This window comes from Actinophytocola oryzae (assembly GCF_004364325.1).
Taxonomy (GTDB): domain Bacteria; phylum Actinomycetota; class Actinomycetes; order Mycobacteriales; family Pseudonocardiaceae; genus Actinophytocola; species Actinophytocola oryzae.
The window spans coordinates 1-53,487 of sequence record NZ_SOCP01000005.1 but is presented as its reverse complement, the minus strand read 5'-3'; the positions used below and the strand labels follow the sequence as shown (position 1 = coordinate 53,487).

The window sequence follows — 53,487 nt, the reverse complement described above, 5'->3', positions numbered from 1 at the left end:
GCACGCAGGACGTTCTCGTCCGAGTCGAAGGTCGTCAGGACGATCACCTCCGGCGGGTTCGACCTCGCCCTGACCCGGGCCGTCGCCGCGATGCCGTTCACGCGCGGCATGCGGATGTCCATCAGCACCACGTCCGTCGGGTGGGCGTCGAGTGCGGCCGTGACCTGGTCACCGTCGCCTGCCTCGCCGACCACGCGCAGGCCGTCCGCGCCGTCGAGCATCATCGTCAACCCGGAGCGGACCAGCGCGTCGTCGTCCACCACCAGCACACGGATCATGCCGGCCACGGTAGCGACGCCGACACCAGGAACTCCGTCGCGGTCACGCGGTGGTCCAGCTGCCCACCCACCAGTCGAACCCGCTCGGTCAGCCCCACCAGGCCCGTCCCCGAGCCCGGGATCACCGACGTCCCACCCAGCGGGTTCGACACGGCGATCGTCAGCGTCGTGCCCGGCTCGCCGTCCAGCGCGATCCGTACCGGCTGGCCCGGCGCGTGCTTGCGTGCGTTCGTCAGCGCCTCCTGCACCACCCGGTAGGCGGTCCTGCCGGTCGTGCCGGGCACCTCCGCCTCGCCCACCGCGTCCGTCAGCTCCACCGGTGTGCCGATCGCGCGGGACTCCGCCACCAGCGACGGCAGGTCGGACAGCGCGGGCACCGGCCGTGCCAGGTCGTCCGGCTCGTCGCGCAGGAGGGCGATCACGTCGCGTAGTTCGTTCAACGCCTGGTGAACTGTCGATCGTATGACGCCGGCTGCCTGGGACAGCCGTTCCGGTGACTGGTCGGGGCGGAACTCGAGGGCGCCCGCGTACGTGGCGAGCAGCGATAGCCGGTGCGCGAGCACGTCGTGCATCTCACGGGCGATGGTCGCCCGTTCGGCCGCGCGGGCCTCGGCGACGCGCCTGCCCTGCTCGGCCTCGGCGCGTTCCGCCCGCTCCCGCAGCGAGTTGATCACCGCGGCGCGGGCCGCGGCGAGCGCGCCCCACCCGACGAGCCCGGCGTGCAGGGCCACCACGAGCACGACGTACCAGCCGAACGTGAGGCCGTTGATCGGATGCCACAGCCAGCGCACGGCGTGCGCCGCGATCCCCGCGACACCCACCGCGACGGCGACCGGCAGCTGGCGGGTTCGTGCGACGTGGATGACGGCGATGTTCGCGAGCGGGGTGCCGGTCCCGGCGACGGTCGAGAGCGCGACCAGCGCCAGCGCGACCGGCAAGCCCTGCCTGATGAGCAACGGGAACAACGCGATCCCGGCCAGCCCGACGCCCACCTCGACGACGAACGGCACCCCGCGCGTCCCCGAGGAGTAGTCCCCGACGGCCACCGCCGCGACGAACACGGCGATGACGCCCGTCGTCACCCACAACCGCTTACCGCACAACTCGTATGACACGGGTCGAGCGTACGAGCCGAACGACCCGCCGACCATCGACCAAAGTCGAATCGGGCCTCGCCACCGGACCGATGTGTGGTCACCCCGCAACCGGCCACAGTTGTGCCATCGCAGCAGGACAACGTGGAAGGACACCAGCCATGAGCACCACCACCGCCACCATCGAGGCCCCCACCCGCGGCGCCTACCGCATCGAGCCGGGCGAGTCGAGCGTCGAGTTCGCCACGCGCCACATGTTCGGGCTGGCTCCGGTCCGGGGCACCTTCCCCCTCCGCGAGGGTGTCGTGCACGTCGCGGAGCCCGTCGAGACCTCCCTGGTCCGCGCCGTCGTCGACGCGACGGGCTTCGACACCGGCCTGCCCGCCCGCGACGACACCGTCAGGTCCGAGAAGTTCCTCGACACGGCCCACCACCCGGACATCACCTTCGTGGCGAACGGCGTCTCCGGCGACGACCTGGTCGGCACGCTCACCGTCAGGGGCCGCACCGAACCGCTGACCGTCCACATCGACGAGGTCCGCGTGCTCGACAACCGCCTCCAGCTCCGCGCGACCGCAGAGGTCGACCGCTACGCGTGGGGCGTCACCGCCATGAAGGGCATGACCGGCCGCAGGCTGCGTTTCACCCTCGCCCTGGTCGCCACGCGTGTCGACTGACACTTGACCTGGAGCGAACTCCAGCCAGTACGGTCCGCACACCACGTCCAAGGGGAGGAACGTTGCGGTATCGCGTACTGGGTGGCACCGGGATCAAGGTGAGCGTCCACTGCCTCGGCACGATGATGTTCGGTGCCGCCGGCAACACCGATCACGACGACTGCGTGCGGATCATCCACACGGCACTCGACGCGGGGATCAACTTCGTCGACACGGCCGACGTGTACTCGGCGGGCGAGTCGGAGGAGATCGTGGGCAAGGCACTGGCGGGCAGGCGGGACGACGTCGTGCTCGCCACCAAGGTGCACTTCCCGGTCGGTGACGGGCCCAACAAAGGGGGCAACTCGCGGCGGTGGATCGTCCACGAGGTCGAGCAGAGCCTGCGGCGACTGAAGACGGACTGGATCGACCTCTACCAGATCCACCGCCCGGACCACACGACCGACATCGAGGAGACCCTGTCCGCGCTGACGGACCTCGTGCGGGCAGGCAAGATCCGAGCCTTCGGCTCGTCGACCTTCCCGCCCTCGGACATCGTCGAGGCCTACCACGTCGCGCAACGCCGTTGCCTGCAACGGTTCCGCACCGAGCAGCCGCCGTACTCGCTGCTGGCACGGGGAATCGAGACCTCGATGCTACCGACGGCCGCGCGGCTCGGCATGGGCGTGCTCACCTGGAGCCCGCTCGCGGCGGGGTTCCTGTCGGGGAAGGTCCGGCGCGGGCAGGTCGACATGACCTCGGGCCGCGCGAAGCTGCAGCCGCAGCGGTTCGACCCGGCACTGCCCGTCAACCAGGGCAAGCTCGACGCCGTCGAGCGGTTCGTCGAGGTGGCGGACGGCATCGGGTGCACGCTGCCGGAGTTGGCCGTCGCGTTCGCGGCGGCGCACCCGGCCGTGACGTCGGTGATCACCGGACCCCGCACGATGGAGCACCTGACGGACACGCTGAAGGGCGCGTCCCTGGTCCTCGACGACGCCACACTGGACTGCATCGACGAGATCGTGCCGCCCGGCACCGACCTCTACCGCGCGGACGGCGCGTTCCTGCCGCCGTGGCTGACCGACGCACGCCTGCGCCGCAGGCCGGCCGACGAGCGGGCCGCCGCCTCCTGACCATCGACTGTCCAGGCCGGACACCGAGGTCGACGACCTCACCCTGGCTGACCCGGACGTGCTGGCCAGGATGGATGTCGCGTTCGCGTGGCCAGGGCCGCCGCCCTCGTGTGCAGGTACCGCTGCTCCGGCAGCGAGCGGGTCAGCCCGGCGGCGAGGCGGTACTCGGCGAGGGCGCCCTCGGTGTCGCCGGACATCTCCAGCAGGTGCGCGCGCACCGCGTGCAGGCGGTGGTGGCCGGTCAGCCGCTTGTCCATCGCCAGGGCGTCCACCAGGGACAGTGCCTGCGCCGGGCCGCGGGCCATCGCGACCGCCACCGCGTGGTTCAGCGCCGTCGAGGTCGTCGGCCGGAGGTGAGGTCGGGGCGAGTGTCCAGGTGTTCTCGCGGCGCTGCCTGGCCTGCTCGGCACGCAGCAGGTCCGTCAGTCGCCGGGCCGTGACCGCGATCAGCCACGCACGCGGGTCGTCGGGGAGGCCGTCACGCGGCCACTGGGTCGCCGCCGCGATCATGGCCTCCTGGACCGCGTCCTCGGCCGTGTCGAAGTGGCCGTAGCGCCGGACGACCGCGCCGAGGGCCTGCGGCGCCAGCTCACGCAGCAGGCCCTCGATCGCGACTGTCACGCGTTCAGCTCTTCCAGACCACTCATGAGTGGCCGGACGTCGACGTACGCACGGCTGCGCACGTGCTCCGGCGCGGGGGTGTCGTCCAGCTTGGCGGCGATCTCGGTCGCGCGGTCGAAGCTCGCGACATCCACGATCGTGTAGCCGACCAGCACCTCGGCGGTCTCCGCGTACGGGCCGTCGGTGACGACGTTGCCCGCGCCGACGCGTCGCGTGTGGACCGGTGCGGCCAGGCCGGCGGCGTCGACGAACTCGCCCGACTCCACCAGCTCGCCCGTCCACCTGCCCATGAACTCACCCATCGCGGCGACCTCCTCCGGCTTCCACGCCGGGCCCGCCGCGTTCTCCTTGCCGGCCATCGCGTCGTAGTCGGCCTGGGAGGCGTAGTGCAGGATCATGTACTTCACGGTGTACTCCTTGTCTCGATGACGTTCGGCCGGGACGTCGGAGCCACCGCACCACGCTTCGACAGCTCGCGCCAGATGTGACCGGCATCACGTGAAGGATGCTACGTCCAGGCGGGGTCGCGCCCGGTCAGCCCGAGGACGCGGTCCAGCGGGGGTGCCTCGGCCGCGACGGTCACCTCCGGCCCGAACAGGCCCATCTCGCGACCCTGCTCCGCGTTGGCGGCGACCGAGGGGAGCAGGTAGGACAGTGTGTCGTCCGGCAGGTCGAGCTTCTGGCCGGTCGCGGCCGCGAGGTCCCACGCGTGCACGGCCAGCTCGGAGATGATCATGTCGCCGATGGCCGCGGCAGGCATCGTCGGCCCGACGAAACGGGTCTCGCCGGCCCATGCCGACTCCGGCGCCCACGAGGACACCATGTCGTCCAGGTCCGCGAGCAGGACCGCGTGCCAGTCACCCGACGTCAGGTCCACATCGGACTCCGTCGCGGCTGGTGGCGGCACGATCTCCTTGCGGCCTGCGGCGGCGAGCGACGGGGCCCAGAACAGCAGGTGGTTGACCAGCCCGCGTACGTCGTAGTCGGTGCAGGGCGTGCGCTCGGCGAGCTGGTCGGCGGTGATGGTCTCGGCGACGGCGGCCATGGCCCCGGCCGCGTTGGACAGATGTGACATGGCGGCGACGCTAGGGGAGCCGTACGGGCGCGGTATTGAAGAATCGCGACATAGACTCGGCCGCGTGGGGAGGGACGCCCGCGAGCTGCGGAGTGCGTGGACCAGGTACCAGCGGCACGGTTACCACGAGCCGTCGCCCGCGCTCGCGCCGTGGGTGGAGCGGTACTGGGAGGCGCGCTGGGACTACGCCGAGCCGTACCGGCAGAAGATCGTGCCGTTCCCGAACGTGCACCTGTCGTTCGGCGCGGACCGCGTGGACGTGAACGGTGTCGTCACCGGTCACCAGTACAAGGTCCTCGACGGCGCGGGCCACGTGTTCGGCGTCGCGTTCCGGCCCGGTTGCTTCCGGCCGTTCCTCGGTGCGTCGGTCTCGACCATCACCGACCGGGTGCTGCCCGCGGCCGAGGTCTTCGGCCCCGGCCTGCCGACCGACCCGGACGCGGCGGCGATCGAGGCGTTCCTGCTCGACCGCCTGCCCGCAGCCGACCCGAGGGTGACCGAGGCGGCCGACGCGGTCGCGTCGATCGTGGCCACCCCCGGGCTGACCAGGGTCGAGAAGCTCGCCGCCGAGTGCGGGACGAGCGTGCGCGGGCTGCAGCGGCTGTTCGCCGAGCACGTCGGTGTCGGGCCCAAGTGGGTGATCCGCCGCTACCGCCTGCGCGAGGTGACCGAACGCATGGCGGCAGGCGGCGAGATCGACTGGGCGGCCCTCGCGGCGGACCTCGGCTACGCCGACCAGGGCCACTTCATCCGCGACTTCAAGAACATGTTCGGCGAGCCGCCCGGCTGGTACGCGGAGCGTTACTGAGCGGAGCCGACGTCGCTACTGGGTCCTGGGTCCCCGCAGCGAGTAGACCAGCAGCCCCGTGATCCCCAGGACTCCTGCCGCGAGGCTCGCCGCCGCCGTACCGGTCGGCTGGAGCAGCCAGGTGACCAGCGGCGCGGCGGGTGGCTCGTTCGCCATCCTCGCGCCCACCGCCACCACCGTCCACGCCATCGGCACGCACCACGCGAGCCCACTGCCCAGCACGGTGACGCCCAACGCCGCCAGCCCGGTGAGCCCGATCCCGTCACGCACGACGATCTCGGTCGCGACCGGCGGCCCGGCGACGACGCCGAGGAGCACCGTCAGCCCGCCGATCGCCACCACGTGCGTGGCCCGGCGCCAGCGCCAGTCCAGCGCAGCGGTCCTTTCCAGCGCGGGGTCCTGGCCGGCCAGCCCTACCGCCGTCACCGAGGTCACCGCGACGAGCCCGAAGATCCCCAGGAGCAGCCGGAAGGAGTCCGAGTCGCCCGCCAGCACCCCGAGCACGACCACGCAGGCGATCCCGCCGACGGCCCCGGCCGCCACCTGCCGTGACCGCAGGTACAGCACCAGCAACCTCACAGCCCCGTCACCTCGCCACGGCAGAACACCGCGGCCTCCCGCAGCGCGGCCACCCGGCTCGCCTGCTCGGCGGGCGGCAGCGCACGCAGTGCCCGCCACGTGTCCTCGATGTCCGACCGCAGCCTGTCCCACACGTAGTTGATGCCGGGCACCGGTTTCAGCTCGCCGGTCAACCACCCCGCCACGATGATCCGGGCGGCGATGAGCCGATCGGAGGCCTCCCAGTCGTAGGTCAGCCCGCAGTCCGGCGCACCGACGCTGCCGAGTATCCGCGTCTCGAGTTCGTCCGGGTCCGGCAGCGGCAGCGTGAGGATGAACACCGGTGTCGCGCCGGCCGGTGCCCGCAGCCGCTCCTCCGGCACCATCTCCACGACCGAGGTCGGCGGCGACGGGAGCCTTCCCAGCAGTGTCAACGCCCTGCGGGCGGGCCCGGTGATCGCGGGCAGGTAGTCGGCGTGGGCACGCGTGACACACACCCTCGGCCCGTCGTCGTCACACACCAGTGCCCGCGCGGCCGGGTCCGCGACCACCACGCTGTCCACACCGGACAGGACGGGCACGGCGACGGCGGCGCCCAGCACGACCGGCAGCAACGCGGCGACCCGGGTCGTGGCCTTCGTCGCGAAGAGCAGCCCGAAGCCGGTCAACCCGATCCCGGTGAACCACAACGCCTGCGAGACGGTGACGGACCCGGCCACCGACGTGTGGACGCCGACCTCCAGGCCGCTGAACACGGGCGTCAGCAGCCGAGGCCAGCCGGCCTGGTCGAGGACGACCAGCCCGGCGAGCAGCGCCACGGCCAGCACCGGCGGCGCCACCAGCCACGGCACGAGCCTGCCGATGCCCGCGCCGAGCAGCGCGACGCCGACGAGGGCCAGGACCATCACGCCGGCCACCGGCAACCACCCGACCGGGAAGTAGCTCGCGGTCTTCGTCACCCGCACCCCACCGAAGACGAGCAGGACGAGGTAGCCGGCGGTGAGCGCCAGTCCCACGGCGCAGGCGGTCGGCAGCACCCGCCGCCAGGCGGTCCTCGGTGTGCTGGCGAACAGTTCCAGGACCCCGGACCGCCGCTCCCGCATGCCCTGCCACGCGCCGGCCCCCAGGACCAGCGGTAGCAGGAACAGCGAGAGGTAGCGCGTCCACTGCGCGAGCCCGATCCACTGCTCGTCCCACGGCGCGGTCGTCTTGCCCCACGGCCCGGTCGTCGAGTACAGGAGCGCGAGCGAGAGCACCGGGAGCGTGATGCCGACCACCGGCGCGGTCGAGCGACGCAGCTCGGTACGCAGGATCATCGGCTCGCCTCCCCGGCCAGCAGTGCCGAGTAGCCGCGTTCCAGCGGGCTGTCACCCGGGTCGGCGTCCGAGCCCGCGGCCTGCAGTTGCGCGGTCGTGCCCTGGAACACGACCCGGCCCGCGTCGAGCAGGACCACGTCCGTGCACGCGGCGGCCACGTCCTCGACCAGGTGCGTGGACACCACGACACACGTGTCGGTCAGCTCGCGCAGCAGCTGCCGGAACTGCATGCGCTGCGCGGGATCCAGCCCCGCGGTCGGCTCGTCGAGCAGCAGGACCGCCGGGTCGTTGACGAGTGCCTGCGCGATGCCGGCCCGCCGGACCATGCCGCCGGACAACGTCTTCATCCGGTCGTCCGCCCGGTCGGCCAGCCCGACCCGCTCGATCGCACGCTGCACCGCGCCGGGCACCTCCGCCTTCGGCATCTCCTTGAGCCATGCCATGTACTCGACGAACTCACGCACCGTGAACCGCCGGTAGAAACCGAAGTCCTGTGGCAGGTAACCGAGTCTGCGGCGAACCTCCCGCTGGCCCGCGCCACCGAGCAGCGACAGCGAGCCACCCGCGGGCCGCAGCACGGTCGCCAGTGCGCGGATGAGCGTCGTCTTGCCCGCGCCGTTGGGGCCGAGCAGGCCGTGCACGCCGTTGGCCAGCGACAGGTCCACCCCGTCCACCGCCATCCGCCGCCCGGCACGGACCCGCAGGCCCTGCGCGTGGATCTCGAACGGGTAGGTCGTCGGCGCGATCTCGGCCGCACTGACCGTGCGAGGCATTCCGTTGTCTCCCATCAGCTTTCCAGTCGGGTGTAGACGGTGGCGCGCAGCCGGACCACGGCGGCGCACACGACGGTCACGGCGGCCCAGACCCCGAGCGCGGCCGGTTCGAGCACCACCGGGACGCGTGCCGTGACGAGGCTCGGGCCGACGACGAACAGCGCCCACGCCACGACCAGTCCCACCGCCGCGCGCCGCAGGCCGACGAACCCGCCGAGCGCGAGCGTGGCCACGGTGAACGCGAGGCACGGGAGCAGCCACCGGACGGGTGAGGTCCACGTGCCGAGCGCCAGCAGCGGGATCACCACGACGAGCACCGCGAGCGTCCGGCGCAGCACCAGGTACAGCCCGGCCCTCGGTGTCGCGGCGACCAGCTCGTGTGCCGGGTCCATGCCCCTGGCCCACGCCGCCGCGACCCCCGCGACAGGCGCTACCGGCGCCAACAGCAGGGCGATCGACGGGTAGGTCCCGTCGGTCAGCCAGTCGGCGACGACGGCGGCGAGCGTCACGAGGACCGTCATGGCGAGCCACGGCGCCATGGCCGGGGTCGCCCACGTCGTGAGCCAGAGCCTTCCCCGAACGGGTGCGGGCTCGGGGGCCAGGTCGAGCCCGGCCCAGACCTGCTCGACGAGCGGCGCCACCTCGGTCGCCTCCGCCGCGAGCCTCGCCCGGCAGTCCGCACAGGACTCCAGGTGGACCTCGACCGCCCACGCGACGTCGGTCGCGAGCGCGGGATCGCCGTCCGCGTAGCGGTGCAGCAGCTCGGTGGACGCGTGCCAGGTCATGAGAGCGCCTCCCTCATCGCCAGACGGGCGCGGCGGGCCCTCGTCTTGACCGTGCCCTCCGGGACGCCGAGCAGCGTCGCCGTCTCCCGGACCGTGAGGCCGTCGACCACCATGGCCTGCAGCACGGCCCGCAGCTCCGGCGCCAGCATCCCCAGCGCAACGCCGACCTCGTCGCCGACCACGTCGGACAGGGCCTCGTCCTCCGCGGCAGGTGACGACGGCTCGGCCGTCAGTGGCGGCACGGACTCGCGGGCCCGCCGCCGGAACGCGTCCACGAGCCTGCGTGCGGCGATCGTCCACAGCCACCCCACGGCCGACCCGTCGACCGACGCGCCCGCGAACCCGCCTGCCGCACGCCACACCGCCAGGTACGTGTCCTGCATGACCTCGGCGACCAGCTGGTCGTCCGCACACCGGCGGCGCAGCCGCACCGCCAGCCAGGGCGCCGTCCGCCGGTACAGCTGCTCGAACGCCGCCCGGTCGCCTTTCGCGACCCGGCGCAGCAGCGTCTCCTCATCAGGCATGTCCGGCTAGACGATCGGCCCTGCGCGGCAGGTTCTCGGTTCGATGTGTCCTGCGTCACACTCGATACTGGTCCGCATGCGAGTGGAGATCAGCATCGAGTCGGTGCAGGGTGCGCGGGTGGCGGCGCGGGCGGGTGCCGCACGGGTCGAGCTGTGCGCAGGCCTGAGCGACGGCGGCCTCACGCCGAGCGCCGCGCTCGTCGAGGCCGCGGCCGAGCTGGTCGAGGTGCACGCCCTGATCCGCCCTCGGCCCGGCGACTTCCACTACACCCGCGACGAGCTGGACCTGATCGTCCGGGACATCGCCGTCGCCAGGGAGCACGGCGCGACCGGCGTCGTGGTCGGGGCACTGGCCGAGGACGGCACGGTGGCCGACGCCTGTGCGGCGTTCGTCGAGGCGGCGGCGGGCCTCGAGACGACGTTCCACCGGGCCGTCGACGTCAGCGCGGACTCCCTGCGTGCCGTGGACCGGCTGGCGGAGCTGGGTTTCACGCGGGTGCTGACGTCCGGCCGCCGCCGCTCCGCACTCGACGGCGCGCCACTCATCAGGGAGCTGGCCGGCCGGACGGACGTGACCGTCATGGCCTGTGGCGGGGTGCGTGCGGCGAACGCCGAGCGGGTCGTGGCGGCAACCGGAGTGCGTGACCTGCATGCCGGCCCCCGCCGCCCGACCGGCACGAGCCGGCCCGGCGACGTGTCCTACGCGGGCGTGACCGTGCCTGCCGGCCACGACCACTTCGAGACCGACGCGGACGAGGTCGCCGCGCTCTGTTCACAGTTCGTAGGTCAGTAGCTCCTCGACCAACCGCCGGTCGCCGGTGACGGAGACGTGATCGAGTGGCAACCGTCGCATGAGGACCAGCAGGAGGTCCTGAGTGGACCCGGACAGCGTCACGTCCGCATCACCGGCGCCTCGTCGCCAGTCGGGCCGGGCGATCAGCCAACCGTCGCCCGTGGACGGACGCAGCGCGATCGTGCCCGTTCGGTCGCCGCGGATCTTGGCCAGGCCCAACAGGTTCAGCGCCTCGGCGATCGTGTCCGCCGCGAGCGCGGTGCTCACCCCGAAGGGTGCGCCGACGGTGAACGCCGCGTCCGCCGTGTGCACGACCAGGTCCGAGAGCAGGCGCCGCACCCACCAGCTCGCCGGCCCCGGCCCCACCACCGTCCACACCGGCGCTTCCGCGGCCTCGACCTCGGCCAGCAGCTCGTCCGCACCGGCCAGCAACCAGTCGGTCCAGCCGTCGGGTGGTCCGGGTTCCGCGTCACGCGGGTCGGGTGCCGGGCTCGGCCCCGACCGCACGATGCCCGCCGCCCACCGCGACGCCTGGCCGATGTGCCCGACGAGGTCGCGCAGCAGCCAGTCGGGACACGCAGGCACCCGCGTCGACGGGTCGGCACCGGCGACGACCTCGGCGAAAGCCGCGGTCTGATCTCGTAGCTCCATGTCCGTACCGTAGGAACTCCAGCCGGGTGGAGGTGCAATCGACCGTGACCCAGAACACGTCCTACGGCATCGGCGACCTGTCGCTGCGGACCGGCGTGCCCGTCCGCACGATCCGCTTCTACTGCGACGAGGGCGTCCTGGAGTCCGTGCGCAGCGCGGGCGGCCACCGCCGCTTCGACGCGGGGGCGGTCGACCGGCTCACCCTCGTCCGGCGGCTGCGGGCACTCGGGCTCGGCCTGCCCGCCATCACCGACGTGCTCACCGGCCGTCGCGCACTCGCCGAGGCCATCGCGGTCGAGCGGGCGAGGACGGACGCCGAGCTGACTGCTCTCGCCTGGCGGCGGGCCGCGTTGCGGGCGGTGGAGCAGGCCGATGCCGCCGACCGTGCCGAGCGGCTCGCCCTGCTGTCCGCCGCGCACGACGGCCGCGCCGCACGCGACGAGCTGGTCGCCTTCTGGCGCCGCTTCTTCGCCGCACCGCTGCCGCCCGAGCTGTTCCACACGTTCGTGGCCATGAACGTGCCGGAACCACCCGCCGACCCGACCCCGGAGCAGGTGGTCGCGTACGCGGAGCTGGTGACGCTGACGAGTGCGCTGGCCGCGCCGTTCGTCGACCGCGCGAGAGCACACGCACACCTCGACGAGACCGCGCTGCTCACCGCCGTCGGCGCGGCGTGTGAGCTGGTGGTGCCGCTGGTAGCGGCCGGACTGCGGCCGTCGCCGGGGGCCGAGCTGGACCAGTTCGTCGACGCGCACGCGGCCGTCCGTGGCCGCCGGGACACCCCCGAGTTCCGGCGTGAGCTGCACGCCTACACGGCCCCCGACCGCGACCCCCGGATGCTCCGGTACTGGACGCTCGTCGGCGAGGTGAGCGGCGAGGCGACCACGACCGGCAGCTGGCACGGCTGGCTGCTCGACGCGCTGGAACTGTCGCTGAATCCCGCTTGACCGCTGACGGATGATCGTCGGCGTGAGGATGCATGCCGACGAGGCGGACATCGACGTGGCGCTCGTGACGCGGCTCGTCGCAGCGCAGTTCCCGGACTGGGCCGGCCTGCCCGTCGAGCCGGTCGCCTCCTCGGGCACCGACAACGCCATGTTCCGGCTCGGCGACGACCTCGCCGTCCGGCTCCCGCGCATCGCGGGAGCCGCGGGCAACGTGGCCGCCGAGCGGGAGTGGGTGCCACGGCTCGCGCCGCACCTGCCCGTCGCGGTGCCCGAACCGGTCGGCGTCGGCACCCCGACCGGCGACTACCCCTACCCGTGGACGGTCTGCCGCTGGCTCCCCGGTACGAACCCGGTCGCAGGCGAGCCTGGCCTCGCGCACGACCTCGCCGCGTTCGTCACCGCGCTGCGCCGGGTCGACCCGGCAGGCGCACCGAAGGCAGGCCGGGGGATGCCGCTGGCGACCCGCGACGCGCCGACCCGCGCGGCGATCGCGGCGTCCGAGGGCCTCGCCGACACCGCCGCGATCACCGCCGTCTGGGACGACGCCCTGCGCGTCCCGCCGAGAACCGGCCCGCAGGCCTGGGCACACGCGGACCTGTCGCCAGGCAACCTCCTGGTGCGCGACGGCAGGCTCGCCGCCGTCATCGACTGGGGTGCCGCCGGGGTCGGTGACCCGACCGTCGACCTGATCGTCGCGTGGAACCTGCTGCCCGCCGCCGAACGGCGGGCCTTCCGGGACGCGCTCGACGTCGACGACGACACCTGGCGCCGCGGCAGGGGCTGGGCGCTGTCGATCTCGGTCATCCAGCTGCCCTACTACCAGCACACCAACCCCGCGCTGGCCGCGAACTCCCGCCACGTGCTCACCGAGATCCTGGCCGACTAAGTTACCGGCCAGTACCCTCGGCGGCATGCCCACGCTCAAACGCGACGACGTGCACGTGCTCGACCTGGGTGACGGGGAGAACCGCTTCCACCCCGACTGGCTCGCCGAGGTCAACGCGGCGCTCGACCAGGTGGAAGCGGACCCGGCGCCACTCGTCACCACCGCGAGCAGCCGTATCTACTCCAACGGCCTCGACCTCGACTGGCTCGGCGGGCACGGCGACGAGCTGCAGAGCTACGTCGCGACCGTGCAGGGCCTCCTCGCCCGCATGCTGGCCTTCCCCGTCCCGACCGTCGCCGCCATCCCCGGCCACGTCTTCGCGGCGGGCGCGATGCTGGCCCTCGCCCACGACTTCCGCGTGATGCGTGCCGACCGCGGCTTCTTCTGCCTGCCGGAGGTGGACATCGACATCCCGTTCACGCCCGGCATGGCCGCCCTGATCCAGTGCAAGCTCACCCCAGCGGCGGCCCACGAGGCCATGACCACCGGCAGGCGCTTCGGCGGCGAGGCAGCCGCGGCGGCCGGCCTGGTCGACGAGGCGGTGCCCGAGGACGAGGTACTGGCCTCGGCACTGACCAGGGCCAGAGCCCTCACCGGCAAGACCCCGGGCACCCTCGCGGCCATCAAGGCGCAGATGTACGCGGGCCAGCTCGCCGCACTGCGTGAGGGATAACCTCTCGCGCCGTGAGTCCCGACATCCTGCGGCAGGAGATCGCCGCGCTCGACAGGGCCGAGTGGACGACCTGGCCGCACGCCTACGGCAGCGCCCGGGACACCCCGGGCCACCTGACCGCCCTGCTCGACGACGACCACGAGGCCCAGCGCGGGGCAGCGCGGCACTTCTCCAGCGCGATCGTGCACCAGACGTCGGTGTGGCCCGCGAGCCCGGACGCCTTCGCCTGGCTCGTCCGCGTGTTGCGTGAGCGGCCGCCGCCGGACGACATCCTCGAGGACTGCCTCGGCGCGCTCGCCGAGGCGGGCGAGTACCTGGGTGACGTGCCGACGGGCCCGGCACCGGAGCTGTCCCGCGAGGGGCGCAGGTGGCTGCGGAAATTCGGGAAGACACCGGACGACGAACACGACATCCTGTGGGAGAGGTTCCTCGGGGCCGAGGTCAACCAGGAGGTCTACGACTGGGTGCTGGCCCGCATGGCCGGGCTCCGCCCTGCCGTGGCCGACCTGGTGACCGCACTGTCCGACCGCGTGCCCACGGCGTGCGACGCGGTCCGCGCGGCCTGGTCGGTGAGGTAGCCGCTGTCGTCGAGGCCGGGAAGGGGAGCGGGATCGCGGAGGCATGTCCAAGATCGTCTGTACGAACCTGTCCTTCTCCTGGCCGGACGGCACGCCCGTGTTCAGCGACCTCTCCTTCTCCGTCGGCACGGGACGCACCGGCCTCGTCGCGCCCAACGGCGCGGGCAAGTCGACGCTGCTGCGCCTGGTCGCCGGGGAGTACGAGCCGGACAGCGGCTCCGTCACGGTCGACGGCCTGCTCGGGTACCTACCCCAGACACTGCCGCTGACCGGGTCCCTGACCGTCGCCGAGGTGCTGGAGATCGCCCCGGTCGTGGCCGCGCTGGCCGCCATCGAGGCCGGGGACGCGAGCGAGGCGCACTTCACCGCCGTCGGGAACGACTGGGACATCGAGGAACGTGCCCGAGCCCAGCTCGACCGGCTCGGCATGGGCGACCTCCCGCTCGACCGGCCGCTCGGCACCCTCAGCGGCGGCCAGGTCGTCTCGCTCGGCCTGGCCGCGCAGCTGCTGAAGCGCCCGGACGTCCTGCTGCTCGACGAGCCGACCAACAACCTCGACCGCGACGCGCGGGCGCGCCTCCACGACGTGCTCGGCTCGTGGCCGGGGTGCCTGCTGCTGGTGAGCCACGACCGGGCGCTCCTCGACCGCATGGACCGCATCGCCGAGCTGGACGCCGACGGCATCACCTTCTTCGGCGGCGACTTCTCCGCGTACGAGGTGGCCAGGCAGGCGGCACGCGAGGTCGCCGAGAAGAACTACCGCGACGCCGAGCAGGAGCTGAAGCGCGAGAAGCGGGAGCTGCAGCAGGCCCGCGAACGTGCGCAGAAGCGGGCGAGCAACGCGGCCCGCACCAACACCGACATCCCGAGGATCGTGCAGGGCGGCCTGAAACGGCGTGCCCAGGAGTCCGCGGGCCGGGCGAACGACCTGCACGGACAGCGCGTCGACGGCGCGCGGGCCAGGCTCGCCGAGGCGGACCGCGCGTTGCGGGAGGACGACACGCTCGCGCTGACCCTGCCTGCCACGACGGTGCCGGCAGGTCGCACCGTCTTCCACGGCGAGGGGCTCCGCGTGCGTGACCTGTTCACCGGGCTGACGCTCGCGATCCGGGGGCCGGAGCGGATCGCGCTGACAGGTGCCAATGGCGCGGGCAAGTCGACGCTGCTGCGGGTGATGAGCGGCGACCTGGCGCCGGAGAGCGGCGTGGTGAACCGGGCGGAAGGCAGGGTCGCGTACCTGTCGCAACGCCTCGACCTGCTGGACCTCGACCGCGGCACGCTGGAGAACCTGCGTGCGTTCGCCCCCGGGCTGGGGGAGACGGAGACGAGGCACCTGCTGGCCCGGTTCCTCTTCCCGGAGGAGCGGGCCCAGCTGCCGGTCGGTGTGCTCTCGGGTGGCGAGCGGCTGCGGGCGACGCTCCTGTGCGTGCTCCTTGCCGAGCCGCCGCCCCGGCTCCTGCTGCTGGACGAGCCGACGAACAACCTCGACCTCGTGAGCGTGGCCCAGCTGACCAGCGCGCTGAACGCCTACCAAGGCGCGTTCGTCGCGGTCAGCCACGACGACCGGTTCCTCGCCGACATCGGCGTGACGCGGTGGCTGACCCTGGCCGACGGCGAGCTGACCGAGACGTAGCGGGCGGCGTGCTCCGCCGACATCAGTCGGCCGAGGTCAGCTCGTGCGTGCCGCCGGGCAGCACCAGGGGGTTCTCGTTCGGGAGGCGGACCTCGGCCTCGGTGTTCGCGGGTACGACGACCGACAGGCGCACCCCCGTGGCCGTCTTGCGCCAGGCGCTGTGGATAGGCCCGTACGGGCCCTCCCACGACGCCGACACCTGGTCGAGCGAGGTCGGTATCAACGGCGCGATCACGAACCGCCGGTAGCCGGGCTCGACGGGACGGATGCCGGCGAGGTAGCGGTACGACCAGTCGTTGATCGCACCCATCATGAAGTGGTTCTGCGACCCGCGCCCGTCCCAGAACTCCGGCAGCGTCGTCGCGCCCGACGCCAGCATCGCGGCATAGCTCGGCGCGGTCGCGTTCAGCGCCATGGTCAGGACGGTGTCCGCGTCGCCCGCCTCGCCGAGCACGTCGAACAGGGCACGCAGGCCGACCTCGCCCGTGGACAGGTGGCCGCCCCGGTTGGCTATGTCGGCCTTCAACGCCGCCAGCACGGTCGCGCGGTGCTCGTCCGGCACCAGCCCGGCCGCCAGCGGCAGCGCGTTGCTCGACTGGCTGCCCGACCCGTAGCGCCCGGCCGCCTTGTCGAAGTACGCCGCGTTGAACGCCACGCGGATGTCGGCCGCCAGCGTCCGGTACCGCGTGGCGTCCTCGCCGACGGCGTCCGAGATCTCGGCCATGGCCGTCGCGAACCGGTGGTAGGCACTGCTCACCACGAGCCCGACCGGTGTCGACTCGTCGGCCGCGCCCCAGTCGCCGAGGCCGTAGTCGAGCAGGTGGCCGTCCGCCCGGCTCGCCAGGTAGTTCATGTAGCGGACCATCGCCTGGTAGCCGTCGCGGAGCGGCCCGACGTCGCCGTAGGTCCGGTAGTGCTTGTACGGCACCATGACCATCGCGCCGCCCCAGTTCGGGTCGTCGCGGAAGCCGCCGTCGAACACGGTGTACTCCGGCGCGATGTCCGGCACCATCCCGTTGTCCAGCTGGGCGTCACGGATGTCGCGGGCGATCGCGCGGTAGTACGAGGCCACGTCGAAGCTCGCCGCCACGGTGTCGTACAGCAGGTGGGTCTCCTCGAGCCAGCCGAGCTTCTCGCGGTGCGGGCAGTCGGTGAGCACGGAGAACATGTTGCTCGCGACCGCGCGCTCGACCAGCGTGTACACCGAGTTCAGGGTGCTGTTGGACGTCGAGATCGTGCCGACCGCGACGTTGTCGGCCCGCAGGACGTGCGCCCGCACGTCCTGCGGGGCCGGGGCCGCCGCCAGGCCGCTGATCTCCAGGTAGCGGAAGCCGTAGTACATGAAACGCGGGTGCCAGGTCGCCTCGTCGGTCGCGGGCGTGAACCGGAAGTACACCGGCTCGCCGACCTCGGACTGGGTGACGCGCCCGTTGGCGAGCTTCTCACCAGGGGTGAGCCACGCCGTCCTGCCCGCGGCACCCCGCAGGGTGACCTCCGGCCAGCCCGCGAGGTTGCGGCCCATGTCGTACAGCCACACCCCCGGCGCGACCTCGGTGCCCGTGGCCGCGCTGATCGTCTCCTTCACGCGGACGGGCGGCGGTTCCTGCGCGCTCAGCACCTCGGTCGGCGTCCCGAGGTCCTGCGCGACCCGCCAGGTCTGGTGGTTCGCGCCGGGGCCGTCCCAGCCGGGGAACTCGCGGCGGGCGTCGTAGTCCTCGCCGCCGAACCAGTTCGTGAAGGTCGTCGGGCCGGTCTCGGCCCGCCACTGCCCGTCGCTGACGACCTCGGTCCGCGTGCCGTCCGGGTGCGTGACCTCCAGCTGCACCAGGGCTTTCATGAAGCCCAGCGAGCCGGTGAACTTGGTGTAGCGGCCGGTGCCGCCCTGCACGTCCTGGATGCCGTGGCCGAGCATGACCCCGATCGTGTTGTCGCCGGTGCGCACGGCGCTCGTCACGTCGTAGGTCGAGTAGACGACCCGCTTGCGGTAGTCGGTGTACGCGGGCTCGAGCACGGCGTCGCCGACCTTGGCGCCGTTGAGCCGCAGCTCGCACACGCCGAGGCCGACCGCGTAGAGGCGTGCGCTGGTCACGGGCTTGTCGACCGTGAACGTGCGTGCCAGCAGGGGAAGTCCCGGCGGCGGCCGCCACGGCTCCGGCGCGGCCTGCCCGGTGCCGCGGAAGGCCACGGTCCAGGGATCCGACGCGGCGTTGCGGGTCTGGAGGGTGAACGACTCGGGGAAGTTGGCGACGCCGCCGTCCGGCGTGTGCGTGTCGGTGCGCGGGTAGAGCCGCACCTCGTCCGCGACGGCGCTGCCGCCGAGGTCGACCTCGACCCAGATCGAGGAGTCGAGGTCCTGCTGGTGCCGCTCGAGGCTGGTGTAGCCGCGCGGGTCGGCGTTGGAGTGCAGCGTGCCGTCGGTGAGGAACTCGGGACCCCACACGCCGGACGCGGTGTAGGCCTCGGACGCGGTGACCCGCTTCCGTTGCGAAAGCAGGGTTCCACCGCCGAACACCTGGAGCTCGGCGAGCTGCAGCCGCGAGACCGGGTCCGGCCACCCCTCCTGCAGCGGCCTGCCGAGCCGGGTGACGTCCAGCCGGAGGAACCGCGTCTGCCGCGCGGTGAACCGGATGACGAGCGGGTCCTGGATCCTCGGCACCGCGGCGGGGTCGGCGATCCAGTGCGCGTGCCAGTCGGCGTGGGCGAGCAGGCCCATCTCCCAGACGGCGTCCTTGGACCACTCGGACACCACGTCCTGCTCGTCCCACACCTGTACCCGCCAGGAGAACCGCTGCCGGGACGTGGGCGCCGGTCCGTCGTAGGGCACGTTGACGGACTGGCCGGAGACGACTTTGCCGGTGTACCAGACGACTGTTCCCGTATCGACCCGCAGCTGGTACGCCGTCTGCCGGTGGCCGCCGTCCGGCGCCCCGAGCCGCCAGCTCAGCACCGGTGTCGGATCGTCGATCCCCACCGGATCCACCAGATGGTTAACCCGCAGCCGATCGACCATCATCGTTGATACTCCCAGGCCCGACGTCGACCTTCCATCCTGACAGCCGCCCGACCGGGTGTCGAGAGTGTGCGCACAGGCGGTGTTCCGCCGTCCCGGCCGGTCGACCCGTGGTCGTACGACCGGCTGACCACGTTCCGGCGGCTCATGCGTCCCGATCTCCTTTGTGGACAGTCCATTGCGGACACACTCTACGGACCGCGTCACGGGGGCCTTCCGGTCGGGCGGGTGTGCGCGAACGGGGAGTGTCCGTTCAGGACGAGGTGCGGGGTCCTCTTCGGTCGGTTGTCGTCAGACGCCTACTCAACGGTTCGTGGCGCGAGCACCTCTGGGTAATTAACCACCCATTCGTGTCGCCGAGCGCTTCGTAGAGTCATGAGATTTGGTCGTCAACCCGCTAAGACAACATCAATGAGGGATTACACGGTTCAAAGGTATTACGGAGCTGGAATGCGGGAACTTTGCCGCGCTATGGTCTCGTCTCGGTCGAGCAAGATCGATCCGGATTATTGACCGTTGCTATCAAACGTAGGGAATCTCGACACTATGATCAAGAAGATCGGCTTTGCCACCCTCGGCGCGGCCGCCGGCATGGTGATGCTGAGCGGGTTCGCCTCTGCGGAGGGCACCCACGCCGGTGGCTTCCCCGGCGCCTCGGGCGACGACAACCAGGTCGGCCTTGTGAACGCCAACAACGTGGATGTCCTGCACAACGTCAACGTCAACGTGGGCGTCTGCGACAACACCATCGGTGTCGGGGCTGTCCAGGTGCCGGTTGACCACGCGCTCAACGGCCTCGGCCTGAACCTCCTGTCCTCCGGCACCAACACCGGCGCGAGCGCCGCGCCGGAGAGCTGTGCCGCGAACGAGAACACCGACGGCGGCACTTTCCAGTCCAAGTGATCGTTTTTCTCCCCCTCGACGGTCAGAATCCGTCGTCCACCACAGAAAGGTCTGTATTCCCGTGTTGAAGAAGGTCATCATCGGCGCAGCGGCCCTCGCCGCCGGCATGGTCCCCCTCGCTGCCGGCCAGGCGTCCGCCTCCCCGTTCACGGGCCCGGCCGACGACAACCAGGTTGGGGTCGCGAACCTCAACAACCTGGATGTCCTGCACAACGTGAACGCCAACGTCGGCGTCTGCGACAACACGATCGGCATCCTGGCTGTCCAGGTCCCGATCGAGGACGTGGCCAACGGCCTCGGCGTCTCGGCCCTGACCTCCGGCGAGAACGAGGGTCTCTCCGCTCACCCGGAGAGCTGCGCCGCCAACCACAACGTTGACGGTGGCACGCTCCAGAGCAAGTGATCTGGGTTTCGTGGGTATGAGGCAGGACCGGTCCCCGACCGGTCCTGCCTTGCTTGCTCTGGACACGATCGAAAAGGTGCCTCACATGTCAGAAGAGGACGACCTGGCGTTTCCCGTTCGGTTCCGCGGTTACGACCGCGCCGCCGTCGATCAGGAACTGTACGAGCTCCGCACCGCACTCGACTACGCCCAGGCCGAGCGAGACCGTGCCGTGGCACGGTTGCTCACGCTCGAGGCGGGCGACCACGCCAGTTCCCGCGCCTCCGTCACGGTCCAGTGGCTGATCGACACGGCGGAGCAGGACGCGCAGCAGATTCGCGACGACGCCCAACGAGCCGCCGCCGAACGCACCATGCATTCGGAAGAGCTGCTGCGCCAACGGATCGAACTGATAGAGCAGGCGCAGTACGAGGCCGACGTGTGTCGTGCGCAGGCCGCGGAAGAGGCGCGGGAGATCATCCAGAACGCGCTCGACAAGGCGAACGAGCTTCTCCAGGGTCTGCGGAACAGCGAGCAGGCCTTGAGTGAGATCTTCGACAGCGGCGTACTCGCCTACCGCATGCCGCCACCGCGTGTCTCGTCCGACGACGCGCAGACCACCGAGATGACCGCGGTCGGTCCACAGTGGCGGCGCGCCGAGCTCGAAGCGGCGCTGGAGGAGGACGACGACTCCCTCCTGCCGCCGCAGACGATGTCCCACCCGCCTGACGGTGCACAGCACTAGCGTTCACCCTTTGATGGGATGCCATCCCGCGACACCGCCCTCGGTAGAACAGCCTGCCCTGGCGCGGGGCGCTTTTGTAGAGGTACACGTCCGCGTGCTCTGCCCGGACGGCGGTTCCCACGTGTGACCGGCGGGAGCCCGACTTGAAGTGCGCTCCACCACGCGCGAAGGCAGCGAAGGTCGTGTTCCGGTGAACTGGGAGCAGATCTACAACAAGTACCGCCCCGTCATGATCGAAGTGGCCGCGCGGTGCCTCCGGGAGAGAGCGGACGTCGACGCCGCCGACGTCGTGCACGAGGTCTTCACCGCGGTGATGTGTGACCCGCCCCCGGAAGAGCCAGACTGGTACGGCTACTTCACCGGGATGATCGAGAACCTGTGCGCCGGTCGCGTCGAGTACTACTCCGCGCCCGTCAAGTCGGCCGAACAGCTCGAGAACCCCGAGGACGTCGCGGTCCGCCGTGTCGACGCCTGCGATGTGCGGCGACGGCTCCTGCGGGTGATGGCGTACATGACCGAACGGCAGTGCGAGGTCACCCGGCTGCGCCTGTTCGACGGGCTGACCGTGGGGGAGATCGCCGCAACGGTGAACACCTCGTCCTCGAACGTCTCCCAGATCGTCATCCGGTGCCTCATCAAGCTCGAGCCCGTCCTCACCCAGCTGGAGACGTTCGACCGGAAGGACCTCGAGGCCCTGCGCCCGCCGCGGCGCATGCGCTGACCGGTCCGCACTGCTCTCGATCCTCGCTCCGACAACACGTCCCAACGACGAAGGCGCCGGCTCCCTTGCCAGGGAGCCGGCGCCTTTCTCATCGTGATCTGTTACCAGCTGATGGCACCGGTGGTGACGCCGCCGGTCATGGCACCGTCAGCGCCGGCCGCCGAGAAGCCCGCGTCGTACAGCGCGGCGTTGACGCCACCGCCCCAGCCGTCGCTGTAGTTGACCGCGAGGCTCGTGATGTGACCCGCGACCGAACCGTCAGCGCCGGCACCAGCGAAGCTGGTGTCGAAGTAGGCGGCGTCACCGCTGCCCCAGTCGCCCGAGGCCGTGATGGAAGCCGCCGTGGTGGCGCCCGTCGCCGCGCCGTCGGCGCCTGCGCCGGCCCAGCCCTCGTCGTAGAAGGCGGCGTTGCCGCTGCCCCAGCCGCCGTCGTCGCCCGTGGCGTCGACGGCAGTCGTCTCGTCAGTGGTCTCCTCGGTTGCCTCCTCGGTTACCTCGTCCGTGGCCTCGTCAGTGGTCGCGTCCGTGGTCTCGACGGTCTCGTCGGGGACCGCGCGGAGGGCGCGGTCGTTGCCGATCGCCGAGTCCTGGGTGTTGCTGATCTCGGTGTTGCCGTTGCCGACCGAGTTCTCGTTGCCCACGCCGTTGATGATGAAGGACACGTGGTCGTTGTCGGTCGTCTGGTCCGCGACGTTGACGTTGTCGGGGTAGCACCAGGCGAACGGGAAGTCGCCGGACCCGGTCGCGACGAAGTCGGCCACCGTGCCCTCCGCGGACGCGGTCAGCGGTCCGATCACCATGGCGACCGGCACGGCCAGAGCCGCGAGATACATGCGACGGCCAGCAAACTTCTGCATAGATGTCTCCTTACGAAGCGATCGTGACGATCTCGGACTTCTTGCAAGTTACTACCGAATTCCGCCGACCAGTTGTCGAGTAACACTAACGGTGAACGTATCCACCCCATCGCGTCGGTTGAGTTCCGACGGTGACGGATTGCATTCCCGGTCGTGTCTTCGAAATGGGAAGTAACCTCCCTTCCGGGGGTACCGAAGCCATACTGGTGACTGTGCGGACAAGCCACACCGCAAACCGCCTGTTCCGGTGATTACAGGGTGTCGTTGACCTGGGTTCGACGAAGAGGGCGACGTGGCGGTAGAAAGCACCTTCGGGGTATTACAAGGAAGAAGGCGGCGGACACGCGACACCCTCCGACAATGCCCGCCCTGAATTCCGGTCTGCCGTGCTCCCGGCATCGGACCCACGGCCCGACCGGGTTTGACGCACGAGGCGGGATGTCGAGCCGGTCAGGCTTCCGCGAGAGCCGTGATCGTCCTGACGAGACCGGCCGCGTCGAGCCGGTGGCGGCGCAGGATGTCGGCCCGCGGGCTGTGGGGCAGGAACTCGGTAGGCAGCCCGAGCGCGTGCACCGGCGTCGGCACGCCTGCCGCCGTGACGGTCTGGGCGAGGCGGGTGCCCACGCCACCGACCACGACGTTGTCCTCGACGGAGACGACCAGCCGGTGCCGGGCCGCGAGGTCGACGAGCGCCCGGTCGGGCGGGCTCACCCACCTCGGGTCGCACACGGTCACGCCGATGCCGTGCTCGTCGAGCTTCAGCGCGGCGCGGACCCCGGTCGCCGCCAGCGGACCGACCGTGACGAGCAGGACGTCGCGCCTGCCGGTCTCGTGGAGCACGTCGACGCCACCCTCGGTGCGCAGCTCCGGCACGTCCGGCCCCGGCGTGCCCCTCGGGAACCGCAGCGCGGTGGGCCCGTCGGTCGCGACGGACTCGGCGAGGAGCCGTGCCAGCCGGGCGCCGTCGCGGGGCGCGGCGATGCGCAGTCCCGGCACGGCCTGGAGCAGCGACAGGTCCCACATGCCGTGGTGGCTCGGTCCGTCGTCGCCGGTCACCCCGGCCCGGTCGAGCACGAACGTCACCGGGAGGCCGTGCAGTGCCACGTCGAGCAGCACCTGGTCGACGGCGCGGGTGAGGAACGTCGAGTACACGGCGAGGACCGGGTGCATGCCCGCCATGGCGAGACCGGCCGCGCAGCTGACCGCGTGCTGCTCGGCGATCCCGACGTCGATGGTCCGCTCCGGGAACTCCTCGGCGAACCGGTGCAGGCCGGTCGGCCGCAGCATCGCCGCACTGAGGCAGACGAGGTCGGGCCTGTCCCTGCCGAGCCGCACGACCTCGTCGGCGAACACCGACGTCCACGCGGGCCTGGCCGGGGTGGTGGTCGAGGCCCCGGTCGGCGCGGGCGGCACGGTGTGGAGGCGGTCGACCGCGTCGGTCTCGGCCGGCTCGTGGCCCTTGCCCTTCGTCGTCACGCAGTGCACGACCACCGGACGGCACAGTGCCCGCGCCTTGCGCAGCGCGCCGTCGAGCTGGCCGAGGTCGTGGCCGTCGACCGGGCCGACGTAGGAGATGCCCAGGTTCTCGAAGACCGACAGCCGGAACCTGCCCGTCTCGCCGCGAAGCTCGGCGAGGTGGCGGCCCACCGCGCCGATGGTCGGCGCGTAGGAGCGGCCGTTGTCGTTGAGCACGATCACCACGGCCCGGTCGGACGTCGCGATGTTGTTGAGGGCCTCCCAGCACATCCCCCCGGTGAGCGCCCCGTCGCCGACCACGGCGACCACGTGCCGGTGCCGTCCCGGAGCCAGTGCGAACCCGCGGGACAGGCCGTCGGCGTAGGACAGCGCGGCGGAGGCGTGCGAGTTCTCCACGAGGTCGTGCGGTGACTCGGCGCGGCTCGGGTAGCCGGACAGGCCGCCCGGCCTGCGCAGCTGCTCGAAGTGGGGACCGCGCCCGGTGAGGAGCTTGTGCACGTAGCTCTGGTGGCCGGTGTCGAACACGATCGCGTCCTCCGGCGAGGAGAAGACGCGGTGCAGGGCGATGGTCAGCTCGACGACGCCGAGGTTGGAGCCGAGGTGGCCGCCGGTGCGGGTGACCGTCGAGACCAGCACGTCCCGGATCTCCTCGGCGAGACCGGGCAGGTCCTCCTCGGGCAGCGCACGCAGGTCGGTCACGTCACGCAGCCTGCCGAGGAGCGAGGCGGGGTAGGAGGTCGGCAGCGGGACGATCACCGAGTCCTCGACGTCCACCCGGAGCGATCTCGGTGCGCGCACGGGCCTCGCGGGTCCGGTCGGGTCGGGACTGCTCATCTTCCCACTTTCAGGAATGCGTGGCGAATCGGGCCAAATGTGGTCGTGCGGGCGATTGTGGGAACCCCCCCGGATGCCGCGCGTGCAATTGGCTGTGTCAAGGTTGATCTACACCATACGTACATGTTCCGTTAACTCAAGCGGAAACCGTACTAACCGGTGTCCGTCACTCCAACGGCTGACCCGCCGGCGCCGCCGACCCGACCGTGATCAGCCTGACCGTGACATACCACGCGTTGCCTTACCTTTTCGGCTAGCCCCAAACGCGCCCGAACGGGGGTAGTCCGTCGATACGCAGCGTGTCGACGCGACAGGTCGAAACGTCCGGTCCAGTGATTATCGCCCCGCTAAGGACGGGCATGCGGGATCTGCCTCCGTATTGTTTCGACGGCCGTCGTGCCGCCGGTGTTACGTTCGCCTCGGAATGCCGACGAATACGGGGGAAAAATGACGAGCACCCTCCGCGACGCGAAGTCCACCGACAGCTGGGTCCAGCTCGGTCTCGCGCCGTCGGCCGGGCGACCTGGGGAGTTGTTCCGTGAGCTGTCCTCCGTGGTGGACCAGTGGCGCGACCGGCGGCTCGTCGACGACTTCTTCTTCATGAGCAAGCCCCCCGGGCTGCGGGTGCGGTTCCGGCCCGCGCCGGGGCACGAGCACGTCGTCGGGGCGGCACTGGACGAGCTGGCGCGTCGCTGGTCTGCCGAGGGTCTGGTCGACGACATCGTACCGGGGGCCTACGAACCGGAGGAGCACAAGTTCGGCGGCCATGGCCCGATGCGCCACGCGCACCGGATGTTCACCGTGGACGCGACGACCTGGCTGCGGTTCCACGCCGGTCCACGTCGGACACCCGCGTGGGCGCTGTCGTTCACCATGCTGCGCCACGTGTTCGACGCGATGGGGATCGGCGGCGAGCGCGAGCACGGGGTCTGGGCGCAGGTCGTCGAGACCGGCAGAGCCCTTCCGACGGCCGTAACCGCGTCGGACGCCGTCAAGGCCGGGCTGCGTGGCTGGTGGCGGCGGTCGGACGTGCCTCGGGAGGACGAGGTCCGGCAGCTCGCCGCGACGCACGCGACGGGAGTGGCGTCACCGGCGGCCGACTGGGCGGCCTCCCTGCACGACACCGACCGCGACCGTGCCGTCGCGTGGTACGTGGTGTTCAGCTGGAACCGGGCCGGACTCAGCTTCGGCAGGCAGGCCCTGCTCACCGAGGCACTCCGCGACGGCGGCGACGATGTGCGCTGACGGCTCGTTCACCGGCCCCGCCGGACTGCTGCGCGTGGCGGCGCTGCCCGTCACGGTGCTGGCGAAGGCAGGCAACCCGGCGCTGTTCGAACGCATCCGCGGCCGCGGGCGGTCCGAAGTGGACTACGCGGGGTTCGCCGGCCGCCTCGCCGCCCGGCTGACCGCGGAGCTCGTGCCGCACCCCGAGCTGCCCGCCGCGATACGCGGCCTCGCGCTCGCGACGCGGCGCACACTGCTGCGCGGGCAACCGGTCGACGCGGTGGACTGCCGCAGGCTCGCCGTGGTCAACGCGGTCCTCGACGGCCAGGACAGCCTCACCGGCGACCTGCTCCGCGCCGCGGCGTGGTCGCGGGACCTCGTCGCGGAGGACGGGCGGCTCGCCAGGGCGATCGAGCGGGAACGGGAACGTCTCGCGACCCTGCCGTGGGAGCTGGCCACGAGCGACCCCGCGGTCCTGCGGGTCGTGGCCGACGCCGCGCCGAACCTGCCTGCCGAGATCCGGGAGCGGCTCGCCGACGACCCCGCGTGGAGCGGCAAGCGGATGCGGCAGCGCGCCGACTACCTGCTGCGCATCCTCGCCAGGGCGGCGTACAAGACCACGCCGAGGGGCTGGCTCGGGCACGTCGCGGTCGTGGGCTCCGGCCCCGGCTCCGACGGCGCGTTGCTCACCGACGCGACGGTCGGCGACTACGCCGTCCACACCGTCGGCAACATAGGCGCGCACCGGCGTGAGCTGTCCCAGGCCGACGACCTGCCGGACGCGTCGCTGTCGATGGCGGGGCTGCACTGGATCGAGGACGACCGGCTGTGCTGCTGGGTGGCGGACCCGGACACCGAGGCCGGGGTGCGGCTGGTGCGCGTGCGCAGGACACAGCCGCTCGACGTCGTCAGCCAGGCGCTCGGCGGCGGGGCGGTGCGTGCCGAGGAGATCGCCGCCCTGCTCGCGCCGGACGGCAGGGGCGCGGACGTGGTGCGCGGCTTCCTGCACCACCTCGTCCGGCTCGGGATCGTGCAGGCGTCGACCCGCCCCAGGGCCCGCCTGCGGAGCTGGAGTGCGCGGCCACGTCCGGAACAGGCCGACGGCGTGTTCGCCGGTGGTTTCGTCGACGTGTACCGGCGCGCGAGCGGTCACGTGCCCGGCGCGGCGATCGAGCGGCTCGGCGGCCTCGTGGACCAGGCCCGCCGTGTGCAGGCCGCGGTCGGCGCGGCCACGCGGCGCCACCCCGTGCTCGACACCGTCGACTCGCGACCGCGACCGGTGACCGAGCTCGTCGCGCGGTTCCTCGACGGACGCTCGTCCGAGCACACCGAGCACCACCACTCGACCTGGTCGGAGCCGGAGCCGGGCACGGCGCACCACCGGCTGTGCGAGTGGATCGCCGGGCACGCCGACCACGACCAGGTCGACCTCACCCCCGCCGTGCTGGACGACCTCGGCGTGCCGCCCGTCGAGCACCGGCCGTGGCCCACCGACTGCCTCGTGCGGCCACTGCCCTCCGGCGGGCCGTTCGCGGTGCTGGAAGGCGTGAACGCGGCGGGTGTGATCGACGCGCGGTTCGTCGACGCGTTGCGGGGCCTGCACGAGGACGTGTCGCATGTGGACGCGTACCGCGCGTTCCTCGACGCGGTGGCGGGCCGCTGCGGTGTCGAGATCGTCGAGGTGCTCGTGCCGCCCAACGGTCTCCGCTGCGCGAACGCGGTGCGCCGCCCGCGCTACACCGGTCTGTGGACCGGCGACGCCGACCCGGCCACCTACCTCGGTGACCACGGGCCGTCCGGCCGGTACCTGCCGCTCGGGCACATCACGGTCCGCCGCGACGGTGCCCGGCTGGTCGCCGAGGACCCGTCGGGACGCCCGGTGTGGCCGATCTGCCATGCGACGAGGGTGCCACCTCGCCCGTGGGACGCCGTCCTGGCGCTGCTCATGGCGACCTCGCCGGTCGGGAGGCTGGCGGCCTCGTTCGCCCCGGGTGACCCCATGACCGCGTTCCCCGCCCGGCGGCGGCTGCCCCGGCTCGTCGTCGACGGCGGCCTGGTGCTCGCGCCGCGGTCGGTCGTCGTGTCCAGGGAGGACCTGCCACGTCCCGCCGCGCCGCTCGTGGACCGGGTGCGGGCACTCGCGAGGCTGCGCGCGGAGACCGGGGCACCCCGCTGGAACTTCCTGCGTGCGCGTGGCGCGCGCAGGCCTCGGCCGGTCGACCTGGACAGCGTCGCCGCGCTCCGCGTGTTCGACCGGGTGCTGGCCGATCCGTCCGCCTCGGCGCTGGTGCTCGAGGAGATGCTGCCCGGCCCGGACGACGCGGTGGTGCGGAGCGAGGCGGGCGAGCCACTCGCCGCGCAGCTGCTCGTGCGCCTGCCGCACCGGGCGAGCCCGGACCGGCTCGCCGACGAGGTGGCGAGGGCCTGGTCGGACCTCGAACGGTCCACTGTGGATGGAGCGCCGCTCGTGGCGCGCTGACCACCCGTTGACACCACCGGGAACCGGTGGGATGCGAAGAGTCGAACCGAAGGAGAACACGATGCAGAGCACGATCGAGCTGGACGAACTGGACGCTCTGGTCGCGGAACTTGACGCCGAGGTCGGCGAGACGATCGCGGTCGGGGAAGCACAGACCATCGGGTCGGTCGTGTGCTCCCTCGCCTGCAGCGGTCACTGCGGCGGCGCCGGTACCTACGTCTGCTGATGAACACGGAGGAGCGGGTCATGACTGTCTCGGCGGAACCGACTGCTGCCCTGTCGGCCGCCGCCGAGCGGGTGCTCGCTTCCTGGACGGCTTCGGCCGCCGCGGACACGGCCGGTCCCGATCTGGGACCGGTCGTGCTCGCGACGCTCGTGCCGGACGGCCAGGTACCCCGCGACGCCATCCGCGCCTGGCTGCGCACGGGCAACCGGCGCCGAGCCGGGCTCGGGCTCTTCGGGGGCATGAGCGGGATCCTGGCCGGACTTCGGCTCGTCGCGACCCGGTACCCGAACGTGGTGGACGCGGCGGAACGGACCGCGGTCGCGGTCGCGACGGCGGAGCCCCGGTGGCGGACCTCGGAGTTGGGGTTCGACGACTACGACGTGGTCCTCGGCTCGGCGGGGGTGGTGCTCGCGCAGGTGACCGGGGTGCTGCCGGTGCGGCAGGAGTGGCTCGCCCCGGCCGTCACGCACCTCGTCGGCCTCGCCGAGAGCACGACCGGGTTCCGGATCGGTGCGTTCGCAGGCCATCCGCTCGTCGGCTGGGCCCAGGGCGGTGTCGTCACGGGACTCGCCCACGGCGTCGCGGGACCGGTCGCCGCGCTGAGCATGGCGATGCCCCACCTGCCCGGTGACGCGCGCGTCGCCGATGCCGTACACCGCCTCGCCTCCTGGCTGGTGTCGCAGCGGTGCGCCGACGAGCGCGGCGTGATGTCGTGGCCGGCACGGGGAACCTCGGCCGGGTGTGTGGGGGAGGTGCGCAGGCAGGCCTGGTGCTACGGCACGCCGGGAGTCGCGTGGGCGCTGTGGGCGGCAGGTCAGATGCTCGTCCACGGTGGACATGACGGCGGCGCGCTGTGTGCGGTGGCCACCGAGGCGATGGAAACCCTGTGCGCCGCCTACGATCCCGACTTCCACCTCACCGACGAGCCGCTCGCCGCGTGCCACGGCGCGGCCGGGATGCTGCTCGTCGCCGACGCCTTCACGCGCCACGCCGGGCTGCCCGCCGCGGCCGCGTTGCGTGACACGCTCACCGGTCACCTGGTCCAACGGCTCGACGAGCTCCCGGAACTGGACGCGACCCTGCTCTCCGGCGCCACCGGCGTACTGGCCGCCCTGCTCACCGCGGCTGGTGGAGACCGGGGATGGCTGCCGTGCCTCGCCATGTACTGACACCGGACGACGCGAACCCCGCGGCGCGGTTCCTGTCGTTGACACACGCCCTGTTGGGTACGACGTCGGTCACGCAGACCCTGGCGCGGGTGGTGACGTTCGCGCGGGACGCGGTGTCCTCGGCGGACGCGGTCAGTGTCACGCTGCGCGGTCGCGACGGCGAGTGCCACACCACGGTGGAGACCGACTGGCCGGCCGCCGAGCTGGACGGGCTGCAGTACTCGCTCGGCGAGGGCGGGTGTGTGGAGGCGACCCGTCCGGACGGCCCGGCGACGGTGGTCAGCGTCGACCTCGCGGCAGAGCCACGCTGGCGCCGCTTCGGCCCGGCTGCGGCGCGGCGCGGGTTCCACTCGCTGCTGTCGACCGCGTTGCCGTCCGACGCCGAACCACCCTGCCCGTCCGGCGCGCTCAACGTGTACTCCCGTCGCCCGGACGCGTTCACCCACCACGACCGGGACACCCTCCTGCTCGTGGCGACCCACGCCTCGCTCGCCCTCGCCAGGACGGAGGCGGTCGCCAGGTCCGAACAGGAGGTCCGGCAGCTGCGGCGTGCCGTCGCCAGCAGGGATGTGATCGGCCAGGCCAAGGGCATCCTGATGGTCCGGCGGCACCTGACGGCCGACGAGGCGTTCGACGTGCTCTGCAGGACCTCGCAGGACCTCAACGTCAAGGTTCGGGACCTGGCCGAGACCGTCGCCAGGGAAGGGGCGCCGACAGCGCCCGGCGACCCGGGTCAGTGCGGTGACCTGCCCGCGTTCATGCGCCCCTGACACCGTGCACCGTCAGGACCCCGCCGGGTACTGGTCCTTCGCGAGCAGGGCCGCGAGGTGCGCCGCGTTGCGCGCCGCGGTCGAGGTCGCCGACGACACCGCGTCCGGGGTCTCGTCGAGGTCCTGGTAGTCGACGGTCTGCATGGCCTCGCCGTTCCAGTAGGTGCAGCCCTGCGCCGGGATGCTGAACCCGGTGTCGTTGAGCGCCTGGAAGAGGTCGGCGACGATCTTGTGCGCGCCGTCCTCGTTGCCGACGACCGCCGCGACGGCGACCTTGCCGAACATCGCGGGCCGGCCGGCGGCGTCTGTTTCGGACAGCTCGGCGTCCAGGCGTTCCAGCACCCGCTGGCAGACGCTCGACGGGTGACCCATCCAGGTCGGGGTGACGATGACGAGGATGTCGGCGGCCACGACCTTCTCCCGGATCGCGGGCCACTCGTCGCCATCGCCCATGTCCTTCTCGACGCCGGGTCGGACGTCGTGGTCGACGACCCGGACCAGCTCCCCGGTCACGTCGTGTGTGGCCAGCTCGTCGAGCAGCTGCTGTGCGAGCAGCTGGCTGCTCGACCGCGCGGGCGAGGGTTTGAGACTGCAGACGAGCGCGGTCGCACGCAGTGGCATCGCGGTGTCCCTTCTCCTGGCGTCCGCGGCGGCGTACCCGGGGGCGCCCACCGGAAACGGTCCGAAGTTTCGCGGGTGGGCCCCCGGTTACCCGGACGGCATGACGGAGTGGGGAAACCTGGTGGACCGGGTCGCGCGAGCACAGGTGCTGGACAAGGTGGCCGGCATGGTCCGGGACGCGGTCCACGCCGTGGTACGGCCAGGCGTGGTCAAGGACGCGGCGCACGGCGTGTGGCTGGGACACCCCCTGCACCCCGCGCTCGCGCAGCTCCCACTCGGCTGTTACACCGGTGCCGCGCTGCTGGACCTGACCGGCGCGCCCGACTCCGGTTCGAGCCGGTTGATCGGCCTCGGGCTGCTGAGCAGCGCGCCTGCGGCGATGACCGGCCTGGTCGACTACGCGGACAGCCACGAGGAACAGCAGCGGATCGGCGTCGTGCACGCGTCGGCCAACTCCGCCGCACTCGCCTGTTACGTGAGTTCCCTGCTGCTGCGCCGGTCCGGGCGGACGAAGGGCGGGGTGGCCGCCGGGCTGCTCGGCTACGCCTTCGCCATGCTCGGCGCGACCCTGGGCGGGGACCTCGCGTTCCGGCGCGCGGTCGGCGCCAACCACGCCGCCGAGGTCCCGCACACCGGCCCGGAGGAGTGGTGCGACCTCGGCGCGGTGACGGACTTCGCCGACGGGAAGCCCGCGCGGCGGCAGGCGGGGCTGATCCCGGTGATGGTGGTGTCGTCCGGCGACGGGTTCACGGTGCTGCACGACCGGTGCAGCCACATGGCGGCGCCACTGAACGAGGGTGACCTCGTCGAGGTCGCCGGGGAGTCCTGTGTGGAGTGTCCGTGGCACGGCAGCGTGTTCCGCCTGCGGGACGGCGCGGTCGTCCACGGACCGGCCACCGCGCCGCAGCCGGTGTTGGACTGGCAGGTGGCGGAGGGACGGCTGCGGGCGAAGGTCCGCACGATCCCGGGCGTGCCCGCCAGCTAGTCGCCGAGCGCGGCGAGCAGGTCGGCGAGGCCGCCTCTGGCGCGGCCGACGTGGCGGCCGCTGGTGACGACGGGGATGTCGGCGTGGCGGCGTGCGTAACCCGCGGCACCCAGACGTACCCACAGGTCGTGGTCCTCGCCGACCGGTACGGCGCCGAAACCACCCACCGCGTCGAACGCGTCGGCCCGCACGCCCAGGTTCGCGCCGTACACGTTGCCGTGTCCCCACGGCCCGCTGGCCCGCCCGACCACCGCCGCGTAACGCTCCAGCGCCGCACGCGTCGGTCCGGCGGGCCGGTCGAGGTGCGCCACACCGGCGACCGCGTCGATGCCCGCGTCCGCCAGCCGGACGTGGCGACGTGCCCAGTCGTGGTGCACGACGGTGTCGGCGTCGGTGGACAGGAGCCAGGTCCGCGCGGCGGAATGTCCTTCGAGGACGGTCCGGGCGGTACGCACCCCCAGGTCGCGGACCTCGCCGATGGTGAGGTCGGCGTCGGTGGTCACGATGTGGGCCGTCGGCAGCTCGGTCGCGGCGAGCGCCGCGGTGTGGTCGGTGCACCGATCCGCCACGACACAGACGGTGTGCGTGATGCCCTCGGGCAGCCGGTCGAGCGCGTGGCGAACCGCCCGCAGGCAGCTCCGGATGCGTCGGTGTTCGTCCCTGGCCGGGATGACGACGGCGACCGCCGAGATCATCTGCGCCGCAGGACGTGCACGACGAACTGCTCGTCGGTGTGCTCGACGACGGGGTCGAGCGACGGGTGCGCCAGCAGCCTGCGGTGTGCGTCCATGCCGTCGCGCGGGGCCTCGGCGGCCCAGGGCAGCCAGTGCACGGCCAGGAGGTCGCCACCCGGCCGCAGCGCGGCGACCGTCCGCTCGATGGTGGCGGTCAGGTCGTCGTCATCGAGGTAGTAGAGGATCTCGCTGAACACCGCCAGGTCGAGCGGCCCGTCCGGCAGGTCGGTGGGCAGGGAACCCTGCCGCACCTCGACGTTGGACAGGTGGGCGGTGTTCTCGACGGTCTGCTTCACCGCGGCGGCCACGGGGTCGAACGCGATCAGGCGCTCGGCGCGGGCGGCGAGGTCCCTGGTGAGCGCACCCAGCCCGCAGGCGGGTTCCACGACGGTGCCGTAGCCCCGGTCGGGCAGGCACGCGAGTGCGACCGCACGCTTGCGTTGCTCGTACCAGCCCTCCGCCACGTCCCAGGGGTCCGCGCTGCCCGCGTACAGCTCGGCGAAGCGCCCGACCGGCGCACTGCGTCCGGGCGGCTCACGGAACACGACCTCCCGGTCGCGGGCGAAGTGACGCAGCATGGCGGGGCTGAGGATCGGGTCGGCGCCGCCCGGTCCCGGCTGGAGCTGCGAGGTGAACGCGGCGATGCCCTCGGCCTTGCGCTCCCGTTGGTCGGCGCTGAGTGCCTGGGTGAACGCCCGGTTCTTCGGCACGCCGACGTCCTGGGGACGCAGCCAGTGCCACATCCAGATCGGGTAGGACCACCGGTGCGTGGTGACGGGCGCGACCCGCAGGCCGACCTCGCCGACCGTCTGGTGGTCCGGGTGCGGGTCGCCCGGCCACGGCGCGACGCACACGTCCGCGTCGGCGAGCGACTCGGCGAGCAGCTCGGCCAGCTCGTCGCGGTGGGCGGCGAGGCCGGAGTCGGGCAGTCCGAGCCACCGCACGGGCACGTCCGGCATGCCCTGCGCACGCAGCGACTCGTGCAGCTCGCGGCGCCGGACCCGACCCAGCTCCGCGCGTTCCGCCGTGGACAGTCCAGGGAACGCGGCCTCGCCGTCGGTGGCGACGACCAGCTCGACGGACCCGCCCTTCGCGTGGAGCTGTTGGAGGAGCCCGCTCGCGCCGAGGGTCTCGTCGTCGGGATGGGCGGCGAGCACGACAGCGTGCCGGTAGGAGTCGTCGGGAAAGGGTCGCAGGTCGTCGAGCCACGGTGTCCAGACGGCCTCGTCGGTGATCGTGCGCGGGCCGCGCGTGGACTGTTCGGTCGCGGGTTCGGTCATCGCGGCGCCGCCTCGGTCAGCACCGCGCGGCCCAGCGCGGCGAGGTCCCGTTCCGCGTGGTGCTGGCGCACGTACACCTGCAGGTCGGCGAGCCGCTGGGCGAACGCGTGGTCCCGGCACAGCGGGGTCGCGCCGGTGATCCGGGGAACCCGGTCCAGCGTCTCCCACGCGGCCCGTTCCGCCGCCGCCCGGCAGGTGCTCATGAGGAGCGTGTGGTCGGTCTCTGGTGCAGTGTCGACGCGGGTCGCCGCGTCGGCCAGCAACGCCTCGGCGCAGCGCAAGGCGGTGTGCACGGCACCCAGGTGCGCGAGCTGGTGCTCGTCGGCCTTCGACGCGAGCGAGGCCAGCACGTCGTCGACGACCCCGGCCGTACCGCCGAGCCACACGGCCGCGACCCCACCGCCCCCGAGCACGAACCCGGGCCTGCTCAGGTACCACCCCGGTGGTCCGACGACCATGTCCGGCGTGACCTCGAGCGCATCGAACCGCACGTCGCCGCTGTCGGAGGCGTCCATGCCGATGGCCTGCCAGTGCTCCGGCTCCCGCACGATGCCCGGGGCGCGGAGGTCCACGTCGACCAGCCGGCACGTCGAACCGTCACCGCCGGGCGTGGTGGCCACCACCAGCGCACGGTCCAGGGCGGTCAGTCCGGAACAGAACCGGACCGTCCCCTCGAGACCGTTCGGCGTCAGCTCCGCGCCGGTGCCGCCGGACCGGGCCGCCCACACGCCGTAGAGCGCGTCCGGCACCGAGGGACGGCCCGCCTCGGCGAGGATGGCGAGCGCGTCGACGTGCCCCTCGGCCAGCCTCGCGACGGCGAGGTCGGTGCGTCCCAGCGCGGCGAGCGCCGTCCACCGGCGACCGGTGTCGACGCCGGGCAGTGGCAATGTCAGCTCCCCGCCGTCGGCGAGGCGACGCACCTCCTCCGCGACGGTCCGGGTCGACCTGGGCAGTGGAAGCGGTTTGGGCGCGGTGGTGGACAGCAGCACGGGCATGATCGACCTCTCGCTGAAATCGGACCACGAGCACGTACCCCCGCGCGGTCCGGGCAAGCCTGCCCACCAGGGTGAGATATGCCCCTGACGGACGATGAGCGAAGCGCGTCGAACGGCCCTACCGTGATGGGATGCCGGACATCACCAGCCTGATCCTCGACGACCACGAATGGTTTCGGCGCCAGTTCGCGGCTCTGGACGATCTGGACGATCCGCAGGAGCTCGCGGCGGTGTGGGGGCCGCTCGCCGACCTGCTCGACGTGCACGCCGCCGCCGAAGAAGAGGTCTTCTACCCCGAGCTGATCCGCAGGGGCGACGACCCGGAGGCCGAGACGCTCGACGCGATCGGCGACCACAACGACATCCGCGACGGCGTGCGGGACGCGGCCCGTCTGCCCGTCGGCAGCACGGAGTGGCACGCGGCGGTGCGCAGGGCCAGGACCGCCAACAGCGAGCACATGGCCGAGGAGGAGGACGACGGCCTCGCCGACTTCCGCCGCAACGCCGATCCGGCGCTCCGCGACGAGCTGGGCCGCCGCTTCCTCGCCTTCAAGGCAGAGCACGCGGGCACCCGGGGCCTGGACACCAGCGACGTCGATCCGGAGCGCTACGTCGAACAACGCGAGATGGAGGCGGGTCAGCTGGACGTGGACCCGTCGCTGCGCATCGGCAGTCTCAAGGAGGAGTGACCGGATGAACCACCTGACGCGGGAGCTGGCGCCGATCTCGGCGGCGGCGTGGGAGCAGATCGACGAGGAGGCGCGGGAGCGGCTGACCCCGCACCTGGCCGCCCGTCGTGTCGTGGACGTGTCCGGCCCGCACGGTTGGGACTACTCGGCGACCAACCTCGGCCGGGTCCGGCCGGTCAACCACCCGAGTGAGCGCACCGCGCTGGTACGACAGCGGCAGGTGCTGCCCCTCGTGGAGGTGCGGGTCCCGTTCACGGTCGCGAGGGACGAGCTCGAGTCGGCCGAGCGCGGCGCCACCGACCTGGTGTTCGACGACCTGGACCGAGCGGCCCACGACGTCGCCGTCCTGGAGAACAAGGCCGTGTTCCACGGCTGGGAGGAGCTCGGCTTCACCGGTCTCGCCGCGTCGTCGACGACCGCGCTCGGCGCCGACGCGGAGAGCTACCCGCACGCCGTGGCCAAGGCGGTCGACGTGCTGCGTGAGGCAGGCATCAAGGGCCCCTACGCGCTCGTGATCGGACCGCTCGGCCACCGGCGGATCGTGGAGACCACCGAGCAGGGCCTGATGGTCCTCGACCACCTCCGCAGGATCCTCGGCGGCGGCAAGGTGCTCCGTGCGCCAGGCGTCGACGGCGCGGTCGTCGCGAGCCTCGACGGCGGCCACTTCGTACTGGAGCTGGGCCAGGACGTCGCAGTCGGCTACAGCCACCACGACGCCGACTCCGTGACCCTCTACCTCGAGGAGAGCTTCAGCTTCCGCGTACTCGAACCCGACGCGGCCACCGCGCTCACCGAGTAGCTCCCATGAGGTTGCGGCGCAGCAATGTCTGGGGCAAGGGCATCGGCAGACGCGGCTCCGGCAAGGGGTTCCGCTACGTCGACCACCTCGACGCGCCGGTCCGCGACGCCGGGACCGTGGACCGCATCCGGGCCCTGGCGATCCCACCCGCGTGGCGCGACGTGTGGATCAGCCCGCACCCGAACGGCCACATCCAGGCGGTCGGCACCGACGACGCGGGCAGGCGGCAGTACCTCTACCACGACGAGTGGCGGCGGGTGAAGGACGAGGAGAAGCACCGCAGGGTGGTGACGCTGGCACGCAGGCTCCCGGAGCTGCGTGCCGCCGTCGCCGAGGACCTGTCCGCCTCGGGCCTCGGCAGGGCCCGCGTCCTGGCCGGCGCGTTGCGCATGCTGGACCGTGGCGTGTTCCGCACCGGGGGTGAGGAGTACGCGCAGGAGGGCCCCAACGGGCCGGGCACCAGAGGCGTGGCCACCCTGCTCCGCGGTGACGTGACCGTCCGCGGCGGCCAGATCCTGTTCCACTACCTGGCCAAGGGCGGCATCGACCGCAGGGTCCGCATCCGCGACGGCGCGCTCGCGGCACTCGTGACGGCGCTGCGCCGGGGTCGCGCGGACGACGAGAGGCTGCTCGCCTACCGGGTGGGCGGGGAGCGCCGCGAGGTGCACGCGGAGGACGTCAACGAGCGGCTGCGGGAGATCGTCGGCGAGGACTTCAGCGCGAAGGACCTCCGCACCTGGCACGCGACGGTGCTCGCGGCGGTCGCACTGGCCGGTGTGGACACGCCGTCATCGGAGCGGGGCAGGAGGCGCGCGGAGAAGGCCGTGATGACCGAGGTCGCCGAGCAGCTCGGCAACACCCCGGCGGTGGCCAGGCGCTCCTATGTGGATCCCCGGGTGCTGTCGGCGTGGGAACGCGGGGAGACGATCGCCGCGTCGGACATCCCCGTCGACCCGAGCGCGCTGGCCGACGACGAGAACCGCGCCTCGATCGAGAAGGCGGTCATCCGCCTGCTGGACTGACCCGCGTCCACGTTCAGGTGGGAGACGCTCCTCACAGGTTTGAACGCGCCCGTGTAGGCAAACCTGCACGACGTGTCTTATGGACTGAGGAGGTGCGCCATGACTGACATCTCGATCTTTCCTGGCGCGATCATCACCTACCACGATCCCACGCGGCCGGAGACCGCGGCGTTCCTGCGTGCGATGGCCACAGCAGGCGCCGAGTTGGTCGACCCGGTGAGTGGGACGCGCTGGGCGCCGGTGATCCGCATGGACGGCACCAGGTCGATGGTCGATGTGGACTGGGTCGTCGACGTGGCACCGACCGCGCAGGCCCAGCACGGGCACGCGGGCGGGCGGTGGCACCGATGAGCGACCACAACGCACCGATCTTCGAGGAAGTCCGCAGGCTGCTACCTCATGTGGACTTCCAGCACGTCGAGCTGACGCCACCGGAACCGGCCACGCCACCGTCGTCCGAACCGGAGTCACAGTAGACGGTCACGGCCTCTTCCCGGCGCCCGTGCGCAGCTCCTGGAGCCGCCCGCCCGGCACCCGGGGTGCGAGTGGCGGGGTGGGCATGCCGGCCTCGTCCCGCATCCCGTGCAGGAACTCGGTGATCGCGTCCGCCGCGTCATGGGTCGGGGTCCAGCCGAGTTCGGTGCGTGCTCGCGTGGAGTCCATGAGCGGCAGGTGCAGTACGGCGTCGAACAGGTCGGGCGACGCGGGCGTGAGATGCAGGCGCCACGCCGCGACCAGCGGTCCGCGTATCGCCCACACGGGCAGCCGCACGAGCTTCGCGCCGAGCAGGTCGGCGAGCATCGGCCCGTCCAGGACCGGATCGGTGGCGAGGTTGAACGCTCCGCGCACGTCACCCAGCGCGGCAAGCCGGTAGGCCTGTGCGGCGTCAGCGGTGTGCACGGCCTGCACACGCAGTCCTGGCAGGTCCGGGACGACCGGGATCAGCTCGGGACGCACGAGCCGCTGCGGGACGAACGGCCCGCCGAACAACCGGCGTTGCTGGCTCGCGGAGTCCCGCTTGAAGAGGAACGCGGGCCGCATCCGCACCACCCGCACGTCCTGGTGGGCCTGCCCGAAGGCGTCGAGCGCACGTTCCAGGTAGGCCTTCTCGCGGGTGTAGGCCGCCGAGGGCCACCCGTGCGTCGGCCAGCTCTCGTCGACCTCGCGGTCCTTCGGCCCGGGTGAGTAGGCGCCGACCGACGACGCGTGCACGAGTGCGGGCACCCCGGTACGCGCGACCGCGTCGAACAACCGCAGGCTGCCGAGCACGTTCGTGCGCCAGGTGGTGAGCGGGTCGCGTGCCGGCTGGAAGAGCCAGGCGAGGTGGATGACGGCATCGGCACCGGACAACAGGGGATCGAGGTTCACGTCCTCGTCGCCGAGGTCCGCGGTGGCCCACTCCAGCTTCGGCAGGTCCCACTCCTCCGGTCGCCTGCGGGCGATCCCGACGATCGAGCCCACCTCGGGCGCCTCGGACAGTGCGCGCACGACACTGGTGCCGACGTTGCCGCTCGCACCGGTCACGACGACGCGCTTCGGTTTGCCCTTGCTCGACGCGTTCGCCTTCATGCCGAAGCCCGTGCCCTTCCGCGAGGTGGCAGCACTGTCCTGTGCCATCGTCATGCCTGTCGGTGGACTCGGCTACCCGACGCCGTCCGGTCGAAACCGGCCGTCCCCAAGCCCATCCTTCGGGTGAATCGCGGACGCGAGGAGTATCTGTTCGGAACTCGGCCTGTGACAAAGGGGTGGTGGGCTTCCCCTGGATGGCTGGTGGTGGCCGAGAGCTCCGGGTTTCGCCGCGCGGGGTGGAATGCTGGGGAGCCGGCAGTTACGCGCCCCTGCCTGAGGAGAGCGACCGTGGCCACGTGTGGGAGACATGGTGTGCCGATGATCGTGGGTGAGGTCTACGACCTGGTCAGCGACGACATGTTCCTGCGGATAGACGAGTTCGTCCCGGGCAGCCGCGGCTACCTCAAGGTCGAGGGGTGCAACCCGGCCGGGTCGGCGAAGCTCAAGACGGCGGTCGCACTCGTCGAGGGGGCGGAGTCGGCGGGAGTCCCCTTTCCCGCGACCCGGCTCATCGAGTCGACGTCGGGCAACCTCGGCGTCGCGCTCGCGATGATCTGCGCCGCCAAGGGTTATTCGCTCGTGTGCGTCACCGATCCGAAGGCGAACCCCCAGCCGGTCAAGATGATGCGGGCGCTCGGCGCGGAGGTCGTGGTCGTCGGCAGGCACGACGAACACGGTGGTTACCTGAGCTCGCGCATCGACTACATCACGACGCGGTTGTCCTACGAGCCCGACCTGCACTGGCTGAACCAGTACGCCAACCCGTCCGGGCCGGGCGCCCACCGGGACCGAACGGGACGAGCCATCCTCGACCACGTGCCCGACGTCGGCCACGTGTTCGTCGCGGCGGGCACGACCGGCACGCTGATGGGGTGCGCCGCCTACCTGCGGGAGCACAGTCCCGGCACGCGCGTCGTCGCCGTGGACGTCGAAGGCTCGGCGATCTTCGGTCACCCGGAGGGACCACGCCACATCCCGGGCATGGGCGCGAGCCTGCGTCCGGGGATCCTCGACGAGGAGCTGGTCGACGACGTGGTCACCGTGTCCGAAGTGGACGCGGTGACGGCGTGCCGCGAGCTGGCCAGGGACCGGGGCATGCTCGTCGGCGCGTCCACCGGCGCCGTGCTGGTCGCGATCCGCCACCGGGGAGCGGGGATCACGCCGGGTAGCACCGTCGTCGGTGTCTCGCCCGACCTGGGTGAGCGTTATCTGGAAACGGTCTTCGACGACGAGTGGGTGACCGCCAACCTGCGGATGCGGGCCGACGACTTGCCTGGGAAACTAAACTTCGGTCACGTCCTGCAGAACTAGGTGAGGCGCACCCGAATGAGCTCCGTAAAAGACACGCCGGAGGCTCGCACCGAGTCCGGGTTGCTGTCATTGTGTGATCTCGACGAGGACGATCTCCACCATATCGTCGCGAGATCCGTCGAACTGCACTGGAACCCACTGGCACACGACCGACCGCTGAGCGACAAAGCGATCGGCGTGCTGTTCACCAGGACCTCCACCAGAACACGGACGGCCTTCTCCGTCGGAGCCCACCGGCTTGGCGCCCACGTCCTGACCTACGGTCCCGACGACCTGCAGCTCAACACCGGTGAGTCGCTCGCCGACACGGCGCGGGTCCTCGGGTCCATGCTCGACGGGCTGGTGGCGAGAACCGCCGGACCGGTCCGCGACCTGCGGACCATTTCCCGGGAAGGGCGGATTCCCGTGGTGAACGCCATGGCGACGGAAGAACACCCGACCCAGGGAATCTGCGACCTGGCGACCATGCGGCTGCACCGAGGGCACCTCGACGGCGTGACGGTGCTCTACATCGGTGAGGGAAACAATTCCGCGACGGCTCTCGCGCACGGCCTGGCGAAGGTGCCGTCCAGCACATTGATCGTCGCGACACCCGACGGTTACGGAATTCCCGAGGACGAGCTGACCGCCGCGCGAAAGGCAGGCGCCGCCGTGGGCGCGAGCGTGGAGACGACCACCGCCATGGACGACCTGCCCACCGATGTCGACTTCGTCTACACGACCCGCTGGCAGACGACCGGCACGACCAAGCCCGACCCCGACTGGCGCGAGGCCTTCCGCCCCTTCCACGTCGACGAGACACTCCTCGCGAGGTCACCGTCGGCGTTGTTCATGCACGACCTGCCCGCGTGCCGCGGCGAAGAGGTCTCCGGCGCGGTGCTCGACGGGTCACGGTCGATCGCCTGGGACCAGGCGGCCATGAAGCTCAGCAGCGCGATGGCCGTTCTGGAGTTCTGTGCGGCGGGTCGGCCGTGGCAGCCGAGAACGGACGACGATCCACGTTGACCACCGTGGGAGCCGTTTCACGGACCACCCGGTTTCACCACCTCACGCCGGCGGACCTGCGCCTGCCACCGTGTGGCACGGTGTTCTTCGACCCGATCGACACCGAGGTCGGGATCTGGGCAGCCGCGGACCTCCTGGACCCCGGCGCCACGGTGCTCGACCTTGGCTCGGGCAGCGGTGCCGCGGCAGCCGCCCTCGCCCGCGCGGGCGCCGGTCACGTCCACGGTGTGGACATCGCCGCCGACAGCGTCTCCTGGGCAGCCGACCACTACGCGAGGGAAGGCTGCCCACGCGTCACCTTCTCCGTCGCCGACTACAGCGTCGGCACGACGCACGACCTGCTCGCACGCTGCCCGTTCCAGTCGGCACCGGCAGTCGTCACCAGCAACCCGCCCTACGTTCCCCTCCCCGCGTCACCAGACCGCACCGGCAGGGTCTCGATCGACGGCGGACCCGACGGACTGCGCCTCGTCCGCCACGTGGTCCGCCACGCGTCCACGATGGACTCCCGGCTGGCGGTCACCATCGGCAGCTACACCACTCCGCGCGCGATGATCGCGCTGCTGCTGGACTTCGGCTACCGCGTGACCCACCTGACCCTCGGCGCGCTGCCGCTGGGCGAGCACACGGCGGCCAACCGCGGACGGGTGGCGGAGCTGGCGGCCACCGGCGAAGGACCGCTGATCGAGCTGGCGGGTGTCACGCACTACCTCGTCGCAGGCCTGTCCTGCCAACGCGTTCGAGACCCGGCCGACCACGTGCCGACCCCCGACGACATCCTGGCGCTCCTGCGCCTCGCCTGCACCGCCACGACGCCGTGCCTGGAAACTCTCGACGGGACGGCGACGTTTCCCGTGCGAGTGGTGGTGCTGAGCGACGACACCGTCCGCCTCCATCCCTGAAGAGCCCACGAGAAGAAGGGCGTCACCCACCGTGCCGGAGCCGCTTACAGTCGGGGTAGAAGAAGAGTTCTTCGTAGTCGACGCACAGGACAGACGCCCACGCAACGACACCACGGCGCTGCTGGACGCCGTCCACCGGTTACCTGGTGGCCGCGACAGCTACAGCGCGGAGCTGAGGACCTGCATGCTCGAGAGCAGGACCGGTATCTGCCACACCCTCGACCAGGTCCGCGGCGAGCTGCGCGAGCTTCGCGCCGGACTGGTCCAGGCCGCACGGCAGACGGGCAGCCGGGTCGTCGCGGCGGCAACGCTGGCCCAGACCGACTGGCGGACCCAGAAGTTCGTCGAGCACCCACGCAACCACTTCATCCTCGACCGCTACGCGTACATGGCGCGCACCCACGTGATGTGTGCCTGCCAGGTACACGTCGGCGTCGCCGACCGCGACACCGCGATCCAGGTGGCGAACCGCGTCCGGCCGTGGCTGCCGGTGTTGCACGCGCTGGCGGCGAGCTCACCGTTCTGGATGGGGGAGGACACGGGCTTCGCCAGCTACCGAGGCACCGTCTGGGAGAACTGGCCGACCGGTGGTATGCCGCCCGCGTTCTCCTCCTACGACGACTACGGCAAGCGGATGGCCGTGCTGGTGAACACCGGCACCATCCACGACATCGGGCAGGTCTACTGGGACGTCCGGCCGGGCACCAACTACCAGACGGTCGAATTCCGCCCCGCCGACTCGTGCACCACCGTCGACGACACCGTCCTGCAGGCGGGCCTGTGCCGTGCCCTCGTCCAGCACGCGCTGGGCGAGATAGAACGAGGTATCGTCGCCCCCGAGCTGAGTCACGAGATGTTGCGGGCGGCCAAATGGCGAGCGGCCCGCTACGGTCTGACGGCCGATCTCCTCGATCCCGTCGAAGGCGAACTGGCACCAGCCAAGGAGATGCTCGACCGCCTGCTGCGTGTGACCGAGCCGGCGCTGGAACAGGCGGGCGACCTCGACGAGGTGACAGAGCTGGTCGAGCGGAAGAAGATCGAGGGCACCTCCGCGGAACGACAGCGGGCGGTCCTCGCCGGGGGCGGCACCTTCACGGACGTGGTCGACCTACTCGCGCGACAGACCGCCGAACCGTAGACGAGAGAGGCGCAGCCATGAGCAGAGCCGATGCACCGGTAGTGATCACCGAGTACCGGAACGGTCCGCTGCTGGTGCGGGGAAACTTCCGGATACTCGACGCCGACGGTGAGGAGATCCCCACGACGCGCAGGACAGTGGCGCTCTGCCGCTGCGGCCGCTCCGCGCAGAAACCCTGGTGCGACAGCTCACACAAGATCAAGCGGCAGCCCCGAGGCACCTTCACCGACTGAGAGTGCAGGCATGTCCATCACAGCAGACCCGTCCACCCCGCTGCCCCCGGAACACTGGGAGCCGCCGCTGCCACAGCCGAGAGGCCCTGTCAGCGAGGTAGTGCTCGACGCCCTGTCCCACGACCCGGGCGACGTGGCCGCGATACCCGCCCCCACCGGCGACCCCCTCGCGGACGACGACCTCCACCTCGCGCTGTACGCGTGCTACGAACTTCACTACCGCGGTTTCGCGGGCGTCGACCCGCGCTGGGAGTGGAACCCGGCCCTGCTCGCCGTGCGTGCGCAGCTGGAGGCACCGTTCGAGGCGGCACTGCGTGCGAGCTTCCCCACCGACCACAGTGGACCGGACGTCCGCGCCGGCCTGAACGGGATCGCCGACCTGCCGGGCCCCGGCCTGTCCGGGTACCTGCGAGAAAAGGCGACCAGACAACAGTTCCTGGAGGTGATCGTGCTGCGCTCGGCCTACCGCCTGAAGGAGGCCGACCCGCACTCGTTCGCGATCCCGAGGCTGGAGAACAAGGCGAAGGCAGCCCTGGTCGAGATCGAGTACGACGAGTTCGGCTCCGGCAGGCCGGACCGGATACACGCGGTCCTGTACCGGACGAGCATGGCCGCGGTGGGCCTGGACGCACGCTACGGCGCCTGCCTGGACCTCATACCGGGCATCGCACTGGCCACGGTGAACGCCATGTCACTGTTCGGGCTGCACAGGCGTTTCCGCGGAGCCGTGGTCGGCCATCTGGCCATCGCGGAGATGACGTCCTCACTGTCGAACAGACGCCAGGCCGAGGGCCTCCGCCGCCTGGGCTTCGACAAGGCCGCCACCGAGTTCTTCGACGAACACGTCATAGCCGACTCGGTGCACGACGTGATCGCACTGAACGACATGGCAGGCGGCCTGGCCGCACAACACCCCGAACTGGCCGACGACATCCTCTTCGGCGCAACCGCGGCGACGGGACTCGACAACAACCTCGCGCAGTACGTCCTGGACCGGTGGGCCGCGGGTCAGTCGGCCCTGCGCTCCCCACACGAAGGCACCCGGACGTCACACTGACACGTAAAACCGGCAGGTCGGCACACGTATCGTGGCCGGGCCGGCACGTAAAGCGAAAACATGAGGAGTTTGGCACGTTCCGGGAGAGGTTCCCGGCGGAGATCGGCGAAGATGTCGCCGTGGGCAGAGTGGTGAGCGGCTCGGCGCGACTTCCGGCCGGTGTGGAGCTGTACTCCTTCGACACGGACGGCGTGGCCTGTCCGAAGGCCCCGCCGGGTACCAGGGCGATCGACCGGCACGACACGGTCAGCACCCGCCCCGAAAGGTAAGCATCAGCTCGCCGGTATGTACGTCGGTTGACGCAGGCTGACAAGACGCGATCGCCCTTACCGTCGTGTGGCGCGCAACCCCCACGAGCTTGCGATGAGTCGCCCACCATGCCATGGCAGGCAGCCGAGATGCTGTCGTTCACGATGAACTATCACGTGTTCCACGTCGACGCCCCAGCGTTCGACAGTCTTGGGCAAGCTCGTACGTGGCGCCGCGGCGGCCCGGGTCAGACCGCTCGGGCTGCTCAGAACCGCAGCTTCGAGCACTAACGGCGCCGTGGCCGCGGTTGCGTTCGGTCTGGCCACCGCGCAGGCGGCCGGCGGGTGACGTACTGCGGGTCACTCATGACGATCCCACCTCCGCGTGGTGCCGTCCTCGGTCAACACCTCGACCGGCACCACGTGAGCGACATCGAACGCCTACCCGGGGCGGTGGTCGTCCTCGTCGCCTGTCGATGCTGTAGTCGGTCCATCGGGCGACAGGGCGATCGTCTCGGCCCTCGTTTCGCCGCTCGACATGTGATGGCATGACTGAACGGGTCGTTGGCTTTGTCAGGCTGTCTTGACCGCGCCGCCGTCGACGAGGTAGTCGTGGCCGGTGATGCCGGCCGCCTGGGGTGAGGCGAGGTAGGCGATCAGGGACGCGACCTGTTCTGGTTCGACCATCTGTCCGGAGAGGACACCCGAGGCGGCGGCGATGCCGGTGAGCAGGTCGGCGTGGGAGATGCCCTGGGCAGCCGCGACCGCGCCGCCGAAGCCGTCGGGGTCGGTCCACAGGGAGGTGCGGGTGGGTCCTGGGGAGACGGTGACTACTCGAACGCCTCGGCCTCCGTACTCCTCGGCGAACGCCTTGCTGAAGGCGTTGAGTGCGGCCTTGGCCGTGGTGTAGGGCACCGGGCCGGTGTGTGGCATCCGTGCTCCGCTCGAGGAGACGTTCACGACCAGTCCTCGGCGGCGGACCAGGCTGTCGATGCCGGCCTGGCAGGCGCGGACGGCGGAGTAGAAGTTCAGGTCGAAGGTCCGCTGCCAGATGGCGTCGTCGTAGCCGAAGAAGTCACGTAGGTCCTCCGCGTCGCCGCCACCGACGTTGTTGACCAGGATGTCGAGGTCGCCGTACTCCTCGAGCACGGATCTGACCAGGGTGGCCGGGCCTGCCGGGGTGGCCAGGTCGACGGTGCGGGGATGAGCGCCGCTGTCGGTGAGCGCGTCGGACAGGTTGCGGGCGGCGGCGATCACCGTCGCACCCTCCGCCACCAGGGCGCGGGCGGTCGCGAGACCGATTCCCCGGCTGGCACCGGTGACTAGCGCGATCTTTCCCGTCAGATGGAGATCCATGAGTGCACCTTTCCTCGCTGCGCGACTTGATAGAAGCGAGTAAAGCACAACTTGCGACACAAGTGACGCAAGTTCGGGGCGAATGAGGTCGTTCCCGTAGCCTTCGGGGTGTGATGAGCCAGGGCCGGTCACGCCGGGCGGACACCGAGCGGACCATGCGAACGATCCTGGAAGCGGCAGAACAGGTGTACGGCGCGAACCCCGCGGCCACTATCGAGGAGGTGGCCGACGCCGCCGGGGTCGCTCGCTCCACCGTGCACCGCCGCTTCGCCACGCGCGACGCCCTGCTCGACGCCCTCACCACCTGGGCCTCCGACCAGTTCCATGCCGCCGTCGACGCGGCTCGGCCGGAGACGGCCCCGCCGCTGGTGGCTCTCTACCAGGTGACCGCGAACGTGCTCCGCGTCAAACGCAGCTGGGCGTTCGCGACGAGCCAGACCACGCCGGCCGTCCACCTGGCCGACCTGTTCACCCGCTGCGACAACCTGTTCCGCCGGGCACGCGACGCCGGCGTGCTCCGCGAGGACGTCGACCCGCACTGGGCCACCCGCGTCTTCCGCGCCCTCATCGACGAGGTCTGCCACGACAACGACGAGACCGACAATGACGAGACCGACAACGTCGACGCGCTGGCCACCGCGCTGGTGGACACCCTCCTGCGCGGGGTTGGCCACACGACGAACCAACTGTGAGAACGTGTTTGAGATTTCAGTTGGTGGTGAATCGGCGTGGTCCGGAGGGTGGCGGCTCGTCCGCGGGTGATGCGTCGGGTCATGGGTGGCGATGGCGGCCCAGCGGATGACGGCTGATCTTCTTCCCCGTGTCGTAGCCGCGGGTATTGGTACCGGTAGTGTCGGCGCCTTTGATCGACTGGGAGTCCATCGCGCCTGTTTGGCCCTGTCACCGTTATTACCCTGACCCGCCACGGGGAGAGCCTCACGGTGCGCCCGGCGCGCCATGTCGTGCCCGCCACTACTGCTCGGCAGCGGCGAGTTCGGCGCGGTCGACCTGCTCGTACGTGTGCCAGCCCTGGTCGTCGTGTTCGTTCACGAACACGGTCAGACGCTGGAAGCCACGCGTGTCTGCCGTCCAGTTCCGCAGTAGTGGTTCTGGATGTAGCGGTAGGCGGCTGTTCGCGATTCATGGCGGCAGATGGTCGCCCCGGCATAGACCGGCCTGGTGCACCAGAGCTTCTGGATGCCGTGCGTTCCGTTCATCGGTGATCACCCACCTGAGGGGCAGGGCTGCGACGTCATCTACGCAATGCTCCGCAACGGCACCCACTACCGGCATCCCGAACCCGCTCCCGCCCCAGCTGCGGCTTGACAACCACATAGGGACACCCCGCGTCGGCGGTGACTGTGGTGACGATGACGACGCCACTGGGGTAGGCCGCCAGCGGACTGTCCACAGTAGTCACCGCGCTGCCCTCGTCAGGTCGGGTAGGCGTTGAGCAGCGTGCTGGCGTCGCGGAAGGACAGGTCGTGGGGCAGCGCCGTGAGGTCGCCTGCGGCCAGCGCGGTCGCCGCCTTGCGCAGGGCGTCGAGGGCGTGCAGGTAGGGGTCGGCGCCGAGGCTGATGCGCTTGACGCCTGCCTCGGCCAACTCTCCGAGGCTGACCGGGCCGCTCGCCGGACCGATCAGCACGTTGACGGGCTTGGGCGCGACGGCCCGCACGATGGCCGTGACGGCGGCCATGTCGGGTGGGTAGGGCGCGTAGAGCACGTCCGCGCCGGCCTCGGCGAACGCGGTGAGGCGGCGGACCGTGTCGTCGAGGTCGGGCCGGCCCTGGATGAAGTTGTCGGTACGTCCGGTCAACACGATGCGCTCCTTGGCCACCTCGGCGGCGCGGCGGACGCGCTCGACGGACTCGTCGAAGTCGCGGATGGGCTTGCCGGGGTCGGCCGAGGTGTCCTCGATGCCGATGCCGGCGAGCCCAGCGGCGATGGCGGCCTCGACGGTCGCGGCGACGTCGTCGGGGGTGTCGCCGTAGCCGTCCTCGAAGTCGCCGTTGACCGGCAGGCCGCTGGCGTCGCCGAGCAGCCGGGCGTGGGCGAGGTGTTCCTCGGCGCTGACGGCGTGGCGGCCGTCGAGCCGGCCGAGGGAGAACGCGAACGCCGCTGACGAGGTGGCGACGGCCTCGAAGCCGGCGTCGGCGAACAGCGCGGCGGACAGGCCGTCGAAGGCGTTGGGCATGATGAACGGCCGGTCCCGCGTGTGCAGTGCGAGGAAACGTTCGTACGGGTTCGACATGGTGTGTCCTTTCACGACGGTTGGACGGCGGCGGTGACTTCGATCTCCAGGCGCAGGTTCGGCCACACGACCTGAGGCACGACGGCGAGCATGTAGGTCGGGCGGTGGGTGATGAACTCGTCGCGGACCCGTACGTAGGTCGCGACGTCGTCGGCGGAGGTGAGCCAGGTGCGCGCGGACACGATGTCGGTCAGCGAGGCACCGGCCTTGGTCAGGGCACGTTCGACGTTGACCCACGCGCGGCGGGCCTCGTCGGCGAAGTCCTCCGGTGTGGTGCCGTCGTCGAGCAGACCCGGGGTGCCGGAAGTGACGACCAGGTCGTGGCCGGCCGGGATCCGGACGGCGTCGGAGTACGTGCCGATGTGCCGGGACACGCCGGCGTCGATGGGGTGCACGGTGGGCATGTCAGTCGCCCCGCGCTGTCACGGCGGCGGCGACGCAGGTCCATTCGCCGTCGCGGCGTTGGTAGGTGTCGGTGTAGAGCGCCTCGCGGGCGAGGCCGTCGGCCACGGTGGTGTAGGTGACACGACCGTGGACGAGAGCGACGTCGCCGAGGATCCGGATGACGACGTCGTGCGCCGTGAGGTTCGTGAACGGCCGGGGCGCCGCGATCAGCTCGAGGAACGCCGCGCGGTCGCGGGTCTTCAGGTCCGGCAACTGGACCTGGAAGTCCGGGGCCAGCATCTGTTCGTAGCGGGCGACGTCGTTGAACTGGTCGGAGTGGATGTAGTCCGCGTTGAGCTTCTCCAGCGCGGCGACGTCAGCGGGATCCTGCATGGTATGTCCTTTCCGGATGGTTCAGTCGACGAAGGCGAACAGCTCGTCGCGCCGCAGCCGGGACTTCGCACCGGCGACGGTGAGGGAGGTGTCGCGGTACCCGAGGGCCAGGATCAGCGTGGTCGTGTAGCCGGTGCCGCGGATGCCGAACTCGGTGTCGACGGTGCGCGCGTTGAAACCCTCCAGCGGGGCGGCGTCCACGCCGACCGCCGCGGCCGCCATCATCGTCATGCCCACGGCCAGGTAGGTCTGCTTCTCCATCCAGTGCGGCAGATCCTTGTGGTCGTAACGCCGTTCCTGGACGAACTCGCGGACCATGGCCTGCCACGCGGCGTTGACACCCGCGTCGGGGAACCGGCCGTCCGCCTCCTCCCGCGCGAACCGGAGGTTGAGCGTCTCGTCGCTGAGGTCGGTGAGGGTGCTGATGATCAGGACGTGCGAGGCCGTGCGGATCTTGCGGATGTTGCCCTCGAAGTCGATGCCGAGGTGGTCGGCCAGCCGCTGCCTGCTCTCCGGCGTCCGCAGCACCAGTGCACGCCAGGGCTGGACGCTCACCGAGCTCGGCGTCGACCGCAGGAACTCGAGGATCTGGTCGACGGTCTGGTCGGCAACGGGGCGGGAGGGGTCGAACCCCCGGGCGAGGTGGCCCTTGGCCGCCAGTGTGTTCAGGTCCATTGCTCGTGTCTCCTGTGGATCAGTCGAGATCGGGGGCGAAGTTGACGCTGATCCGCGGCCCCGCCGGGGTGTTCTGCTTGGGCACGCTGTGCCGCCAGTCCCGCTGGGCGCGGCCGCCCATCACGACCAGGTCGCCGGAGGCGAGGATCAGCGACACGCTCGCGCCGCCCTCGGCGGGCCTGATCAGGAACCTCCGGGTGGCGCCGAGGCTCAACACCGGCACGGTGCTGACCTCCTGGACCTTGCCGATCAGGTCGCCGTGCCAGCCGGTGGACCCACGGTGGTCGCGGTAGAGGTTCATCCACAGCTTGCGGTAGGGCACATCGAAGTGGTTGGACAGCGTGTCGGCGACCGTGTGCAGCAGTTCCTGAGGCGCGCCGGCGATGTCGGGGTACTCGGCGGTGAGCCGGGGTTCCTGGAAGCGGCGGCCGAACATCATCCGGTACCGCTGCTCCCATGGCGCCTCGGTCAGCAGCTGGTCGAACAGGTGGGCGCTGCCGGTCAGCCAGCCGGGCACGTGCTCGATCCACGACGTCTCGTCCAGCTGGATCCGTGTGGTGGTGGCGAAGGACGTGTCGACCGCCGGTTCGAGATCGGCGAACAGGTCGAGGGCCGACGCCCCGCTGACGGTGTTCCTGTTGGTCATGACTGGCGTTTGACTCCTCGCGTGGGGGGAGGGTGGCGTGCCGCGCAACTCGTTCAGGGCCGCTTCGCGCTGCCACCAGAGCACGGCCGCGTCCTGGGTCGTCTCCTCGTCAGGCGCCTGTGCGGGCAGCGCCGCGAGCTGTGCGTCGATCTCACGAAGTCGCCGCAACGGCTCGCTGAGGATCACCTCAACCATCACGTCCAGCTCTCCTTGTTTGGACTATTTAGACCAGTTAATGTGAGTCAACCCCGTGCGCAAGGGGTTGTCAAGCCCGATTCGCGGCTATGCTGTGAGCTATGACCACAGTCACGAAGGAGCCCACTGTCGAGTCGCTTGCGGCCGTCGACGCCGTCGACGCTGTCGCCAGGAGTGGACTTGATGGTTCAAACTATGATGGGTCGGCCGCGGCAGGTAGCCTGGGCCGGTGACCCAGTCGCCGAAGACCAGGGGGTTGACCGCCCGGGGAGCCGCGACGCGCGCCCGCATCCTCGACGCGGCGGCTCACCTGATGTACGTGCGCGGCGTCAACGCGACGACCCTCGACGACGTCCGTGAGTCGAGCGGCACCAGCAAGTCGCAGCTGTACCAACACTTCCCCGACAAGACGGCACTCGTTCGCGCGGTCGTGCAGCTACGCGCCAAGCAGATCCTCGACCGCGAGCAGGCCGCGTTGAAGAACCTGCGCTCGATTCAGGGGCTCGAACGCTGGCGCGACGCGCTGGTCAAGAACAACGGCCTGCAGCACGGCGCGTACGGGTGCGCACTCGGGTCGATGGCCAGCGAACTGTCCGACCAGGACGAGGAGTCGCGCGTGACGCTCGCGACGTACTTCGCCGCCTGGGAGAAGTTGATCGCCGACGGCCTGCGGCGCATGCGGGCCGCGGGCGACCTCGCGGCGGCCGCCGACGCCGACAAGCTCGCGACCGGACTGATGGCGGCTCTGCAGGGTGGATACCTGCTGGCGGAAGCGGCCCACGACATCACGCCGATGCGGATCTCTATTGACATGGCCCTGGACCACATCAGGTCCTTCCTGGTCGAACGGGGCTGAACGCCGGGTCACGCGTCGCCGGTCTCCGGGTACCGCCGGTACTCGCGCAGGTCGACCTTCTGTCGGACCGAGACCACTCCTCCGGCGCGAAGACGTGACAGCTGCTCCCGCACGAGACGCGGGGTCGGTGCCCCGTCCGAGCGGAGAATGCGGTGCCACGGCAGGTCGGCTCCCTCCTCGGCCAGCAACGCACCCTCCGCGGCGATGGCACGCCGACGAGCGCCGCGATGTGCCTGTAGGCCGGTCGTGCCCGTCAGGTCCTGACTCCCCTCGAGGGTATGCGGGGATGACAGGTCATCACGAAGGCATCGCGGCCAGTCTCAGGCAGGGCACCTCGTTCACACGGGGACAGATCGCTTCCTGGGACTTCGACAGGATCGGTGTTCGCCGCGACGACGGCCGCACCGCGTAAGGGTTCAGTAAGGCGCATTTCGTCGGTGCCGTGCGACTATTGCGAAAAGGCCATCCGATTTCCTATTTGGAGTGATCACGATGGAAATCAGTGCGGGACGGTCAACAGCCCTGCTCGCGGCGCGCCGGATCGGGATCGCGGTCGGTACGGCCGCTGTCGTCATCGTGGGCGCGCGGGGTGCTTTCCTGTTGAGCCAGAACATGATGAACGCGATCGCGTTGGTCGGTTCATGGGTGATGCTCGTGCTGGTGGTCGGGTACATCGTCGCGCGGTTCCGACCGTCAGCCGGGATTCCGATGCTCGTCGGGTTCGGGGTCGGCGCGGTCGTTGTCGCGGCGTTCGCCGGAATGGGGATGATGACGTGATCGCTGCCGGAATGCCGCGGCCTGTGCGGCGAGACGGTGCTGTTCCGCGGCACTGACCACACGACCGCGGCGTACAGCTGGTCGACCAGAGCGCTCCACCCGTCTGACACGAACGTTGGTGTGCCGGTCGATGTCGGTCGACTGTCACACCCGTCGCGGTTCCCACGGCCGCACCTGCCGCTGCGCCTGGTACGGCCGGATACTCGACGAGATCCTCGCGGTCGTGAATGCCGAAGGGATCGTGCTGGTGGGCAACTCACTGGGCGCCGCCGTGGCACTGGCCGCCGACTCACCCCGGATCAGGGCGCGGGCGCTGGTCTCACCCGCCGGTGTCGTCCGCCTCACGGTGAACCCGCGACTGGCGCTGGCATCAGCCGCGTGGTTGCTGCGTCCCACGCCCGAACACGCTCGCCACATGCTCCGGCTGTTCGTCGCCCCCGATACGGAACCGCCCGAGACCGACGTGGAGTGGATGGCCCTCATGGCAACCTGTTGCCGCACGACCCTCACCCCGCCACCCCTACCCGCCGAACTACTGGCCCGTCGCGCCGAAACGCTCGTACACCTCCCAGCTCGGGATTCGACAGCGCTGAGGACTGGACGGTCTCCAGCGCTACCGGCGCTGACCTATGGAAGCGCGGCGCGAGCACGACGACGAAGAAGCAGCCGACGAGCGGGACCACGACCGCCAGGGCTCAGCGCAGGGCGTTCTCGACCAGCGTCACGGTCGTGCGTGGATCGTCGACCTGGAGGACCAGGCGGGTGTAGCGCTCGTCGGCGAGTTCGA

The 53,487-nt window shown here is 71.2% G+C and carries 61 protein-coding genes and 1 pseudogene (1 of these 62 only partly in view); 35 read left to right on the top strand and 27 right to left on the bottom strand.

The window, feature by feature from the left end:
• Together CLV71_RS14910 and CLV71_RS14905 are read right to left on the bottom strand one after the other, a co-directional pair.
• A protein-coding gene (locus CLV71_RS14910; protein WP_133903355.1) for a response regulator transcription factor crosses the window boundary here: on the bottom strand, positions 1 to 278 show its 5' portion. Its footprint begins 367 nt before the window's first position; 278 of the gene's 645 nt are visible here — the first part of the coding sequence; its start codon is at positions 276 to 278; its stop codon lies beyond the left edge, outside the window.
• Positions 275 to 1,393 carry a sensor histidine kinase gene (locus CLV71_RS14905; protein WP_243866463.1) on the bottom strand — a complete coding sequence of 373 codons (1,119 nt, stop codon included), beginning with the start codon at positions 1,391 to 1,393 and terminating at the stop codon, positions 275 to 277. Before CLV71_RS14905 ends, CLV71_RS14910 begins: the two co-directional genes overlap by 4 nt.
• Positions 1,394 to 1,533: 140 nt before the next feature.
• Between CLV71_RS14905 and CLV71_RS14900 the strand changes: the two genes are divergently transcribed.
• A complete protein-coding gene (locus CLV71_RS14900; protein WP_166664102.1) occupies positions 1,534 to 2,049 on the top strand; it encodes a YceI family protein in 516 nt (171 codons plus the stop codon).
• 62 nt (positions 2,050 to 2,111) lie between these two features.
• The gene (locus tag CLV71_RS14895) at positions 2,112 to 3,161 is read left to right on the top strand and encodes an aldo/keto reductase (RefSeq protein ID WP_133903352.1); all 1,050 of its coding nucleotides are present in this window, start codon (positions 2,112 to 2,114) and stop codon (positions 3,159 to 3,161) included.
• Positions 3,162 to 3,199: 38 nt separating this feature from the next.
• Here the strand turns inward: CLV71_RS14895 and CLV71_RS49280 are convergent, their stop codons facing one another.
• The 4 genes and pseudogenes from CLV71_RS49280 to CLV71_RS14880 form a co-directional block, all read right to left on the bottom strand.
• Entirely contained in the window at positions 3,200 to 3,571 is a 372-nt protein-coding gene (locus CLV71_RS49280; RefSeq protein WP_243866461.1) for a hypothetical protein, read from the bottom strand.
• Between the two features lie 49 nt (positions 3,572 to 3,620).
• A pseudogene (locus CLV71_RS49275) lies at positions 3,621 to 3,782 on the bottom strand (RNA polymerase sigma factor); the annotation flags it as partial.
• Positions 3,779 to 4,180, bottom strand: a complete 402-nt coding sequence (locus CLV71_RS14885; RefSeq protein WP_243866534.1) for a YciI family protein — start codon at positions 4,178 to 4,180, stop codon at positions 3,779 to 3,781. The gene CLV71_RS14885 and the pseudogene CLV71_RS49275, both read right to left, overlap by 4 nt.
• Positions 4,181 to 4,290: 110 nt before the next feature.
• A complete protein-coding gene (locus CLV71_RS14880) occupies positions 4,291 to 4,857 on the bottom strand; it encodes a TIGR03086 family metal-binding protein (RefSeq protein WP_133903350.1) in 567 nt (188 codons plus the stop codon).
• Positions 4,858 to 4,921: 64 nt separating this feature from the next.
• On the opposite strand from CLV71_RS14880, the gene CLV71_RS14875 reads away from it, so the two are divergent.
• Positions 4,922 to 5,665 carry a helix-turn-helix domain-containing protein gene (locus tag CLV71_RS14875; RefSeq protein WP_243866459.1) on the top strand — a complete coding sequence of 248 codons (744 nt, stop codon included), beginning with the start codon at positions 4,922 to 4,924 and terminating at the stop codon, positions 5,663 to 5,665.
• A gap of 15 nt (positions 5,666 to 5,680) precedes the next feature.
• Here the strand turns inward: CLV71_RS14875 and CLV71_RS14870 are convergent, their stop codons facing one another.
• The 5 genes from CLV71_RS14870 to CLV71_RS14850 are packed head-to-tail and all read right to left on the bottom strand — an operon-like array spanning position 5,681 to position 9,621.
• Entirely contained in the window at positions 5,681 to 6,244 is a 564-nt protein-coding gene (locus CLV71_RS14870) for a hypothetical protein (protein ID WP_133903349.1), read from the bottom strand.
• Positions 6,241 to 7,539: a hypothetical protein gene (locus CLV71_RS14865; protein ID WP_133903348.1), complete on the bottom strand. Its 1,299-nt coding sequence runs from the start codon at positions 7,537 to 7,539 to the stop codon at positions 6,241 to 6,243. Before CLV71_RS14865 ends, CLV71_RS14870 begins: the two co-directional genes overlap by 4 nt.
• Complete coding sequence (locus tag CLV71_RS14860) at positions 7,536 to 8,312, bottom strand: ABC transporter ATP-binding protein (RefSeq protein ID WP_133903347.1); 777 nt, start codon at positions 8,310 to 8,312, stop codon at positions 7,536 to 7,538. The genes CLV71_RS14865 and CLV71_RS14860 overlap by 4 nt, the downstream gene beginning before the upstream one ends.
• 14 nt (positions 8,313 to 8,326) lie before the next feature.
• Positions 8,327 to 9,097, bottom strand: a complete 771-nt coding sequence (locus CLV71_RS14855; protein ID WP_133903346.1) for a zf-HC2 domain-containing protein — start codon at positions 9,095 to 9,097, stop codon at positions 8,327 to 8,329.
• Positions 9,094 to 9,621: an RNA polymerase sigma factor gene (locus CLV71_RS14850; RefSeq protein ID WP_133903345.1), complete on the bottom strand. Its 528-nt coding sequence runs from the start codon at positions 9,619 to 9,621 to the stop codon at positions 9,094 to 9,096. Before CLV71_RS14850 ends, CLV71_RS14855 begins: the two co-directional genes overlap by 4 nt.
• A gap of 76 nt (positions 9,622 to 9,697) precedes the next feature.
• On the opposite strand from CLV71_RS14850, the gene CLV71_RS14845 reads away from it, so the two are divergent.
• Positions 9,698 to 10,414, top strand: coding sequence for a copper homeostasis protein CutC (locus CLV71_RS14845; RefSeq protein ID WP_166664101.1), 717 nt, complete (start codon positions 9,698 to 9,700; stop codon positions 10,412 to 10,414).
• Here the strand turns inward: CLV71_RS14845 and CLV71_RS14840 are convergent.
• Positions 10,394 to 11,065: a maleylpyruvate isomerase family mycothiol-dependent enzyme gene (locus CLV71_RS14840; protein ID WP_133903343.1), complete on the bottom strand. Its 672-nt coding sequence runs from the start codon at positions 11,063 to 11,065 to the stop codon at positions 10,394 to 10,396. The genes CLV71_RS14845 and CLV71_RS14840 overlap by 21 nt on opposite strands.
• A gap of 44 nt (positions 11,066 to 11,109) precedes the next feature.
• Here CLV71_RS14840 and CLV71_RS14835 point away from each other — a divergent pair, with 44 nt between their 5' ends.
• The 5 genes from CLV71_RS14835 to CLV71_RS14815 are packed head-to-tail and all read left to right on the top strand — an operon-like array spanning position 11,110 to position 15,782.
• Positions 11,110 to 12,012: a MerR family transcriptional regulator gene (locus CLV71_RS14835; RefSeq protein WP_133903342.1), complete on the top strand. Its 903-nt coding sequence runs from the start codon at positions 11,110 to 11,112 to the stop codon at positions 12,010 to 12,012.
• A 28-nt stretch (positions 12,013 to 12,040) separates the two neighbouring features.
• Entirely contained in the window at positions 12,041 to 12,898 is an 858-nt protein-coding gene (locus tag CLV71_RS14830) for an aminoglycoside phosphotransferase family protein (RefSeq protein ID WP_133903860.1), read from the top strand.
• Positions 12,899 to 12,923: 25 nt separating this feature from the next.
• Positions 12,924 to 13,571: an enoyl-CoA hydratase-related protein gene (locus CLV71_RS14825; protein WP_133903341.1), complete on the top strand. Its 648-nt coding sequence runs from the start codon at positions 12,924 to 12,926 to the stop codon at positions 13,569 to 13,571.
• 11 nt (positions 13,572 to 13,582) lie between these two features.
• Positions 13,583 to 14,149, top strand: coding sequence for a hypothetical protein (locus CLV71_RS14820; protein ID WP_133903340.1), 567 nt, complete (start codon positions 13,583 to 13,585; stop codon positions 14,147 to 14,149).
• A gap of 43 nt (positions 14,150 to 14,192) precedes the next feature.
• Positions 14,193 to 15,782, top strand: coding sequence for an ABC-F family ATP-binding cassette domain-containing protein (locus CLV71_RS14815; protein WP_133903339.1), 1,590 nt, complete (start codon positions 14,193 to 14,195; stop codon positions 15,780 to 15,782).
• Between the two features lie 22 nt (positions 15,783 to 15,804).
• On the opposite strand, the gene CLV71_RS14810 is transcribed toward CLV71_RS14815, so the two are convergent.
• The gene (locus CLV71_RS14810) at positions 15,805 to 18,792 is read right to left on the bottom strand and encodes a family 78 glycoside hydrolase catalytic domain (protein WP_481733814.1); all 2,988 of its coding nucleotides are present in this window, start codon (positions 18,790 to 18,792) and stop codon (positions 15,805 to 15,807) included.
• A 546-nt stretch (positions 18,793 to 19,338) separates the two neighbouring features.
• On the opposite strand from CLV71_RS14810, the gene CLV71_RS14805 reads away from it, so the two are divergent.
• The 4 genes from CLV71_RS14805 to CLV71_RS14790 all read left to right on the top strand — a co-directional run bounded on the left by CLV71_RS14805 (position 19,339) and on the right by CLV71_RS14790 (position 21,543).
• The gene (locus CLV71_RS14805; RefSeq protein WP_133903337.1) at positions 19,339 to 19,695 is read left to right on the top strand and encodes a hypothetical protein; all 357 of its coding nucleotides are present in this window, start codon (positions 19,339 to 19,341) and stop codon (positions 19,693 to 19,695) included.
• A gap of 61 nt (positions 19,696 to 19,756) precedes the next feature.
• Positions 19,757 to 20,098, top strand: coding sequence for a hypothetical protein (locus CLV71_RS14800; RefSeq protein ID WP_133903336.1), 342 nt, complete (start codon positions 19,757 to 19,759; stop codon positions 20,096 to 20,098).
• Between the two features lie 49 nt (positions 20,099 to 20,147).
• Positions 20,148 to 20,822, top strand: a complete 675-nt coding sequence (locus CLV71_RS14795) for a hypothetical protein (RefSeq protein ID WP_133903335.1) — start codon at positions 20,148 to 20,150, stop codon at positions 20,820 to 20,822.
• 190 nt (positions 20,823 to 21,012) lie between these two features.
• The gene (locus tag CLV71_RS14790) at positions 21,013 to 21,543 is read left to right on the top strand and encodes a sigma-70 family RNA polymerase sigma factor (RefSeq protein WP_133903334.1); all 531 of its coding nucleotides are present in this window, start codon (positions 21,013 to 21,015) and stop codon (positions 21,541 to 21,543) included.
• 101 nt (positions 21,544 to 21,644) lie between these two features.
• Here CLV71_RS14790 and CLV71_RS47640 read toward each other — a convergent pair whose 3' ends face one another.
• Together CLV71_RS47640 and CLV71_RS14780 are read right to left on the bottom strand one after the other, a co-directional pair.
• A complete protein-coding gene (locus CLV71_RS47640; protein WP_166664099.1) occupies positions 21,645 to 22,400 on the bottom strand; it encodes a hypothetical protein in 756 nt (251 codons plus the stop codon).
• Positions 22,401 to 22,850: 450 nt separating this feature from the next.
• Positions 22,851 to 24,710, bottom strand: coding sequence for a 1-deoxy-D-xylulose-5-phosphate synthase (locus tag CLV71_RS14780; protein ID WP_133903333.1), 1,860 nt, complete (start codon positions 24,708 to 24,710; stop codon positions 22,851 to 22,853).
• Between the two features lie 447 nt (positions 24,711 to 25,157).
• Here CLV71_RS14780 and CLV71_RS14775 point away from each other — a divergent pair, with 447 nt between their 5' ends.
• The 5 genes from CLV71_RS14775 (at position 25,158) to CLV71_RS14760 (ending at position 30,578) form a co-directional block, all read left to right on the top strand.
• Entirely contained in the window at positions 25,158 to 25,955 is a 798-nt protein-coding gene (locus CLV71_RS14775; RefSeq protein ID WP_133903332.1) for a thiopeptide-type bacteriocin biosynthesis protein, read from the top strand.
• On the top strand, positions 25,945 to 28,413 hold the full coding sequence (locus CLV71_RS14770; protein WP_243866458.1) for a lantibiotic dehydratase family protein: 2,469 nt from the start codon (positions 25,945 to 25,947) through the stop codon (positions 28,411 to 28,413). Before CLV71_RS14775 ends, CLV71_RS14770 begins: the two co-directional genes overlap by 11 nt.
• 61 nt (positions 28,414 to 28,474) lie before the next feature.
• Entirely contained in the window at positions 28,475 to 28,639 is a 165-nt protein-coding gene (locus tag CLV71_RS47635) for a hypothetical protein (protein WP_166664098.1), read from the top strand.
• Between the two features lie 20 nt (positions 28,640 to 28,659).
• Positions 28,660 to 29,808 (top strand): lanthionine synthetase LanC family protein, encoded by a 1,149-nt coding sequence (locus tag CLV71_RS14765; protein ID WP_133903331.1) that lies wholly within the window; start codon positions 28,660 to 28,662, stop codon positions 29,806 to 29,808.
• The gene (locus CLV71_RS14760; protein WP_133903330.1) at positions 29,781 to 30,578 is read left to right on the top strand and encodes a GAF and ANTAR domain-containing protein; all 798 of its coding nucleotides are present in this window, start codon (positions 29,781 to 29,783) and stop codon (positions 30,576 to 30,578) included. Before CLV71_RS14765 ends, CLV71_RS14760 begins: the two co-directional genes overlap by 28 nt.
• Positions 30,579 to 30,590: 12 nt before the next feature.
• Here the strand turns inward: CLV71_RS14760 and CLV71_RS14755 are convergent, their stop codons facing one another.
• A complete protein-coding gene (locus tag CLV71_RS14755; protein ID WP_133903329.1) occupies positions 30,591 to 31,199 on the bottom strand; it encodes a flavodoxin family protein in 609 nt (202 codons plus the stop codon).
• Positions 31,200 to 31,299: 100 nt separating this feature from the next.
• On the opposite strand from CLV71_RS14755, the gene CLV71_RS14750 reads away from it, so the two are divergent.
• A complete protein-coding gene (locus tag CLV71_RS14750) occupies positions 31,300 to 32,184 on the top strand; it encodes a Rieske (2Fe-2S) protein (protein ID WP_133903328.1) in 885 nt (294 codons plus the stop codon).
• On the opposite strand, the gene CLV71_RS14745 is transcribed toward CLV71_RS14750, so the two are convergent.
• The 3 genes from CLV71_RS14745 to CLV71_RS14735 are packed head-to-tail and all read right to left on the bottom strand — an operon-like array spanning position 32,181 to position 35,193.
• Positions 32,181 to 32,879, bottom strand: a complete 699-nt coding sequence (locus CLV71_RS14745) for a glycosyltransferase family 2 protein (RefSeq protein ID WP_133903327.1) — start codon at positions 32,877 to 32,879, stop codon at positions 32,181 to 32,183. The two genes, CLV71_RS14750 and CLV71_RS14745, sit on opposite strands and share 4 nt — an antisense overlap.
• Positions 32,876 to 34,198, bottom strand: coding sequence for a bifunctional PIG-L family deacetylase/class I SAM-dependent methyltransferase (locus tag CLV71_RS14740; protein WP_133903326.1), 1,323 nt, complete (start codon positions 34,196 to 34,198; stop codon positions 32,876 to 32,878). Before CLV71_RS14740 ends, CLV71_RS14745 begins: the two co-directional genes overlap by 4 nt.
• The gene (locus tag CLV71_RS14735; RefSeq protein WP_133903325.1) at positions 34,195 to 35,193 is read right to left on the bottom strand and encodes an acyl-CoA dehydrogenase family protein; all 999 of its coding nucleotides are present in this window, start codon (positions 35,191 to 35,193) and stop codon (positions 34,195 to 34,197) included. The genes CLV71_RS14740 and CLV71_RS14735 overlap by 4 nt, the downstream gene beginning before the upstream one ends.
• 131 nt (positions 35,194 to 35,324) lie before the next feature.
• Here CLV71_RS14735 and CLV71_RS14730 point away from each other — a divergent pair, with 131 nt between their 5' ends.
• From CLV71_RS14730 to CLV71_RS50125, 5 genes are all read left to right on the top strand, one after another.
• Entirely contained in the window at positions 35,325 to 35,882 is a 558-nt protein-coding gene (locus CLV71_RS14730) for a hemerythrin domain-containing protein (RefSeq protein WP_133903324.1), read from the top strand.
• Positions 35,883 to 35,886: 4 nt separating this feature from the next.
• Positions 35,887 to 36,681 (top strand): family 1 encapsulin nanocompartment shell protein, encoded by a 795-nt coding sequence (locus tag CLV71_RS14725; RefSeq protein ID WP_133903323.1) that lies wholly within the window; start codon positions 35,887 to 35,889, stop codon positions 36,679 to 36,681.
• A 5-nt stretch (positions 36,682 to 36,686) separates the two neighbouring features.
• Positions 36,687 to 37,703 carry a DNA topoisomerase IB gene (locus CLV71_RS14720; RefSeq protein ID WP_133903322.1) on the top strand — a complete coding sequence of 339 codons (1,017 nt, stop codon included), beginning with the start codon at positions 36,687 to 36,689 and terminating at the stop codon, positions 37,701 to 37,703.
• A 99-nt stretch (positions 37,704 to 37,802) separates the two neighbouring features.
• Complete coding sequence (locus CLV71_RS14715) at positions 37,803 to 38,054, top strand: hypothetical protein (RefSeq protein ID WP_133903321.1); 252 nt, start codon at positions 37,803 to 37,805, stop codon at positions 38,052 to 38,054.
• Positions 38,051 to 38,179, top strand: a complete 129-nt coding sequence (locus CLV71_RS50125; protein WP_279588732.1) for a hypothetical protein — start codon at positions 38,051 to 38,053, stop codon at positions 38,177 to 38,179. Before CLV71_RS14715 ends, CLV71_RS50125 begins: the two co-directional genes overlap by 4 nt.
• 4 nt (positions 38,180 to 38,183) lie before the next feature.
• Here the strand turns inward: CLV71_RS50125 and CLV71_RS14710 are convergent, their stop codons facing one another.
• On the bottom strand, positions 38,184 to 39,272 hold the full coding sequence (locus CLV71_RS14710; protein WP_133903857.1) for an NAD-dependent epimerase/dehydratase family protein: 1,089 nt from the start codon (positions 39,270 to 39,272) through the stop codon (positions 38,184 to 38,186).
• 318 nt (positions 39,273 to 39,590) lie between these two features.
• On the opposite strand from CLV71_RS14710, the gene sbnA reads away from it, so the two are divergent.
• The 7 genes from sbnA to CLV71_RS47630 all read left to right on the top strand — a co-directional run bounded on the left by sbnA (position 39,591) and on the right by CLV71_RS47630 (position 45,187).
• A complete protein-coding gene (gene sbnA, locus CLV71_RS14705) occupies positions 39,591 to 40,583 on the top strand; it encodes a 2,3-diaminopropionate biosynthesis protein SbnA (protein WP_133903320.1) in 993 nt (330 codons plus the stop codon).
• A gap of 15 nt (positions 40,584 to 40,598) precedes the next feature.
• Positions 40,599 to 41,588 carry an ornithine carbamoyltransferase gene (locus CLV71_RS14700; RefSeq protein ID WP_133903319.1) on the top strand — a complete coding sequence of 330 codons (990 nt, stop codon included), beginning with the start codon at positions 40,599 to 40,601 and terminating at the stop codon, positions 41,586 to 41,588.
• A 5-nt stretch (positions 41,589 to 41,593) separates the two neighbouring features.
• Positions 41,594 to 42,490 (top strand): methyltransferase domain-containing protein, encoded by an 897-nt coding sequence (locus CLV71_RS14695; RefSeq protein ID WP_166664097.1) that lies wholly within the window; start codon positions 41,594 to 41,596, stop codon positions 42,488 to 42,490.
• A 31-nt stretch (positions 42,491 to 42,521) separates the two neighbouring features.
• On the top strand, positions 42,522 to 43,628 hold the full coding sequence (locus CLV71_RS14690; RefSeq protein ID WP_166664096.1) for a carboxylate-amine ligase: 1,107 nt from the start codon (positions 42,522 to 42,524) through the stop codon (positions 43,626 to 43,628).
• Between the two features lie 17 nt (positions 43,629 to 43,645).
• Entirely contained in the window at positions 43,646 to 43,861 is a 216-nt protein-coding gene (locus CLV71_RS14685; RefSeq protein WP_133903316.1) for a CDGSH iron-sulfur domain-containing protein, read from the top strand.
• 10 nt (positions 43,862 to 43,871) lie between these two features.
• Entirely contained in the window at positions 43,872 to 44,918 is a 1,047-nt protein-coding gene (locus CLV71_RS14680) for an iron-containing redox enzyme family protein (RefSeq protein WP_133903315.1), read from the top strand.
• A gap of 119 nt (positions 44,919 to 45,037) precedes the next feature.
• Positions 45,038 to 45,187: a hypothetical protein gene (locus tag CLV71_RS47630; RefSeq protein WP_166664095.1), complete on the top strand. Its 150-nt coding sequence runs from the start codon at positions 45,038 to 45,040 to the stop codon at positions 45,185 to 45,187.
• Positions 45,188 to 45,739: 552 nt separating this feature from the next.
• Here CLV71_RS47630 and CLV71_RS14675 read toward each other — a convergent pair.
• Positions 45,740 to 46,522: an SDR family NAD(P)-dependent oxidoreductase gene (locus CLV71_RS14675; protein WP_133903314.1), complete on the bottom strand. Its 783-nt coding sequence runs from the start codon at positions 46,520 to 46,522 to the stop codon at positions 45,740 to 45,742.
• A 155-nt stretch (positions 46,523 to 46,677) separates the two neighbouring features.
• On the opposite strand from CLV71_RS14675, the gene CLV71_RS14670 reads away from it, so the two are divergent.
• Entirely contained in the window at positions 46,678 to 47,214 is a 537-nt protein-coding gene (locus CLV71_RS14670) for a TetR/AcrR family transcriptional regulator (RefSeq protein WP_208297570.1), read from the top strand.
• Between the two features lie 741 nt (positions 47,215 to 47,955).
• Here the strand turns inward: CLV71_RS14670 and CLV71_RS14665 are convergent.
• From CLV71_RS14665 to CLV71_RS14645, 5 genes are read right to left on the bottom strand one after another with little or no spacing between them, the layout of a single operon-like run.
• On the bottom strand, positions 47,956 to 48,774 hold the full coding sequence (locus CLV71_RS14665; RefSeq protein WP_133903313.1) for an isocitrate lyase/PEP mutase family protein: 819 nt from the start codon (positions 48,772 to 48,774) through the stop codon (positions 47,956 to 47,958).
• An 11-nt stretch (positions 48,775 to 48,785) separates the two neighbouring features.
• On the bottom strand, positions 48,786 to 49,178 hold the full coding sequence (locus tag CLV71_RS14660) for a RidA family protein (protein WP_133903312.1): 393 nt from the start codon (positions 49,176 to 49,178) through the stop codon (positions 48,786 to 48,788).
• A 1-nt stretch (position 49,179) separates the two neighbouring features.
• Positions 49,180 to 49,551: a nuclear transport factor 2 family protein gene (locus CLV71_RS14655; RefSeq protein WP_133903311.1), complete on the bottom strand. Its 372-nt coding sequence runs from the start codon at positions 49,549 to 49,551 to the stop codon at positions 49,180 to 49,182.
• Positions 49,552 to 49,572: 21 nt separating this feature from the next.
• Positions 49,573 to 50,226, bottom strand: a complete 654-nt coding sequence (locus CLV71_RS14650) for a nitroreductase family protein (RefSeq protein ID WP_133903310.1) — start codon at positions 50,224 to 50,226, stop codon at positions 49,573 to 49,575.
• 19 nt (positions 50,227 to 50,245) lie between these two features.
• A complete protein-coding gene (locus CLV71_RS14645; RefSeq protein ID WP_133903309.1) occupies positions 50,246 to 51,067 on the bottom strand; it encodes an alpha-ketoglutarate-dependent dioxygenase AlkB in 822 nt (273 codons plus the stop codon).
• Positions 51,068 to 51,296: 229 nt separating this feature from the next.
• Between CLV71_RS14645 and CLV71_RS14640 the strand changes: the two genes are divergently transcribed.
• On the top strand, positions 51,297 to 51,923 hold the full coding sequence (locus CLV71_RS14640; RefSeq protein ID WP_208297568.1) for a TetR/AcrR family transcriptional regulator: 627 nt from the start codon (positions 51,297 to 51,299) through the stop codon (positions 51,921 to 51,923).
• A gap of 8 nt (positions 51,924 to 51,931) precedes the next feature.
• Here CLV71_RS14640 and CLV71_RS14635 read toward each other — a convergent pair whose 3' ends face one another.
• Positions 51,932 to 52,111 carry an MGMT family protein gene (locus CLV71_RS14635; RefSeq protein ID WP_133903308.1) on the bottom strand — a complete coding sequence of 60 codons (180 nt, stop codon included), beginning with the start codon at positions 52,109 to 52,111 and terminating at the stop codon, positions 51,932 to 51,934.
• A gap of 295 nt (positions 52,112 to 52,406) precedes the next feature.
• Here CLV71_RS14635 and CLV71_RS14630 point away from each other — a divergent pair, with 295 nt between their 5' ends.
• A complete protein-coding gene (locus CLV71_RS14630; RefSeq protein WP_166664094.1) occupies positions 52,407 to 52,700 on the top strand; it encodes a hypothetical protein in 294 nt (97 codons plus the stop codon).
• 130 nt (positions 52,701 to 52,830) lie between these two features.
• The coding region (locus CLV71_RS50640) for an alpha/beta hydrolase (RefSeq protein ID WP_133903854.1) at positions 52,831 to 53,487 on the top strand (657 nt) is incomplete at its 3' end.

What these genes read in the sequence shown, in the direction of transcription:
- CLV71_RS14900 (WP_166664102.1), top strand. Translation starts at nt 1,534, where the DNA reads ATGAGCACCACCACCGCCACCATCGAGGCCCCCACCCGCGGCGCCTAC.
- CLV71_RS14885 (WP_243866534.1), bottom strand. Translation starts at nt 4,180, where the DNA reads ATGATCCTGCACTACGCCTCCCAGGCCGACTACGACGCGATGGCCGGC.
- CLV71_RS14880 (WP_133903350.1), bottom strand. Translation starts at nt 4,857, where the DNA reads ATGTCACATCTGTCCAACGCGGCCGGGGCCATGGCCGCCGTCGCCGAG.
- CLV71_RS14865 (WP_133903348.1), bottom strand. Translation starts at nt 7,539, where the DNA reads ATGATCCTGCGTACCGAGCTGCGTCGCTCGACCGCGCCGGTGGTCGGC.
- CLV71_RS14860 (WP_133903347.1), bottom strand. Translation starts at nt 8,312, where the DNA reads ATGCCTCGCACGGTCAGTGCGGCCGAGATCGCGCCGACGACCTACCCG.
- CLV71_RS14855 (WP_133903346.1), bottom strand. Translation starts at nt 9,097, where the DNA reads ATGACCTGGCACGCGTCCACCGAGCTGCTGCACCGCTACGCGGACGGC.
- CLV71_RS14850 (WP_133903345.1), bottom strand. Translation starts at nt 9,621, where the DNA reads ATGCCTGATGAGGAGACGCTGCTGCGCCGGGTCGCGAAAGGCGACCGG.
- CLV71_RS14845 (WP_166664101.1), top strand. Translation starts at nt 9,698, where the DNA reads ATGCGAGTGGAGATCAGCATCGAGTCGGTGCAGGGTGCGCGGGTGGCG.
- CLV71_RS14840 (WP_133903343.1), bottom strand. Translation starts at nt 11,065, where the DNA reads ATGGAGCTACGAGATCAGACCGCGGCTTTCGCCGAGGTCGTCGCCGGT.
- CLV71_RS14830 (WP_133903860.1), top strand. Translation starts at nt 12,041, where the DNA reads ATGCATGCCGACGAGGCGGACATCGACGTGGCGCTCGTGACGCGGCTC.
- CLV71_RS14825 (WP_133903341.1), top strand. Translation starts at nt 12,924, where the DNA reads ATGCCCACGCTCAAACGCGACGACGTGCACGTGCTCGACCTGGGTGAC.
- CLV71_RS14815 (WP_133903339.1), top strand. Translation starts at nt 14,193, where the DNA reads ATGTCCAAGATCGTCTGTACGAACCTGTCCTTCTCCTGGCCGGACGGC.
- CLV71_RS14810 (WP_481733814.1), bottom strand. Translation starts at nt 18,792, where the DNA reads ATGGTCGATCGGCTGCGGGTTAACCATCTGGTGGATCCGGTGGGGATC.
- CLV71_RS14805 (WP_133903337.1), top strand. Translation starts at nt 19,339, where the DNA reads ATGATCAAGAAGATCGGCTTTGCCACCCTCGGCGCGGCCGCCGGCATG.
- CLV71_RS47640 (WP_166664099.1), bottom strand. Translation starts at nt 22,400, where the DNA reads ATGCAGAAGTTTGCTGGCCGTCGCATGTATCTCGCGGCTCTGGCCGTG.
- CLV71_RS14780 (WP_133903333.1), bottom strand. Translation starts at nt 24,710, where the DNA reads ATGAGCAGTCCCGACCCGACCGGACCCGCGAGGCCCGTGCGCGCACCG.
- CLV71_RS14775 (WP_133903332.1), top strand. Translation starts at nt 25,158, where the DNA reads ATGACGAGCACCCTCCGCGACGCGAAGTCCACCGACAGCTGGGTCCAG.
- CLV71_RS14770 (WP_243866458.1), top strand. Translation starts at nt 25,945, where the DNA reads ATGTGCGCTGACGGCTCGTTCACCGGCCCCGCCGGACTGCTGCGCGTG.
- CLV71_RS47635 (WP_166664098.1), top strand. Translation starts at nt 28,475, where the DNA reads ATGCAGAGCACGATCGAGCTGGACGAACTGGACGCTCTGGTCGCGGAA.
- CLV71_RS14765 (WP_133903331.1), top strand. Translation starts at nt 28,660, where the DNA reads ATGACTGTCTCGGCGGAACCGACTGCTGCCCTGTCGGCCGCCGCCGAG.
- CLV71_RS14760 (WP_133903330.1), top strand. Translation starts at nt 29,781, where the DNA reads ATGGCTGCCGTGCCTCGCCATGTACTGACACCGGACGACGCGAACCCC.
- CLV71_RS14755 (WP_133903329.1), bottom strand. Translation starts at nt 31,199, where the DNA reads ATGCCACTGCGTGCGACCGCGCTCGTCTGCAGTCTCAAACCCTCGCCC.
- CLV71_RS14750 (WP_133903328.1), top strand. Translation starts at nt 31,300, where the DNA reads ATGACGGAGTGGGGAAACCTGGTGGACCGGGTCGCGCGAGCACAGGTG.
- CLV71_RS14745 (WP_133903327.1), bottom strand. Translation starts at nt 32,879, where the DNA reads ATGATCTCGGCGGTCGCCGTCGTCATCCCGGCCAGGGACGAACACCGA.
- CLV71_RS14740 (WP_133903326.1), bottom strand. Translation starts at nt 34,198, where the DNA reads ATGACCGAACCCGCGACCGAACAGTCCACGCGCGGCCCGCGCACGATC.
- CLV71_RS14735 (WP_133903325.1), bottom strand. Translation starts at nt 35,193, where the DNA reads ATGCCCGTGCTGCTGTCCACCACCGCGCCCAAACCGCTTCCACTGCCC.
- CLV71_RS14730 (WP_133903324.1), top strand. Translation starts at nt 35,325, where the DNA reads ATGCCGGACATCACCAGCCTGATCCTCGACGACCACGAATGGTTTCGG.
- CLV71_RS14725 (WP_133903323.1), top strand. Translation starts at nt 35,887, where the DNA reads ATGAACCACCTGACGCGGGAGCTGGCGCCGATCTCGGCGGCGGCGTGG.
- CLV71_RS14720 (WP_133903322.1), top strand. Translation starts at nt 36,687, where the DNA reads ATGAGGTTGCGGCGCAGCAATGTCTGGGGCAAGGGCATCGGCAGACGC.
- CLV71_RS14715 (WP_133903321.1), top strand. Translation starts at nt 37,803, where the DNA reads ATGACTGACATCTCGATCTTTCCTGGCGCGATCATCACCTACCACGAT.
- CLV71_RS50125 (WP_279588732.1), top strand. Translation starts at nt 38,051, where the DNA reads ATGAGCGACCACAACGCACCGATCTTCGAGGAAGTCCGCAGGCTGCTA.
- CLV71_RS14710 (WP_133903857.1), bottom strand. Translation starts at nt 39,272, where the DNA reads ATGAAGGCGAACGCGTCGAGCAAGGGCAAACCGAAGCGCGTCGTCGTG.
- sbnA (WP_133903320.1), top strand. Translation starts at nt 39,591, where the DNA reads ATGATCGTGGGTGAGGTCTACGACCTGGTCAGCGACGACATGTTCCTG.
- CLV71_RS14700 (WP_133903319.1), top strand. Translation starts at nt 40,599, where the DNA reads ATGAGCTCCGTAAAAGACACGCCGGAGGCTCGCACCGAGTCCGGGTTG.
- CLV71_RS14685 (WP_133903316.1), top strand. Translation starts at nt 43,646, where the DNA reads ATGAGCAGAGCCGATGCACCGGTAGTGATCACCGAGTACCGGAACGGT.
- CLV71_RS14680 (WP_133903315.1), top strand. Translation starts at nt 43,872, where the DNA reads ATGTCCATCACAGCAGACCCGTCCACCCCGCTGCCCCCGGAACACTGG.
- CLV71_RS14675 (WP_133903314.1), bottom strand. Translation starts at nt 46,522, where the DNA reads ATGGATCTCCATCTGACGGGAAAGATCGCGCTAGTCACCGGTGCCAGC.
- CLV71_RS14670 (WP_208297570.1), top strand. Translation starts at nt 46,678, where the DNA reads ATGCGAACGATCCTGGAAGCGGCAGAACAGGTGTACGGCGCGAACCCC.
- CLV71_RS14665 (WP_133903313.1), bottom strand. Translation starts at nt 48,774, where the DNA reads ATGTCGAACCCGTACGAACGTTTCCTCGCACTGCACACGCGGGACCGG.
- CLV71_RS14660 (WP_133903312.1), bottom strand. Translation starts at nt 49,178, where the DNA reads ATGCCCACCGTGCACCCCATCGACGCCGGCGTGTCCCGGCACATCGGC.
- CLV71_RS14655 (WP_133903311.1), bottom strand. Translation starts at nt 49,551, where the DNA reads ATGCAGGATCCCGCTGACGTCGCCGCGCTGGAGAAGCTCAACGCGGAC.
- CLV71_RS14650 (WP_133903310.1), bottom strand. Translation starts at nt 50,226, where the DNA reads ATGGACCTGAACACACTGGCGGCCAAGGGCCACCTCGCCCGGGGGTTC.
- CLV71_RS14645 (WP_133903309.1), bottom strand. Translation starts at nt 51,067, where the DNA reads ATGGTTGAGGTGATCCTCAGCGAGCCGTTGCGGCGACTTCGTGAGATC.